The organism is Naasia sp. (assembly GCF_025465545.1).
Taxonomy (GTDB): Bacteria; Actinomycetota; Actinomycetes; order Actinomycetales; family Microbacteriaceae; genus Naasia.
On the sequence record NZ_JAODMK010000022.1, the window covers coordinates 53,696 to 110,681 of the forward strand.

A 56,986-nucleotide genomic window follows, 5' to 3' on the forward strand; every position below is an offset into this window, starting at 1 on the left:
CCGGGCGGTGTCCTCGATCAGCGCGAGATCGGTGAGGGTCGCCTCCGGGTCGCCGCCGCGTGCGGAGCGCTGGGCCCGCTCGGCGGCCATGACGAGGCCGGTGAGGCTCTGCGTGAGGGTGTCGTGCAGTTCTCGGGCGAGCCGTTCGCGCTCGGTGGCCACGCCGTGCTCCCGGTGCGCGGACGCGAGGCCGTCCTGGGCGGCGGTCAGGTCGTCGAGGAGGCGCGCCCGCTCCTCTCCCCAATGCGCGATGCGGCTGATCCAGCTGCCGAAGGCGATGCTGAACGTGAGCGAGATGGCGGCGATCGCCGCCGCCGGAAGGAGCGCGGCCGGGAGCGGGCCGTAGGCGGGGATCAGCGCGAGCATGACCACCACGGCGACCGCGAAGTTGAGGAGGATGGCCTCCCGGGTGCTGTCCGACCGCGACCACACGAACGGGAAGAGGAGCGTCTGCAGCACCGCGAGATTGGGCTCGGCGAGGATCGCTGCGGCGGTGGCGGCGAGGAGCAGCGCGGTGAAGCCGAGACCGATGCGCCGGTCGTCGAAGGAGCGCCAGCCGAAGGTGAACCAGAGCAGCGGATAGGCGGCCACCCCGGCCAGTGCGAGGGCCAGGGAGGATCCGGGACTCGCGAATACGAGGGCGAGCAGCAGGCCGACGAGGGGCACCCCGCCGAAGGCGAGGTGCCACCACCGGAGGGACCGCGAGAGGACGTGGCTCTCGCCGGCACGGACCGCCGTCATGTGTCCTTCCGGATCCAGCGGAAGGCGAGCCGGCTGCCGAGGACGCCGAGGACGAGCCAGACGCCGAGCACGAGGGCCGTCGTCCCGAGGTCCCAGGAACCGCCCTGCTCCGTGGCGGAGAACGAGTCGGGCAGGAACACGGAGCGCATGCCCTGCGCCATCCACTTCAGCGGAAGCACCGACGCGGCGTTCTGCAGCCACTCGGGAAGCGACGCGAACGTCACGTAGACGCCCGACACGAACTGGAGCACCAGCGTGATCGGGATGATCACCGCCGTTGCGCTCTTGCCCGACCGGGGCAGGCCCGACAGGGCGATCCCGAGCACCGCGGAGGTGCCGATGCCGAGCAGGTACACCCACGCGAAGGTCAGCCAGCGGCTCGGCTCGGTCGGCAGCGGGACCTGGAACACGACGGCGGCCACCGTGAGGAGCAGGGCGAGCTGCAGGAGGGAGGTCACGAGCACCTGCCCGAGCTTGCCGAGGAAATAGGAGATCACCGGCAGCGGCGAGCCGGCCAGGCGCTTGAGGGTGCCGTCGCCGCGCTCCATGGCGATGTCCACCGCGAGGTTCTGCACTCCCGAGAGGAGCAGCCCGGCGGCGACCATCCCGGGCAGGTATGCATGCGCCATGGAGATCGGATCCTGGTCGCCGCGGATCCCGCCCGCCATCTGGCCGTCGCTGAAGGCGACCGAGAAGATCGCGAGCATCACGACGGGGAAGAGGAAGGTGAAGAACACCGAGTCGCCCTGGCGGAAGTAGAGGCGGACCTCGTAGGCCGCTCTGATCGTGCCGAGGCGCAGCATCCGGGCCAGGGGAGCCGGCTCGCCGGGACGGGCGGGGGCAGGCGTCGTCGTCGTGCTGGTCATGCGAGCCCCTCCTGGGCTGCGGCGGTGCGGAGGAGGGACGCGCTCGCGACGAGCTCCAGGTAGATGTCCTCGAGTGACGGCGCGCCGACCTCGAGTCCCTCCGGCTCGCCGCCGAGGCGCGAGACGAGCGTGCCGACGAGCTCTGCGGGAGTCGCGGTGCGGACCTCCCGGCGCTCGCCCCGCTCCCGCCAGCGCACGAAGGGCGTGCGCTGCTCGGGCGTTCCGAGGGAGCTGACCGGTCCCAGCGCGCTGATGCGGCCGCCGGTGAGCACGGCGGCGCGGTCGCTCAACTGGGCGGCCTCGTCGAGATAGTGGGTGGTGAGCAGGATCGTGGTGCCCTCCCCCTTGAGCGACCGAATGAGATCCCAGAATCGGCGCCGAGCCTCCGGGTCGAAGCCGGTGGTCGGCTCGTCGAGGAACAGCAGCTCGGGTCGGCCGACGATCCCGAGGGCGACGTCCACGCGGCGGCGCTGGCCTCCGGAGAGCGACCGGATGCGCGCCCGCGCCTTGTCCTGCAGGCCGACCGCCTCGAGCACCTCGTCGACGTCTCGCGGCCGGGGGTAGAAGCTCGCGAAGTGGGCGACCTGCTCGCGGACCGTGGCGCTGCCCTGCTCGCCGGAGCTCTGCAGCACGATGCCGATGCGCGCCTTCCAGTCGAGGTCGCCGTTCCGGGGGTCGATGCCGAGCACCTCGACCTGGCCCGCGGACCGGTCTCGGTAGCCCTCGAGGATCTCGATCGTCGTGGACTTGCCGGCGCCGTTCGGGCCGAGAAGGGCGAAGATCTCGCCCGGGAGGATGTCGAAGTCGACCCCGTCGACCGCCGTCCGGGTGCCGTAGGTCTTGCCGAGGCCGCGCACCCGCACGACCGGCTGGGAACCGATTCCGCTCATGCCCTAACTCTGGCGGCGCGTGCCCTGCCCGCACAGAGCCCGGGCGACGTAGTCCGGGTCCACCGACCGGTGGACCCCGCCCACCCGTCGACATTCCCTGGTGCCCGTTCCGGCGGGAAGTGACCCTTGTTGCGGGCACTTCGCGCCGGAACGGGCACTCAGGAGAAGAGGCGCTGGATGCGCTGGATGCCTTCGAGGAGCGCGTCGTCGCCGAGGGCGTAGGAGAAGCGCAAGTAGCCGCTCGGTCCGAACGCCTCGCCGGGCACGGCCGCGACCTCCGCCTGCTCGAGGATCAGGTCGGCCAGCTCGAGGGACGTCGTGGGCGTGCTGCCGTTCCAGTTCCGGCCGAGCAGGCCGGTCACGTCCGGATACACGTAGAAGGCGCCCTCGGGGGTCGGCGTGACCATCCCGTCGATGGCGTTCAGCTCCGCCACGATCCGCCGCCGGCGGCGATCGAACGCCTGCCGCATCGCCTCCACCTCGTCCTGAGGGCCGGTGAGGGCGGCGATGGCGGCGCGCTGCGAGATGTTCGACACGTTGGAGCTGAGATGCGACTGCAGGTTGGTGGCCGCCGTGATCGCGTCGGCCGGGCCCAGCATCCAGCCGAGCCGCCAGCCGGTCATCGCGTAGGACTTGGCGACGCCGTTGACGAGCAGGGTGCGGTCCGCCAGGGACGGCACGGCGGCGACGATCGACACCGCGGCGTGCGGCACCTCGCCCTCCGCGAGGCCTTCCGGGTACACGAGGTTCTGATAGATCTCGTCCGCGATGACCCAGAGCCCCTTCTCGTCGGCCCACTCCCCGATCGCCCGGGTCTCCTCGAGCGTGTAGACCGCACCCGTCGGGTTGGAGGGGGACACGAACAGCAGCACCTTGGACCGGGGCGTGTAGGCGGCCTCGAGCTGCTCGACGGTGACCTTGTAGTCCTGGTCCGCTCCGGCGAACACCTCGACGGGCACGCCGCCGGCCAGCTTCACGACCTCGGGGTAGGTGGTCCAGTACGGCGCGGGCATCAGCACCTCGTCGCCGTCGCCCACGATCGTCGCGAACGACTGGTAGACGCCCTGCTTGCCGCCGTTGGTGACGATGACCTGGGCGGGGGAGATCTCCAGGCCGCTGTCCCGCAGCGTCTTGGCGGCGATCGCCTCACGCAGCTCCGGCAGGCCCGCGGCCGCGGTGTAGCGGTGGTTGCGCGGGTCCCGGACGGCCTTCGCGGCGGCCTCCACGATGAACCCGGGGGTGGGGAAGTCCGGCTCTCCCGCGGCGTAGCTGATCACCGGGCGGCCCTCCGCCTGGAGCGCCTTCGCCTTGGCATCGACCTTGAGCGTCGCAGAGCCGCTGATCGCGGCGATCCGGGGCGAGATGCGGGGGGAGGCGGCCATGCCTGCAACACTATCCGCGAGGGCCGGGAGCCGGAGGCGCCCCCTGGTGGGTCCGGTGCCCGCCGGTGATAGACTGGGTTGCACTGGTTGGAAGATGCCAGGCCTCGCCGCGCCTCTCAGCGCCACCTCGGTCCTCTCGGGACGTGGCGAAGCCATGTCGACTTCCCTCTAGGGCGGTGGCTCAATTGGTAGAGCAGCGGTCTCCAAAACCGCAGGTTGCAGGTTCGAGTCCTGTCCGCCCTGCAGCCGTCCACACACCCGTGCGGATGGCCACGGATTCCACTCCTCCCGGGGCGGGATCGGGCACGGACAACGAGCCGGGCGACTGACAAGGAGTTCTTGTGGCGCGAAAGGTTCTCGACGAGCCGAGTGAGGACGTCGTAGCCGTTGCGAGGCAGGAGCGGCAGGCCAGGCGGTCGCCGTTCGCACGCATCGCGCTCTTCATCCGTCAGGTCCTCGGCGAGCTGAAGAAGGTGGTGACCCCCACCCGGCGCGAGCTGCTCGGGTTCACCGCAGTGGTCCTGGTGTTCGTCATCGTGATGATGGCGGTCGTCGGAGCCCTCGACTATGTGTTCAGTGCCATCGTGATCTTCGTCTTCGGAGATCCGGCGGTCTCGAGCTAGAGATTTCCGTCCGCCCCGAGCGGACGGTGAGAGAAAGAGCAGTCAAAACAGTGTCTGACACCAATCGCGACCACCGCGGCGACATCGATCTGATCCCCGCGGCCGAGCAGGACTCCGAAGTCGGCGATGTGCAGGAGGGCGACGACCTCGGCCTCGGCGAGCGCCGTGGCGGAGCCGAGGGCCCCGGTGACATCCACCTCGTGACCGATGACGAGGAAGAGACGAACCTCGCGGAGGCGCTCGAGGCCGTCGAGGAGGCCGCGGACCCCGAGGCGGACGCCCTCGTCGACGAGGCCCTCGAGGTGCACACCCTCGACGAGGCGGAGGCGGCCGAGGCGGCCACCGACGACGAGGCACTCGAGGCCGTCGAGGCGGCGCCCGACGCCGACGCCGACGAGGCGGAGCTCGACCCCTACGAGCAGTTCCGCAAGGAGCTCCGCGCCAAGTTCGGGAAGTGGTACGTCATCCACTCCTACGCCGGCTTCGAGAAGCGGGTGAAGCAGAACATCGAGCAGCGCAAGGGCAGCCTCGGCCAGGAGGATGCCGTCTTCGAGGTCCAGGTCCCGATGGAGGACGTGGTCGAGATCAAGAACGGCCAGCGCAAGCTCGTCAACCGCGTGCGGATCCCCGGCTACGTGCTCGTCCGGATGGACCTCAACGAGGACTCGTGGTCCGTCGTCCGGCACACGCCCGGCGTCACGGGCTTCGTCGGCAACTCGCACAACCCCACCCCGCTGCGCTTCGAAGAGGCGTTCAACATGCTGAAGAGCACGGTGCAGGTCGCCGAGGCGCCGACCAAGGCAACCGGCGGTCGCGGCTCGGCGACACAGTCCCGGGCCATCCCGGCCGAGGTCGACTTCGAGGTCGGCGAGACGATCACCATCAAGGAAGGCTCGTTCGCGGGCCTGCCCGGCACGATCAGCGAGATCAAGCCCGAGAGCGGCAAGCTCACGGTCCTCGTCTCCCTGTTCGAGCGCGAGACCCCGGTCGAGCTCAGCTTCGACCAGGTCACCAAGCTCTAGCAGCGCTCGGCGCGATCCGCGCAGACCACCGCGCCCCGGACCGACCGGGGAGGCGGGAGAGCGGCCCAGGCCGCTCGAATCGAAAGGGAAGAAACAACACATGGCACGTCAGAAGAAGGTCACGGGGCTCATCAAGCTCCAGATCAAGGCTGGCGCCGCGAACCCCGCCCCGCCCATCGGGCCGGCGCTGGGTCAGCACGGCGTCAACATCATGGAGTTCTGCAAGGCGTACAACGCGGCCACCGAGGCGCAGCGCGGCAACGTCATCCCGGTGGAGATCACCGTCTACGAGGACCGTTCCTTCACGTTCATCCTGAAGACGCCGCCGGCAGCGGAGCTCATCAAGAAGGCCGCGGGCGTCACCAAGGGCTCGTCCACGCCGCACACCGTCAAGGTCGCGAGGCTCACCAAGGACCAGGTCCGGGAGATCGCGCAGCAGAAGCAGCCCGATCTCAACGCGAACGACCTGGAGGCGGCGGCCAAGATCATCGCCGGCACCGCTCGTTCCATGGGCATCACGGTCGAATAGGCGGAGAGAACAATGGCACAGAAGTCCAAGGCATACCGCGCCGCCGCCGAGAAGATCGAGGCAGGCCGTTTCTACACTCCCAATGAGGCCGTAGGCCTCGCGAAGGAGACCGGGTCGGCGAAGTTCGACTCGACGGTCGAGGTCGCGCTCAAGCTCGGCGTCGACCCCCGCAAGGCGGACCAGATGGTCCGTGGTACCGTCATCCTCCCCCACGGCACGGGCAAGACCGCCCGCGTCATCGTCTTTGCGACGGGAGCGGCCGCCGAGGCCGCGATCGCCGCAGGCGCGGACGAGGTCGGCGGCGACGAGCTCATCGAGCGGGTGGCCGGCGGCTACACCGACTTCGATGCTGCGGTCGCCACCCCGGAGATGATGGGCAAGGTCGGTCGTCTCGGCCGCGTCCTCGGCCCCCGTGGCCTCATGCCCAATCCGAAGACGGGGACCGTGACGCCGGATGCGGCGAAGGCCGTGTCCGACATCAAGGGCGGCAAGATCGAGTTCCGCACCGACAAGCACGCCAACGTCCACTTCGTGGTCGGCAAGGCGGGCTTCAGCGCGGACCAGCTCAACGAGAACCTGACCGCGGCCCTCGACGAGGTGCAGCGGCTCAAGCCGTCGTCCTCGAAGGGCCGCTACATCCAGAAGGGTGCCGTGTCGACCACGTTCGGCCCCGGCATCCCGCTGGACGTCAACGCCCTCTAGGCACTGCGCTCCGCACGCCGAGCTGCCCGCTTCGGTCCTGATTCGCGAGAAGAGGGGACCGAAGTGGGCAGTTCGCCGTTTCGGCCAGGTTCTGCGCCCTGGCTCGTCGTCGGCGAGTTTCAGCGAGCAGATCGCTGCGCCTCCGCTGACCCCTGCGTGCTCGTTCCGGCGCCGAGTGACCGCTATATCGGGCACTTCGCGCCGCAACGGGCACTCGGAGGAGGGATCAGTACTCGCTGATCCTCAGGACGATCTTGCCGCGGACCTGCCCGGACTCGAGCAGCCGGTGGGCCTCGGGGGCGTCCTCCAGGGCGAACACCGAGTCGACGGTCACCTGCACGTCGCCCGAGTCGATGAGCCGCGCGATGACCGAGAGGGTGCCCCCGTCGGGTGTGACCCAGAAGTCGGTCACACGAACGCCGGCCGCCTCCGCGTCCTCGCGAATCGCCGGCCAGCTGCCCGGCGCCAGGCTCACCAGGTGTCCGCCCGGACGCAGCACCGACAGTGATCGGCGCCCGGTGTCGCCTCCGGAGCAGTCGATCACCACATCGAAGCCGGTGAGCAGCTCGTCGAACGCGTCGGCGGTGCAGTCGAGCACCCGGCGGGCGCCGATGCTCCTCAGCCATGGGGCATTCCGCTCCGACGCGGTCGCGGTGACATCGGCGCCGAAGTACGCCCCGAACTGCACGGCGAGATGACCGACCCCGCCGGCCCCCGCATCGATGAGCATCCTCTGACCCTCGTGCGCCTTGCCGAGGTCGACGACCGCGCCCCACGCGGTGAGAGCGGCGAGGGGGACGGCGGCCGCCTCGACGTGCGAGAGCACGCGGGGCTTCCGCGCGACACTCATGGCCGGCACCGACACGTACTCCGCGTAGCTGCCGGTCGTGCGCGGAAAGGCGGTCATGCCGAACACCTCGTCGCCCGGTTGGAGCGGGAACTCGGCGTAGGGCGACTCCGCCACGACGCCGCTGAAATCGTAGCCGGGCACGATCGGCCAGCTGTGCGCGCCGGGAGAGACGCCATCGCCCGAGCGGGTCGTGGCGTCCACGGGGTTCACGCCGGCCGCGACGACTCGCACGAGCACCTCGCTGCCCACCCGGGCGGGGACCGCGATGGTTCGGGTGACGAGCTCGCCGGGGCCGCCCGGCTCCGCGACCGAGACGGCGCGCATCGTCCTCGGGAGGGCGGCGGCGGATGCGCGCGCGGCAGGCCGGGCGGTCGCCCCGCCGCGGGGGTTGTCCGGCATCGTGGCACTCCCGTCCGGCCCTCGGGCGGGCACTCCGCCAAGTCAAGCCCGCAAATGCGTCTGCGGTGTTACGGCGGTGTTCCCACCCCGCTAACATCTGGCACCCGCCACGGGACCCGGTCATCGTCGGCTCACAGCGGCCGCAGGAGCCTTCCACAGCAGGCTCATAGACTCGCTCTCATACTGAGAGACATGACAGTTTCGGACGCCCGCGCCGCTCGCGCCCCCATGCGCCGTGCCGACGGTTCCCCCATCCGCGTCCTCGTCGTCGACGACGAGGCAACCCTCACCGACCTGCTGTCGATGGCGCTCCGCTACGAGGGCTGGGAGGTCAAGACCGCCGCGGACGGCCGCACCGCCCTCAATGTGGCCCGCGAGTTCAAGCCGGACGCGATCGTGCTCGACATCATGCTTCCGGACATCGACGGCCTGCAGGTGCTCAGCCGGCTCCGCGCGGACGGCAGCGACACGGGAGTGCTCTTCCTCACCGCCAAGGACTCGCTCGACGACCGGATCACCGGACTCACCGCGGGCGGCGACGACTACGTCACCAAGCCGTTCAGCCTCGAGGAGCTGGTGGCTCGCCTGCGCGGGCTCGTCCGCCGCTCCATCGTGTCCATCAGCGACGACAACGACCCGGTCATCCGAGTCGGCGATCTCGCGCTGGACGAGGACAGCCACGAGGTGTTCCGGGACGGCGAGCAGATCGAGCTCACCGCCACCGAGTTCGAGCTCCTCCGCTTCCTCATGCGGAACCCGCGCCGCGTGCTCAGCAAGGCGCAGATCCTCGACCGTGTCTGGAGCTACGACTTCGGCGGCAAGTCGAGCGTCGTGGAGATCTACATCTCCTACCTCCGCCGCAAGATCGACTCGGGCCGCGCGCCGATGATCCACACGGTGCGGGGTGCCGGCTACCTGCTGAAGCCCGCGCCGTGAACCGGCTGCGGTCGCTGAGACTGCGGCTCGTGCTCATCGTTGTCGCGCTGCTCGCCGTCGTCGCGGCGGTCATCGGCGTGGTCTCGGTGGTCGTGCTGCAGAGCTACCTCGTCGGCCAGGTCGACAACTCCGTGCGGTCCGCCGTGCAGCGAGCGACCCACGGCCCCGGCGACGGGGATGGTCCGGGCGGCGGGTTCGTGCTCGGCCAGGGCGAGGGCACCGTCATCGCGCTCGTCCAGGGCGGGGCGGTCGTCAGCTCGGGCTACCTCGACGCCGACGGCAGGCAGCAGACGCTCACCGACACGGCGCAGGCCGCGATCCTCGACCTGGCCGCCGACGGCCGGCCGCACACCGTCGACTTGGACGGCAGTCTCGGGGAGTACCGGATGATCGCCGTGCTCAGCACCTCGCGCACCACCGCGCTCGTCACCGGCCTGCCCCTCTCCGGCGTGCAGGGCACCGTCGGTCAGCTCGGCACGATCTTCGGCCTGGTCGCCCTGGCCGGCCTGGCGCTCGCCGCGATCGCCGCCACCCTCACCGTGAGCGCGGCACTGCGGCCGCTGCGCCGGGTCGCCCAGACCGCAGCGACGGTGGCCGAGCTGCCGCTGGATCGCGGGGACGTCGACATCGACGTGCGGGTGCCGGAGAAGGACACCGATCCGCGCACCGAGGTGGGCCGGGTGGGCGCCGCCCTCAACCGGCTGCTGAGCACGGTCGGGACCGCGCTCGCCGTCCGCAAGGCGAGCGAGGACAAGGTCCGGCATTTCGTGGCGGATGCCAGCCACGAGCTGCGCACGCCGCTCGCCTCCATCCGCGGCTACTCCGAGCTGACCCGCCGCACCCAGCCGGACCTTCCCGACGAAGTCCGGCACAATCTCGGGCGGATCGAGTCCGAGGCGATCAGGATGACGAAGCTCGTGGAGGACCTCCTGCTCCTCGCCCGCCTCGACTCCCACCGAGAGCTCGAGCAGGAGGATGTGGACCTCTCGCTGATCGTCGTCGAGTCGGTGGGGGACGCCCACGCCGCCGGCCCCGACCACGAGTGGGAGCTGGACCTGCCGGACGAGCCCATCGTGGTGACCGGGGACGAGGCGCGGTTGCGCCAGGTCGTCGTGAATCTGCTCGCCAACGCCCGGGTGCACACCCCGGCCGGCACGACGGTCAGGACGAGCCTCGCGGCGGGCGTCGACGGCGCGGTGACCGTCCGCGTCGCCGATGACGGGCCGGGCATCGCCCCGGCCGTCCGCGAGACCCTCTTCGAGCGCTTCGCCCGGGCCGACGCCTCGCGGGCGCGCGCCACGGGCAGCACGGGTCTGGGCCTCGCCATCGTCAGAGGGGTGGTCGAGGCGCACGGCGGCACCGTGGGCGTCGAGAGCAGGCCAGGAGAGACGGTCTTCACCGTCACACTGCCGCCCGCACACGCCGGCCTCGCGCCTGCCCCCGACTCGACGCCCGACGGGATGACGACCGGAGCGGTGCCCGCCCGGGCGTGAGCCGGGTCAGCCGACGAGGTGCGTGCGCTCCCGGAGCGGCCGGTCCAGCTCGGGTGCGCTCACCGTCGGCACCGGGGCGGCGTCGAAGCTCGTGAGGAGCGTGGTCGGCAGCGACACCGCGAGGGCGCCCCACGAGCACGCGGTGCCGAGCGCATCGGGCAGCGTCAGCCGTCCCGGCACTCCGGGAGATTTCGTGCCGTCGATCACCGAGTGGGCGAGGAAGCCGGCGAGCGTCGCGTCCCCGGCGCCCGTGGTGTTGACCACCTCGGTCGCCACCGCCCGACCCCAGTGGGCCTCGTGCTCGGTGATGGCGAGGGCGCCGTCCACCCCCAGGCTCACCAGCGCGACCTCGATGCCGAGCGCGTTCAGCTCATGGCCGGCGTCGAGAGCGTCGGAGAGGGTGTGCAGGTTGTGGCCGACGAGGTTCGCCAGCTCGTCCGCGTTCGGCTTGACGAGGTTCACGAGGCCGCTGCGCACCCACCGATCCAGCGCCGGGCCACTCGTGTCGACCGCGACCCTGGTGCCGCGCGCGCGGACCGTCTCGAACAGGTCGGTGAGGTCGACCTGCTCGCCGGTGTCGCTGACGCGGGGGTGGACGCCGGAGACCACCAGCCAGTCCGCGTCGCTCTCCTCGACCTGCTCCTTCGCGAGATCGCACACCCGCGACCAGTCGCCGGAGCTCATCGGGATCGCGGTCTGATTCACGTTCGTGGTGTGGCCGCCGTCGTCCACGATGGTGGTGTTCACCCGGACCCGGCCGGCGATCGGCACGATCCGCAGGATGTGCGGATACGGGGTGCGGAAGAGCAGGTGCTCGTCCTCGCGGCCGATCGGAATGATCGCGGCGGTGGACACCCGGGCCAGGTGCAGGGTCCTCGCGACGTTCAGGCCCTTGCCGCTCATGTACTCGTGGATCTCGAACGCCCGATTGACCTTCCCCTCGGCGAAGGAGTGCACGAGGTAGGTGCGGTCCAGCACAGGGGCAGGCGTGAGCGTCACAACGGCGGTCAACGGAGTCTCCTTCCGGCGGCGCGCCGGTTCCAGAACCGAGGGGGCCTCGGGTGTCCGGACACTCTATCGACCGGAGCGGCCGCTCCCCGCTTCGCCCGGTGCCCGGAGGGGTCAGGCGCTCCGCGGCGGGGAGCCCAGATGCCCGATCGCCGCGACGGCGAGGGGAATACCGGCGGCCAGCGCGATGCCCCCGCCCAGCGCGAGCTGCAGGAGGGCGGCGTCGGCCCCGATGGCGCCCGCCACGAATCCGTGCAGAGCGACGATGGGCCCGACGATCGGGAGACAGTCCGCCCCGGTCAGCGCCATGCCGGGGATCACGACGTTGCCGGTCATGTTGCCCGTGAACACTCGGTCGAGACCCAGGTAGTCCACGGCGTCCACCACCCTCGTCGAGAAGCTGAGCACGAGCATCGGCACGAGGTGCAGCGGGTCCTGGTCCTGCCTCAGTCGCGCGCGCACGATCCCGTCCTCCCCGTCGTCCCAGCGGGCGTCCGGTCCATCCCAGGGGAGCCGTGTTTCCCGGCCGTCACCGTGCTGGCCTATCGTGACGCTGTGACCCACGGCCGAATCCACGACGAGCGGGCGCCACGCGTCCTCCAGCCGCGATCGGGGCGGTCCCCGGGGGGACCACTGCCTGCCCGCCGGGTGGCCGAGGTGCGGTGGGGGCGGCTGCCCTGCGCCGCGGGTCGCGCCATGCTCTCCGTCGTCCGGGGCGAGACGGTGACGATCGACTCCCTGAGCCATGAGGGGGTCAGCCGGGGGGCCTCCTCGCCGTCGACGTGCTGCGACCGGATCTGCCGGCGCCCTGTGGCGTCGTCTCCGACCGGCATGGGCCACGCGCTGCCCGGTGAGTATCCCGTGAACGGGCGCGTCTTCGCGCCGGTCGGGACGGCCGAGGACGGCACTCGTCACGGCGTGACCCCTCGGGCGCCGGGGTCGCCGCGGTCCGCGCGCTTCCCTCTCGCCCCCTTCTTCGGCGTCACGGGCGTGGCCGCTGCGGGGAACGAGCGACCGCGCTCGGTTCCGCCCCGTGCCTTCGGCGGCGGCCTCGACATCCGCCGTCTCAGGGAGGGAGCCCGGGCACACCTGCCGGTTCAGGTGCCCGGTGAGCTCGCCGACGTGGGGGACGCGCACTTCGCCCGGGCCGTTGGCGAGCTCGCCACGACCGCGATGGAGGCGTCGCTGAGGGCGACCCTCCGCTTTCAGGTGATGCTGCACCGGCTGCACGGCCCCGCGATGCTGGCGGGCATCTCGGGACTCGGCCTCCGCCCCTTCCGGGACCTCGCGGAGCGGACGTCGTGAGCGTGCAGCTCCCCGACGTCGTGCGCACGACGCTCGCCGCGCTCGCCTCCTGCGCAGGCGCGGCATGACTCCTCCCGGAGCGGCTCGTGCCCTCGAGCGCTGTGAGGAGCTCGCCGCCCTCACGAGCATGGTGGGCGGCATCGAGCGGGTGCATCTCTCGCCGGAGCATGCAGCCGCCAACGCCCTCGCCGCCGACTGGATGCGGGAGGCCGGCCTCGCGCCCTGGCAGGACCAGGCAGGCAACGTCTGCGGCAGGCTGGAAGGCGCCAGCCCCGGACTGCCCGCCCTGGTGCTCGGCAGCCACCTCGACACGGTTCCCGATGCCGGCCGGTACGACGGCATGCTGGGTGTCCTGCTCGCTATCGAGGTCGCCGAGCGGGTTCGGCGAAGCGGCACGTCACTGCCGTTCGCGCTGGAAATCGTCGGGTTCGCCGATGAGGAGGGCACCCGCTTCGGCACCGCCCTGCTGGGCTCGCACGCCTTCGCCGGGACCTGGGCGGCGGACTGGCAGGCACTCGCCGACCCGAAGGGCGTCTCGCTCGGCGAGGCCGCGAGAGGCTTCGGGCTCGATCCGGCGACGATCGCGGAGGCGGCTCGCGCTCCGGCCGACCTCGTCGGCTATCTCGAGGCCCATATCGAGCAGGGACCGCATCTCGAGGATGCCGGCCGCGCGCTCGCCGTGGTGTCGTCGATCGCGGGCGCCCGCCGCCTCGCGCTGACCGTGACCGGACGGGCGGGCCACGCCGGCGGCACCCCGTACGACCGGCGTCGGGACGCTCTGGTCGGAGCCGCCGAGATCATCGTCGAGATCGAACGCATCGCCGTGCAGACCGGCACGATCGGCACGGTGGGGGGTGTGCGGGCGTTCCCCGGCGGCGTCAACGTGGTGCCCGGCCGCGCCCGGTTCTCACTGGATCTCCGCGCCGAGACCGACACGGCGCGCGACGACGCCTGGGACCGGATCGACTCCTTCGCCCGGAAGGTCTGCGAGCGGCGCGGGCTCCAGTGGGCGGTGGAGGAGTTCTATCGGGCCGACGCGGTGGCCTGCGACCCTGCCCTGCGGACCGCCGTGGAGGCAGGCATCCGGGCGACCGGCGACGAGGACCCCGTCGTGCTCTGGAGTCGAGCGGGCCACGACGGCATGGCGGTGGCCGCCGTCACCGGGGTCGCCATGCTGTTCCTCCGCTGCGGCAACGGCGGAGTCAGCCACTCGCCCGACGAGATCGTCGACGAGGCTGACGTGGCCACCGCTCTCGACGCATTCGAGGGGGCGGTGCACGCCGTGGCCGCCCGGTACGAAGCGCACGAGTGACCATGCCGGGGCGACGCGGCTGTCAGAGGGGGAACAGCAGCTCCGCCAGACCATGGAGCTGCGCCCGGAGTCGCTGTTCGCCGAGGAGGAGGCGCGATGAGCCAGATCATGACTCTCGTGCTGGACGCCGCACGGGGCAACCCTGCCGCACGGGACACGACTCGCGGGAGGGGTAGAGCGTTGCGCCGGGAAGGGCGAAGTCCCCGCAGCGCGGCGTCGACGGCGAGTTCGCTCGCCCGGGCGAGCCACCGCTCGTCCGCTCGCGGCCTCCGACGACCCTCGGCGGGGCGCCCCGGGCGGAGAAGCGTGGCGGGCCAGGTCAGCCGGGGAGGTGCGCCCGGCTCCAGCTCGCGCCCTCGAGGGTGAACTCCAGCCGATGGCTCGGGGCGTGGGGATCCGTCTCCCAGAAGGTGACCCGGTCCGGCCGGATCAGGAAGCCGACCCAGGTGGCCGGCGCCTCGAGCTTGTCGATGTCGTGCTCGGCGCCGAACAGGGACCAGGCGGCGACCCGCTCGGCGCGAGGCAGCCGCGCCACCTCGGGGGTGTTCACCCAGGCGTGCCGCCGCACATAGGGAGAGCGCCGAGCGTAGGCGCGGGCCTCCTCGCGGGCGCCGGCGCGCTCGGCCGAGCCCCGGACGACGAGCTGGCGCTCACCGCCCGCGAGCAGGAGGACTAGCGCCGCGGCGGGGTTCGCGGCGAGCTCCCGCACCTTGCGGGAGGTGGCGTCGGTGTGGAAGAGGAAGCCGTCACGGCCCCACTCGCTGAGGAGCACGGTGCGGAGGTCCGGGCGGCCCTCGCTGTCGACCGTCGCGAGCTGCATGCGGGGGCGAGCCGGCTCGTCGTTGTCGGGTAGCCAGGATTCGAGGAGCTCGAGCGCCTCGTCGGGCAGGGCTGCCATCGGAACCTCCGTGTCGCCGGGATCGGTGCGACAGAGAGGAATCTACCGGGCCGAGTTGCCGAGGGGCTGAACAGGCGCATACACTGGACGAAGCCAAAGACCGCCGGTTGTCGGCGTGCCCGCAAGTCGGGTATGCCGCCTAAGGCTCGCGAGAGCGAGAGCCTGCGCAGGTGTCCGAAGTTCCCATCCGGGTCTGCTCCGTGCGCTTGCGCCGGAGCTTTTTTTGTTCTCGTGCTCCGCGCGGTCTCTCTCGACACACAAAGGAGCCCCATGGCGACGACGAAGGAAGCGTCGGTAGCCGAGCTTTCGGACCAGTTCCGGAACTCGAATGCCGCCTTGCTGACCGAGTACCGCGGGCTCACGGTGGCTCAGCTCAAGCAGCTGCGCAGCACCATCAGTGAGCACGCCACCTATGCCGTGGTGAAGAACACGCTGACCAAGATCGCGGCGAACCAGGCGGGAATCGACACGTTCGACGACCAGCTGGCCGGTCCTTCCGCGATCGCATTCGTGCACGGCGACACTGTCGCCGTCGCGAAGGCCCTTCGTGACTTCGCCAAGGCGAATCCTCTGCTGGTCGTGAAGAGCGGCTACTTCGACGGTGCTCCCCTGAGCGCGGAAGAAGTGACGAAGCTTGCGGACCTCGAGTCCAGGGAGGTGCTCCTCGGCCGTGCCGCTGGTGCCTTCATGGGCTTGCTGTACCGCGCCGCCTACACGGTCAACGCGCCGCTGTCGAAGGCCGTTCGCACGGTCGACGCACTGCGCGAGAAGCAGGAAACCGCCGCCTGATCGGCGCGGCACAACCCCCTTTCAGGCGAACAACCAAAACAAGGAGATATACCGATGGCAAAGCTGTCGACCGACGAGCTGCTTGACGCGTTCAAGGAGCTGACCCTCATCGAGCTCAGCGAGTTCGTGAAGAAGTTCGAGGAGACCTTCGAGGTCACCGCCGCCGCGCCCGCCGCGGCCGCCGCCCCCGCTGCCGGCGGTGCCGGTGCCGCTCCCGAAGAGGAAGAGGAGAAGGACTCCTTCGACGTCGTCCTCGAGGCCGCCGGCGAGAAGAAGATCCAGGTCATCAAGGAGGTGCGCGCGCTCACCAGCCTCGGCCTCGGTGAGGCGAAGGCACTCGTCGATGGTGCTCCCAAGGCCGTCCTCGAGGGCGCCAACAAGGAGACCGCCGAGAAGGCCAAGGCCCAGCTCGAGGCCGCCGGCGCGACCGTCACCCTCAAGTAGCAGAACCTGGTTCCAGGACCTAACCCGTCCTGAGCCACCGCACTCCGGTGCACCAGAAGAGGGACGTCACCCCACCCGGGTGGCGTCCCTCTTCGCATTCCCGATTCCCACCTGCGGCCGCCCGACCGCCCTGCGCAGTCCCGCTTGGTATCGATTCGGACACTTATCCGTGGAAGCGCTCCCATCGGCGTAGCAGGCGCCCTACACGGGCAATAGTGTGGCCCAGATGTCGCGAAGGTGCCACAGTGCCTCGCGCGGCAATCATCTCAACGAAGAGGAGACACGATGAGGCACACCATGCGCCGTCGCTACACACTTCCCGTCATCGCGGCAGCATCCCTTGGCCTGGTTCTGGCCGGTTGCAGCGACTCGGGCGGAAGCACCGGAGGGACTGACTCCGGCCAGGGTCCCGGAGACGTCGGCGAAGCCGATGGAGTCGTCACCATCGTCGGAACGATCATCGACACGGAGAAGGACCTTCTCGAGCAGTCCTGGGCGGACTGGGAGAAGGCCAACAAGATCGACATCCAGTACGAGGGCACCCAGGAGTTCGAGGACACGATCGGGACCCGCGCCCAGTCCGGCGACACGCCCGACCTCGCGATCTTCCCCCAGCCCGGCCTGCTGGCCGACCTTGCGGACCGGGGCTACATGCAGCCAGCGCCCGACGCGGTCGCCGCCAATGTGACCAAGAACTGGTCCGCGGACTGGGCCGGCTACGGCACGGTCAACGACACCCTCTACGGCTCGCCGCTGATGGCGAGCGTCAAGGGCTTCATCTGGTACTCGCCCAAGACGTTCCAGAAGAACGGCTGGACGGTTCCCACCACGTGGGACGAGCTGATGACGCTCAGCCAGACGATCGCCGACTCCGGCACCAAGCCGTGGTGTGCGGGCTTCGGCTCCGACGCAGCCACCGGCTGGCCGGGCACGGACTGGATCGAGGACATCGTGCTTCGCCAGGCCGGACCCGACGTCTACGACCAGTGGGTCTCGAACGACATCCCGTTCACCGACCCGAAGATCAAGGGTGCGTTCGACACCCTCGGCGGCATCCTGCTGAACCCCGACTACGTGAACGCCGGCATCGGCGACGTGGCCTCGATCAACAGCACGCCGTTCGGTCCGGACATCGCCACGGCGGTCGTCGACGGCAAGTGCCCGATGACGCACCAGGCCTCCTTCTTCGACGGCTTCCTCTCTGACGCGGGCGGCAAGGTCGCCGAGGACGGCGACGTCTGGGCCTTCATCACCCCGGGCACCGAGGCCGGCGCCTCTGCCGTCACCGGTGGTGGAGAGATCGTCGGTGCGTTCTCGAACGACGCCGACACCCAGAAGGTCCAGGAGTACCTCTCGAGCGGCGACTGGGCGAACAGCCGGGTCTCTCTCGGCGGCGTGATCAGCGCCAACAAGGGTCTCGACCCGGCGAACGCCTCCAGCGCGATCCTCCAGCAGGCCATCACCATCCTGCAGGACCCCGCCACCACGTTCCGCTTCGACGCCTCGGACCTCATGCCGGGTGCGGTCGGTGCTGGCACGTTCTGGTCGGGAATGGTCGACTGGGTCAACGGCACGCCCACGGATGACGTCCTGTCCTCCATCGAGGCGGGCTGGCCCTCCAAGTAATACCCTCTGATCGGCAGGGCCGTGTGGAGCTCCGCTCCCCACGGCCCTGCTGTATCCGCCCGTCGCGTTCACCGTTGCACCCGGAAGGCGTTCCATGCTGAAACAATTCTTCGATTGGGTCGGCAACCTGCCGCCCCTCGCGCAGGTCCCTGTCGTCATCGCGGCGTTCGTCGCGGTCGTGGGCCTTCTGCTGTTCTTCCTCGAGGTGGCGCCCCGGAGCGGGCGCGGATACTCCATCCTGCGAGTCGTGGTGAGCATCGCGGTGCCCGCACTCGTGCTCTTCCTCTTCGGCTCGATCTGGTGGGCCATCGCCATCGCGGCGGTGCTCGGCGGTGCGCTCTTCCTGATGGACTACCGGTCCAAGCAGGGCAAGGGGTACATCCTCCAGCTGGTCGGCTTTCTCGCTCCCGCGGTCTTCCTCCTGCTCATCGGACTCGTCTACCCGAGCATCCAGACGATCTTCGCGGCCTTCTACAGCTCCCGCGGCCGGTTCGTCGGACTGGAGAACTTCCAGTGGATCTTCAGCCAGCCCGACAACCTGGTCACGATCCGCAACACGATCATCTGGGTGCTCGTCGTGCCGACGGTGTCGACGATCGCCGGTCTCGCCTACGCCGTCTTCATCGACCGGTCCCGCGGCGAGAAGTTCTTCAAGATCCTCGTCTTCATGCCGATGGCGATCTCGTTCGTCGGGGCGAGCATCATCTGGCGCTTCATCTACGGCTACCGCGAAGCCGGCCAGTCCCAGTACGGGATCCTGAACGGGATCGTGACCCTCTTCGGTGGCACTCCCGTCAACTGGCTGCAGCAGGCGCCGCTCAACACCTTCCTCCTCATCGTGGTCCTGATCTGGGTGCAGACCGGCTTCGCGATGGTCGTCCTGTCGGCGGCCATCAAGGGCGTGCCGACCGAGCAGATCGAGGCAGCAGAGCTCGACGGGACGAACGCCTGGCAGCGCTTCACCAACGTCACGGTTCCCGGCATCCGCAGCTCGCTCGTCGTGGTGCTGACCACGATCTCGATCGCGTCGCTGAAAGTCTTCGACATCGTGCGGACGATGGGCACCGCGTATCCGGACACCGGCGTCATCGCCAACGACATGATCACCCTCGCGCAGAACTTCGAGACGGGACGGTCCGCGGCCTTCGCCGTGCTGCTGTTCGTCCTGGTGCTGCCGATCGTCATCTACAACGCACGCATCATCAAGAAGCAGAGGGAGATCCGATGACGTCAACGGTTGGCGCTGACCTGCCACTGCCCGGTGCCACAACGACTCGCGGCGCCGTCGAGCGGGCGGATACGGGCAACATCGCCCGCCGCAGCAAGCGGCGGCTGACGAGCCGCGGCGCGACCATCGCGTCGCTCATCATCGCGGTGCTCTGGACGATCCCCACCTTCGGGCTGTTCGTCACCTCGCTCCGCCCGCAGGACCAGATCACCCGGTCCGGCTGGTGGGAGGTGTTCGGCAAGTGGGACCTGACGACGGAGAACTACCAGACGGTCCTCGGCAACGAGGACCTCACGCGATCGTTCGTCAACTCGATCGCGATCACGCTGCCCGCCACGATCGCGCCGCTCGCCATCGCCGCCCTCGCCGCGTACGCGTTCGCCTGGATCGACTTCCGCGGCAAGAACATCATGTTCATCCTCGTGTTCGCTCTGCAGATCGTCCCGATCCAGATGACGCTGGTCCCGCTGCTGACCCTGTTCAGCCGCGGACTGCACGCCGGGAACGCGACGCTCTTCTCCGGCTTCCAGGGCGCTGGGCTGTACACCCAGGTGTGGATCGCGCACACCATCTTCGCGCTGCCGCTGGCGATCTTCCTGCTGCACAACTTCATCGCGGAGATCCCTGCTGAGGTCATCGAGGCGGCCCGGGTCGACGGCGCGGGGCACGGGCAGATCTTCCTGCGGATCGTCCTGCCGCTCACGGTCCCGGCGATCGCCTCGTTCGCGATCTTCCAGTTCCTCTGGGTGTGGAACGACCTGCTGGTCGCGCTGATCTTCGCGACCGGTGAGGCGTCACCGATCACGAGAACCCTGGCGGAGCTCACCGGGCAGTTCGGCCGCTCGGCCTACCTGCTGCCGGCCGGCGCCTTCATCGCCATGCTGGTGCCGCTCATCGTGTTCTTCGCCCTGCAGCGCTTCTTCGTCCGCGGCCTGCTGGCCGGCTCCACCAAGGGCTGACCGAACGAGAGAGGGGCAGACGCCAGGCGCCTGCCCCTCTCTCGTCCCGACTGGCGCGTTCCGGCAGCGATCGCGCCCTCTATCGACCATGCCGCCCCATCGCGGCGCCACCATCAGGAACGCCGAGAGGGTCACTCCGAGTTCCACGTCCGCCACAGCTCGGCGTACTCGCCGTTCAGCGTCATCAGCTCGTCGTGCGAGCCGATCTCCACCAGCCGGCCGCGCTGCATGACCGCGACTCGGTCGGCGTCCCGTGAGGTGTGCAGGCGGTGGGCGATGGCCACCACCGTCCTGCCCCGCAGAACCGCGGACATCGTGCGCTCCAGGTCGCGGGCGGAGCCCGGATCGATGAGCGACGTCGCCTCGTCGAGCACGAGCATGGACGGATCGAGGAGCAGGAGCCGCGCGAGGGCAAGCTGCTGCGACTGCGACGGAGTGAGCGGCATGCCGCCCGAGCCGACGACCTCGTGAAGCCCGGACGGCAGCCCGCGCACCCAGCCCCACGCGTCGACGACCCGCAGCGTCTCGACCAGATCGTCGTCGGTGGCACTCGGCCGCGCCAGCCGGAGGTTCTCCGCGACCGTGCCGACGAACACGTGGTGCTCCTGGGTCACCAGAGCCACGTGGCGCCGCAGCTCTTCGACGGGCAGGTCGACGAGCCGCACGCCGCCGACGGTCACCGAACCGCTGGTCGGCGCGTCGATGCCGGTGAGCAGGCGCGCGAGCGTGGACTTGCCCGACCCGGTCGGGCCCACGATCGCCAGTCGCTCGCCGACCTCGAGGTTCAGGTCGATGCCGTGCAGCACCTCGATCTCGCTGCGGTAGGAGTACCGGACGGCGTTCGCCTCGACCTGCTCGTCCGCGGGAGTCTCGCCCGTGGGGTGCCGGTCCGGCGGCACCTGGCTCACGCCGATGATGCGGGACAGCGCAGTCGTGCCCACCTGGATCTCGTCCAGCCAGGTGATGAGCTCGTCGATGGGCCGGACCAGCTGGGTGGCGAGGAGGGCGACGGAGGTGACCTCGCCGACGGTCGCGGAGCCGAGGGACAGGAGGTAGACGCCCCAGGCGACGACTGCCACCACCGGCAGGAGGAAGCCGAGATCGGTGATGGGGAAGAAGACGGTGCGGAGCCCGAGCGTGGAGAGCTCCGAGTCGCGGCGCTCGCGGATGGCCGCATCGACCTCCAGGCGGCGCACCGGGGCGAGGCCGAGCGCCTCGACCGTGCGCGCGGCGTCGACCGTCTCGGTCACCGTGCCGCTGAGGATCGCGAAGGACGCGAGCTGGCGCTGATAGCCGACGCTCGCGCGCCGCAGGTACCAGCGGGTGCCCGCCACGAGCAGCGGAACCCCGAGGAACATCGCGAGTGCGACGAGGGCGTTGGTCAGGAGCGCGGCCACGACGGTGAGGACAGCGGTCACCAGGGCCACGAGCACGCGCGGGACGCCGAAGCGGACCGTCTGGGCGATGCTCTCCACATCGTTGGTGGCCCGGGAGAGCAGATCGCCGGTGCCGGCCCGCTCCACCGTGGTGAGAGGCAGGCGCCCGACCGCGGCGAGCAGCTCCTCGCGGAGGGTGGCGAACACGGTCTCGCCGAGCACCATCGAGCGAAGCTGGGCGTAGCGGGTCACGACCGTCTGCACGAGCACGGAGCCGAGCAGCAGCAGCGCCGCCTGCGCGATGGTGGCCTCCGTGGCGGTGCCGCGAGACACCCCGTCGATGAGCCCGCCGATCAGGACAGGACCGACCAGACCGGCGAGCGCCGCGAGCGTGTGCAGGCCGATCACGACGACGAGGTCGAACCGGTGTGAGCGCATCAGCCGCAGGGCGGTGCGCCGGACCTCGGCGGTGTCAGCGATCGGCAGGAGCACGGGGGTCCTCCGGGTCGGGCGCGGTCCCGCGCGTGACGATCGATCGGTACAGCCGGCCGGCCCCGTCGGTGCGGCGGAGCAGGTCCTCGTGCCTGCCCTCGCCGACCAGATGCCCCTGAGAGAGCACGGCCACCTTCTGTGCCTTGGCGAGCAGCAGCGGACTGGCGGAGACGACCACGGTCGTGCGCCCTGCGCGGGCCTCCGACAGGCGCTCGGCGATCCGCTGCTCGGTGCGCGAGTCCACGGCACTGGTCGGCTCGATGAGCACGAGGACCTCGGCATCGGTGAGCAGCGCGCGCGCGAGGCTCAGCCGCTGGCGCTCGCCGCCGGAGAAGGAGCGACCGCGTTCGGGCACCGGCTCATAGAGGCCTTTCGGCAGGTTCGACACCGTCTCGGTGGCCGCGGCCGCGTCGATCGCCTCCTCCACCCGGCGCAGCTGGCCGGTGTCCGTCGTCACGCGCTCCGGCTCCCGGACCGGCTGGATGTCGAGCCCCTCGATGAGGGAGCCCTTGAACATGTGCGGCATCGCATCGTTGACGACGATCCGCTTGCGCACCGCCGTGACGGGCACGCTCGTCTGGTCGATCCCGCCCCACAGCACCGGCGCGTCCCCGGCGGCGAGGTCGTCGAACCGGCCGAGCCGGGTCGCCACCTCTGCTGCGGCGTCCGGATCCTCGTCGACGATCGCGGTGAGCAGCCCGGGGGAGATCGTGACCCCGGAGGCGACATCGTGCAGCTCGGACCCGAGCGGAGGCGCGGGGTCGGGATGCGGCCCGTCGCGAACGGCCGACTCGACCGAGAGCACGTCGATCACTCGGCGGGTGCCGACGATGCCGCGCGAGAAGACCCCGAGCGCCTCGACGGCGGTGCGGATGGGGAGCACGAGGAAGGCGGCGTAGCCGTAGAGGGTGACCAGCTCGCCCGGGGTGGCCGCGCCGACCAGCACGAGCCGTGCACCATAGAGCACGACGCCGGTGAGGAAGAGGCCGGGGATCAGCACCTGCGCCCCGTCGAGGAGCGACGCGACGGCGGCGACGCGGACCCCGGCGCCCCTCACCCGCTGGCTGCGGGCGGCGTACCGGCCCACGAACTCCTCCTCGCCGCCGACGCCCCGCAGCACCCGGAGCCCCGCCACCGCGTCCGCTCCCAGGGTCGCGAGCGCGCCGAACTCCGCGCGCTGCTCGAGCTGGCGCCGCGCGAGCGGCCGCACGAGCACGGCGAGGAGTGCGGCCGAGAGGGGGACGCCGATCAGCACGACGAGGCCGAGCTCGACCGAGGAGGCGAAGAGGATCGCGGTGATGGCGAGCCACGCGACGATCGAGCCGATCAGGCGGGCGAGGATGTCGAACATCGCCCCCAGCCGGTTCGAGTCGGCGGAGACGGTCGCGACGATCTCGCCTGTCGTCTTGTCCGCGGTGATCGCCCGGCCGGTGTCGGCGGCGTGATGGCCGATGAGCCGGGCGATGCCGAGGGAGGCGCGCAGCCGGTTCACCACGGCGGTGCGGTGCCGCATCACGCCGGCGCCGGCCTGCACGAGCACGACGACGACGAGGGCGATCAGCCAGGGCAGCAGGCCGCCGTCGGCACCGGTCGTTCCTGCGTCGATCGCCCGTCCGAGGAGCAGGGGCCAGATCGCCTGCGCCACCATCCAGACGACCCCGAAGAAGATGCCGGCGAGCAGGGTGCTGCGCTGGCGGCCCGCCTGCCAGAGCAGGAAGCGGGTCGCGGAGCCGAGCGGGGGGCGTGTGGTGGGCGGCTGGGGAAGGTCGTCGTTCGGTGACACGGAGTCCTTGGAATCGGAAGGGAGTGCGAGCGCGGTTCAGGACGGGCGCGGCAGTGCCGCGACCTGCTCCGGCGTGAGGTGCCGGGCGGGGGAGTCGCGGAGGAGGAGGGTCAGCTGGGCGGCGGTCTCCAGCTCCTCGGCCATGTCGATCGCGACGTCGATGCCCTCCGCCGCGACGACCGAGCCGTGCTGCGCCAGGAGCACGACGGGATTGCCCGCGATCAGGGCGTCGACGCCGGCGGCGAGTTCGGCAGTGCCGGGGGCGGCGTAGCCGGCCACGGGAACGGCGCCGAGGCGCATCAGCCGATAGGGGGTGAGCGGGGGAAGCGGGGCGGTGCCGTCAGGGGCGGGCGGAAGGCAGGCGATCGCGGTCGCGTACGGCGAGTGCAGATGCACGACCGCGGTCGCCGAGGGGCGGCGCCGGTAGACCGCCAGATGCAGGGGCAGCTCCTTCGATGGCCGCGGTCCGGCCGGGGTGGCGTCGCCCGGGTCAGCGTCCAGCGCGACGAAGGCGATCTCCTCCTCGGTGACCCGGCTGAGGCTGGACCCGGTCGGTGTGATGAGCAGCTGGTCGCCGAGGCGCACGCTGAGGTTGCCGGAGCTGCCGGGCGACAGGCCGCGGCGTGCGAGGTGCCGCGCCGCGCGCACCAGGTCGGAGCGTGCGGCATCGAGAGCGGTCATGGTGCGGTCTCCCAGGCGGTCGTGAACAGGTCGGGAGAGCCGAAGTTGCCGGACTTCAGCAGCAGGGCGACGGTCGGCGCGCCCGGGACGGCGGATGCGCTGCCGGTGGTCCAGGGCACGCCGGGGGCGGCGATCGCCCCGACGGACAGACGGCGCATGCCGAGAGCGGCCACCGTGGCGCCGGAGGTCTCCCCGCCGGCAACGACGATCCGCCGGACGCCGAGCTCCCGCACGGCGGCGACGGCGATTTCGCCGAGCGCGGATTCGACCAGCTCGGCCGCCCGCTGGACGCCGAGGGTCGCCTGCACCTCGCGCACACGGTCCGGCTCGGCGGTGGCGGAGACCAGAGGCGACTCGCCCGGGGCCGCGGCGAGGGCCTCGCGCAGCGCCTGCAGGAGGGAGGACACCCCCTCCTCGGCGATCCGGAGCGGGTCGAGGGTCATGACCCGGCCCGGGAACGCGGCGACCTGCTCGCGGGTGCGCGCAGAACCGCTGCCGCTGAGGATGAGCCGGCCGCCGTGCGGCACCTCCCCCGCCGCACCCGCAGCAGGGCCGCGTGCCGCCCGGCGCGCCAGCGCGACCGCGAGCCCCGCGCCCCCGCCGAGGACGAGGGGCGTGCGGACCTGTTCGAGCGCCTCGGCGACTCGGTCGAGGTCGCTGTCCTCGATCGCGTCGACGAGGAGATGGCGGGCGCCCGCGGCCAGGCGCGCCCGGATGCCGTCCGCGATGGAGCCCGGTGCCGAGCGCACGACGGTCAGAGGAAGGAGGGCCACCGCGCCCGCGGTCTGCCGGCCGAGGACGGCCACCAGATCGCTGTCCCGCATCGGCGTCAGCGGGTGGTCCCGCATCGGCGACTCGGACAGCAGCCGGTCGCCGACGAACAGGTGGCCGAAGTACTGCGTGCGCCGGACCGCGGGCGTCGCCGGCGTGCCGAGGGTCATGCCGCCGATGGATTCCGCCAGCGCATCGGCGATGGGTCCGATGTTGCCCGAGTCGGTGGAGTCGAACGTCGAGCAGTACTTCTGGTAGATCTGCCCGGTGCCCCGCCCCCGGAGCCATGCGGCCGCAGCTCGAGCCGCGCCCACCGCCTCCGCGGCGGGCACCGTCCGGATCTTGAGGCCCACCACGATGCACTCGTCGGGCCCCCCCGCCGGATCGTCCGCCCCCTCCGGGACGCCCAGCACGATGCTCGTGCGCACGCCGGTCTCGGCGATGCCGCCGGCGACATCGCACGCGCCGGTCACGTCGTCGGCGATCACGCCGAGCCAGGGCGCGGTCATCGCGCGGCCTCGGCCGGGCCGCCGACGCAGAGGACATCGGGGGCGTCGGCGAGGATCTCCCGCTGCTCCGAGTCCAGGTCGTCGCCGGTGATCACGAGATCGATCGAGCCGAGGGAGGCGAAGCGCATCGGGGCGCGCGCGCCGATCTTGGCGGAGTCCACCAGCAGGATCGTCCGGCGCGCGCCCGCCGCCATCGCCTGCTTGATCTCCGCGTCGAGATCGTTCGCGCAGAGCACGCCGGTCGCATCGACGGCGGTGGCGGACAGGACGGCGACGTCGGGCGAGATGCGGCTGAGCCCGTCCCGGACGCTCTGCCCGGTGAAGGAGCGCGTGTCACGGAGGTAGGTGCCGCCCAGGCCGATGAGCGACAGGTCGTCGCGCTCCGTGCAGGTGGCGATCACCGGCACGGAGTGGGTGACCACGGTGATGCCGGGGGAGAGCAGGCTGGCGACCCCGGCGACAGTCGTGCCCGCGTCGAGCGCTACCGTGGCGGACCCCTCGAGTTCCCGCGCGCAGGCTGCGGCGATGGCGGCCTTCTGCCGGGATGCGCGGTGGTCCCGCTCCTCGAACGGCAGGCCGCGGGCGCCGCCGACGGGAAGACTCGCTCCGCCCGCGACCCGCCGGGCGTGACCCTCGTGGTGGAGCTGGCGGAGGTCGCGCCGGATCGTCATCTCGGAGACGCCGAACTCCTCGGCGACGGAGGCGGAGGAGACGTAGCCGTCGGCACTCAGCCGGCGGAGCAGCTCGGCCCGGCGTGCGGGCGCCTCCGTGTAGCGCACGTAGTTCATCCAACCGGGCTACGGGAAATCTTGTCAATGGAGGAACAGAACTTGACGCTCTTGTCAGAAAGCGAACAGAATTAGCGGGTGACCAGCGAAGCCGCCGGCGATTCCCCGCGCCCGGGAGTCGTCGCCCTCGGCATCGACATCGGCAGCACCAACATCAAGGCATCGCTGGTCTGCATCGGCGCTGCGGTGATCGAGATCGCGGTCTGCAGCACCCCCACTCCGCCCGGCGCAGACGAGCTGATCCGGGCGACGGTCGACCTGGTTCGCAGCGTGCTCGTCTCGGCTCCCGAGGCTCCGGCCGCCGTCGGCATCGCCTCGATGGCGGAATCGGGCGTGCCCCTCGGCGAGGACGACCGGCCGCTCCGGCCCGTGCTGCGGTGGGACGGCAACGACGACGTCAGCGATCTCACTGCCCTCCTTGCCACTCTGGGCGAGGCTGACGTCTTCGCCGCGACAGGTGTCCCCGCCCTGCCGAAGGCGCCGCTCGCGATGTGGGCGCGCCTGCGACGAACGGACCCTCAGCTCTGGTCGAAGGTCCACAGGTGGGCTGGCGTCGCCGACCTGGTGGGGCTCGCGCTCACCGATGTCCTCGCGACCGACCACACCCTCGCGGCGCGGACCATGGCGTACCGCATGGCCGACCTGCCCCGGTCCTTCGACGGGGACCTGCTCGCCGCCGTCGGGCTGACGCCCACCCAGCTTCCGGCGGTGCGCCGTCCGGGCGAACCGGTCGGCGGGGTGACCGAGACGGCGTCCCGCACCACCGGCCTCGCCCCGGGCACCCCCGTCTACATCGCCGGCCACGACCACGCGGTCGGCGCCTGGGCCGCCGGCGTGCGCCGGCCCGGTGAGGTCGCCGACTCCCTCGGCACCGCTGAGGCGCTGGTCCGGGTTCTGGCGAGCGACCCCGATCCGGAATCGGTCCGCGGCAGCGGGATGAGCATCACGCGGACGGTCACCGGCGAGCCCGCCCTGCTCGCCGGCTCCGCCAATGCGGGGTCCTTCGTGCGGTGGTGGTTCGCCCATCGCATCGGCGCCCGGGAGGCGGGCGAGGTGCTGGACGATCTGGCGCGGCTGCCGCAGGAGCCCACGGGACTCCTGGTGCTCCCCTACCTGAACGGGCGGCAGACTCCCAGTCCGGACCGCCGGTCCGACGTGCGAGTGCTCGACGACACCGGCACCGAGATCCAGCCGCGCGGCCGGGACGTCGCGGTCCTCGCGCGCGCCATGCTCGAGGGGGTCGCGTTCCACGCCCGCTGGATGCTCGAGGAGCAGATCCGGGTGGCGGGTCCGGCCACGGCGCCTCTCCGGATCCTCGGCGGGCCGGGCGGCGGGAACCGCCCCTGGATGGATGTGAAGGCCCGGGTGTTCTCTCTCGACTCGGTGCTCGTGACCGTCTCTGAGCCGGTTGCCTCCGGTGCGGCGCTCCTGGCCGCGACCCGCGCCGGGCTCCTGCCCGCCGACCCTCCCGTGCTCGCAGCGACGCCGCTGGTCCGAGACCCCCAAGACCCCTACCAGCAGATGTTCGAGCGGTTCGTGGCGGCGGCACGCGGTGCCACGCCCGCTCGCGAAGGAGAGAGATGACCGACACCACCCCCACGCTCGACGCGATCGCCCGGCCCGGCGGCGGCTTCGCCATGGTCGCGATGGACCAGCGGGAGAGCCTGCGAGCCATGTTCGACGCAGCAGGCTCGGGGCGCCCGGAGAACGAGGTGCTCGTCCGGTTCAAGCTCGATGTGGCGGAGACGCTCGGCGACCTCGCCTCCGGGTTCCTCATCGACCGGCACTACGGCTTCGACCGGGTGCGCTCGTCCGGGACCCTTCCCGAGAGCGCCGGACTGATCCTCGCCGCCGATGCCTTGCAGCAGGAGGACCGCGGACCGGTGGAGGAGACCGAGCTCGATGAGGTGGTGACGGGCGGCGACACCGACCTCGCCGGTGTGAGCGCGCTGAAGCTCCTCATCATCTGGCGCCGTGACGCTCGCCGCGAGCATCGGGTGGGGCTCGCCCAGCGCTTCATCAGGCGCTCCGCAGAGCTCGGACTGCTGTCCGTGCTCGAGCCCGTCGTGCGCGCGACTCCCGAGGAGCTCGATGCCGGCACCTGGGACATGGACGAGGCGATCGTGGAGGCGGCGCGCGAGCTGTCCCCCCTCCGCGCCAGTCTCTACAAGGCGCAGGTGCCGATGGCGGGCAGCGGCACTCCCGAAGAGCAGCATGCGGCCAGCGAGAAGCTCGGCGCAGCCGTGCAGGGTCCCTGGGTCGTCCTGTCGCAGGGCGTCGACCGGGACCGGTTCCTGCCCGCCGTGGACGCGGCCTGCCGCGCCGGCGCGAGCGGCTTCCTGGCCGGACGCGCGCTCTGGAGCGACGTGGTCGGTGCGGAGGACGTGCCTGCCCGGCTCCGGGAGCTGTCCCGTCCCCGGCTGGAGAAGCTGATCGAGGTCGTGGACGCCCAGGCGCGCCCGTGGAGCGACGCACGATGACCGGGCGGCTGGGTCTGCTGCACACCGTCCCCGCGCTCGCCGGGACCTTCGACGAGCTGCTGGGAGGGTCGGGAGTGGATGCCGACGTTGTGCACGTCGTGGACGCCGGACTGCTGAGGGCGGCGATGGATCACGGGGTGGACGACGCCGTTCGCGCCGAGGTGCTCCGGCATCTCCGGCATCTCGCCGATGACGGCGCCGACGCCATCCTCGTGACCTGCTCCTCCATCGGCGAGGCCGTCGACGCGGCGTCCGCCCACATCGCGGTGCCCGTGCTCCGGGTGGACGCGCCGATGGCGGACGAGGCCATCGCGATCGCGGCGGAGCGGGCGCCGGAGGGGCGGGTGGCCCGGGTGGCCGTCCTCGCGACCCTCGCGGCGACGCTCGGGCCGACCGGACGGCTGCTCGAGTCGCGCCTCGCCGCCGCACCGCGCGAGGTGCAGGTGGAGGCGAGCGTGGTCGAAGGAGCTGCCGCGGCCCGGAAGGCGGGCGACCAGACCACGCACGACCGGCTGGTGGCGGAGGCGATCCAGGCGGCGGCCGCACGTGCCGACGTGGTCGTGCTTGCGCAGGCCTCGATGGCCGGGGCAGTCCGCGGCATGGAGCTGGCGACGCCCGTGCTGACCTCGCCGGAGGGTGGCGTGGCCTCGCTCGTCGACGCGCTCGCGGCGGGCACGCGATGAGCGGCGGCGTGCAGCTGCTCGCCTACGCGGACCGTCTGGGCGGCAGCATCGCCGGCGTGGGGGAGCTCCTCGACGGGCCGCTCGCCGCATTCGACGGGGTGCACCTGCTGCCCTTCTTCGTGCCGTTCGACGGCGACGACGCCGGATTCGACCCGGTGGACCATGGCTCCGTCGACCCGCGGCTGGGCACCTGGGACGACGTGCGGCGCATCGCACGCACCCGCGAGGTGACCGCGGACCTCATCGTCAACCACGTCTCCGCGGACTCCGCCGAGTTCGCCGACTGGCTGGCGCACCAGGAGCTGTCGCCCCACGACGGCATGTTCCTCACCTTCGACACGGTGTTCCCGGACGGCGCGAGCGAGGCGGACATCACCGCGTTCTACCGCCCCCGCCCCGGACTGCCGTTCACCGCGTACCGGGCCGGCGACGGCCGTCGGCGGCTCGTCTGGACCACCTTCCTGCCCAGCCAGGTGGACCTCGACGTGCGGCACCCTGCCGCGGTGGCCCATCTGTCCCGGCTCCTCGAGATCCTGCGCGACGGTGGGGTGACCACGGTGCGCCTGGACGCGGTCGGCTACGCGATCAAGACGCCCGGCAGCGACAGCTTCATGACCGAGGAGACGCTCGCGTTCGTGCGCGACATCACCGACCTGGCGCACTCCAGGGGACTGCGGGTGCTGGTGGAGGTGCACGCCCACTACAGCCAGCAGCTTGCGATCGCCCCACTCGTCGACCTGGTCTACGACTTCGCCCTGGCGCCCCTGCTGCTGCACTCCCTGCTCACCGGCACCACCGACCGCCTCGAGTCCTGGCTGCAGATCCGCCCCCGCAACGCGGTGACGGTGCTCGATACCCACGACGGCATCGGCATCATCGACGCGGGTCCGTCGGGCGAGCGAGCGGGACTCCTCGACTTCGAGGAGATGCGGGCGATCTTCGCCGCGGCGGAGACCGCCACGAACGGCCACTCGGCGATCGCGTCGGTGCTGCCCGCGTGGACGGCCCTGCCGCACCAGATCAACGCCGCGTTCTTCAGCGTGCTCGGCGCGGACCCGACCCGCTACCTCCTCTGCCGCGCCGTGCAGCTCTTCCTGCCCGGCACCCCGCAGATCTACTACGTCGGCCTCCTCGGTGGCCTGGACGACGTCGCGCTCTTCGCCCGCACGGCGGTGGGCCGCGACGTGAACCGCCACTACTACGACGCCGCGGAGCTCGCAGGCGCGCTCAGCGGCGAGGTGGCGCAGGCGATCCTCGGCCTCGTCCGGCTGCGCAGCTCGCCGGCGTTCGCAGGCGAGTTCTCGTCGGGCCGAGACGCGGAGGGGCTGCGACTCGCCTGGACCGGGGACGACGCGTCGGCGGTGCTCCGCGTGCGGGTGGCTCCCGGCGACGTGGGCTTCTCGATCGAGACGGCGCAGGGGGAGTCCCGGCGGCGCTACGACAGCGTTCGCGGGCTGGCGAACGTGCCGTAGGCGGCTTCCTCCGACGGCCGCTCGGACCCGGGCGCCCCGGATCGGCCTCCGCCACAGCCGATTCGCTCCAGCCGGCTGTCCGCCTCGGGCGCCTCCTCGTCGGTCGCGTCGCCTCCTCCGTTGCTGCTGCTCCCGCGTCGACTGCGGTCGGCCCTCGACGTCCGCGACGTCCTCCGCGTGCACCAGCGGGTCTGGCCCCGGGACGCGCAGTTGGTCAGGGGGCGCTGCGGCGCGCGGTGAGCTCAGCCAGGCCGTGGGGCGGCACGGTCACCGTCCCCGCGTCGAACGACACGCCCTCGCCGTCCCACTCCACGTGCGCGGCGACCGGCTCGCTTCCCGGGTTGCGGAGTCGGATGCGGACCCCGCCGTCGCCGGTGGGGCGCAGCTCTGCCAGGAGCCGGTCCGCCGGCTCGACCCGCAGCCCCGAGCCGCCGTCGAGCGACACCGGGCCCGCGTAGCTGCGGCTCTGCAGCGGAAGCAGCAGGTCGCGGCCGAACCGCTCCACCTGCTCACGCTCGAGCTCCGCGACCGGGGTGAACCGGTAGCGGTAGCGGCCGGTCCCCTCCTGCCGCGCCTGGAAGTTGGTGAAGTGCAGGTTGTTCATCAGCCAGCTGTTCACGTGACCGACCGGCGCGACGAGGGCGTGCGCCCACTCGCCGGTGTGGAAGCCGCCGAGCTGCACGAGCGGGACGTCGCGCGTGCCCCAGAGCACCCCGCCTGCGGCACCGGAGACGCCGACCGCGTGCTGGATGGAGAACCAGTCCTCGCTCGTGTCGGGCAGCTGCTCGGTGTGCGCCTCATACACGGCGCCCGCGGTCTCGAGGAGGAAGTGCGGGTCGGCGACCGCGAACGGGAAGGCCACGAAGACGCTCTCCGGGCCGAAGACCTCCGGCTTGACGAGGTCGACGTCGAGGTCCACGAGGTCCAGGTCGTCGTAGAGCCGCAGGGTGGCCGAGATCGACGGGATCCTGGGGGCGGTGGACGTCCAGCGGATCTCCACGCCGCCCGGGGTCCGCCGCACCTCCGGCTCGGCGTCGCCGCGTGCGGGCGTGCGCTCGAAGTCCGGGCCGGGGTGGTCCGGGTGGAAGTCCTTCGGGCTGCGGATCACCATCGGGTGGGTGCTGCCGGCGGGAACCTGCTCCACCACGACCGCGCCCAGGCCGTGGCCGGCGTCCTGGTCGACGAGCTCGCGGCCGGTGGCGAGGTCCACGAGCGAGACCACTCCGCCGCGCGCCGGGTCGACCCTCGCCTCGTAGCGGGCGGTGCGGATCGTGCGGCCGGAGCTCGCTGGCGGAAGCGGGTCGGGGACGTCGAGCACCTTGATGCCGAACGCCGGCACGTCGCGGGCGACGATCGTGGCCTCCCTCGCGCCGTCGATCTCGACCGTCACGGGCTCGGTCCGCCGACTCTCCGTGGGGTTGACCACCACGATGGACCGCTCGGTGCGCTCGCCGTCGCCGCCACTCGCGGCGAGTCGGAAGAGCCCTTCGATCGCGAGATCGCGGGCGTGGTCGTAGGCGCCGAAGGCGAAGCCCGCCTTCGCGTTCCAGTGCGAGTGGCTGAAGAACGAGTGCGGCTTGGAGTAGGTCTCCCATGAGCCCCAGGTGTGCTCGGTGAAGAGGAGCAGCTCGTCGTCGACCTCGGCCAGGTCGCGGCTGATCTCCTCGCCCGAGCGCAGCCGGACCGGTCCCCGGCGATAGCCGAGCACGGTCGCCAGCTCGGTCGGGCCATCGCCCCGCAGTCGGGTGAGCGCGAGCGAGGCCTGAGCAGTGAGGGCGAAGGACCGGGCCTCCCGGTAGACGGCCAGCTCCCGAGCGGTGGAGCCGTGCCCGTGCGACCACCAGTCGGACCACTCCCCCCGCACGACCGGGATGTCCGCCTCGGCCGCCTGGGCGATCAGCTCGTCCAGGGCGGCATCCATGGTCGCAGTCACCATCGGGGTCTCGGGGTGGCGCTGGTTCCAGTGCCGGACCACGTCGAGGAACAGGGCAGTCGGCCACCGGTTGTCGTTGGCGGCGTGCACGATCGCCGCGTCGTACGGATAGTCGTCGCGCGCCGCGAGGCCCTCGAGGAACTGCTCGATGCGCTGCCCGGCCAGCTCGAGATCGGCGTCGATGATGCCCCACTCCTCGCCGAACCCGTAGTGCGTGGAGAGCCACACGAAGATCCGTCCGCCGTCGGGCCCCTCCCACCAGAAGCCGGTGGGCTGCGGGAACGGCGGCCGGCCGTGGTCGGGGTTCAGGGCCATCACGAGCCGCTGGATGCCGGCCCGGCGCATGGCGGGGACGGCGCCCCAGGAGAGCCCGTTGACGTCGCCGTGCTGCTCGGTGCGCACCGGGATGCCCGCAGCCGCCAGCGCCGCGAGCCGGTCGTAGGCTCCGTCGAGCTCCGGCTGCGACGCGAGCTGGGTGTTGTTGAGGTAGCCCCCGGTCACTGCGATGGCTCCCTGATCCACCAGGGAGCGGAGCCGCCGGGCATCGGCGGGGGAGGCCTGCTGGAGGAAGCGGAGCACCGGTCGCGCCACTTCGAAGGTCCAGCGGAACCGGTCCGGCCCCTCTTCGGCATGCGATTCGCAGAGCTCGAGGACCGCGCCGACGATGCGCTCGTGCATCCGATCGATGATCCGCGGACTGTTCGTGTAGCCCACGTCGTGGTGGGTGTGGCCGACGAGGAACACTTTCCGAATGGCGCTCACGGAGCTCCTTTGCCCTCTCGTTTCTGAGATCGTTCCCACACCAGCGTAGTGAGCACCTCGCGACCCGGACAAGCCGGGAAGTGGCGACTTTGTCACGAATTGCTTGCTTCTCGACGCGGCATCTTGTGAGCCTTCGCTCTCTCGGTCATACTCCAACCTGGGAAGGATTCCAGATACAGCTCGGGAGCCTGCCCTCCACAGTGAGCGACGATGCCGCTGCGGATCTCTCGTGAAGGGAAACTGATGAAGAAGAGGCAAAGGATCCTCCTGGCCGTCACTGCGGTGGCATCGATCGCGGCCTTGACCGCGTGTGGCAGCGGGGGAGGCGGCGGCGGCGCAAGCGGCAGCGCCGGCAGCGGGACGGACTTCTCCGGAAAGCCCACTGGCGCGCTCAACGCGTGGGGCTTCGAGAACGCGGACGACGTGGGCCAGTCCCGCCTCGACTACGCAGCGCAGCAGCTGTCGGACGTGAAGATCAGCATCGAGGCGACCGCCTTCGATGCGCAGAAGTTCACTGCGGCGACCGCGAGCGGCAACGTTCCCGACGTCGTCCAGATGAGCTCGCAGTACGTCGGCACGTTCGCGGCTCAGGGCCTGATCGAGCCCCTCGACGAGTGCCTCGCGGCGAACAAGGTCGAGAGCAGCCACTGGTACGACGCGGTCGTCAAGGACGTCACCTACGACGGCCACATGTACGCGGTGCCGCAGTTCTACCAGCCGCCGGCACTCATCGTGAACACGCGACTCCTCGACGCCGCCGGGCTCACCCCCGCGGACATCGACACGTCCAACCGTGACGGTCTCGTCGCAGCGGTGAAGAAGCTCTACAAGGAGAGCGGCGGCAACCCGTCGACCCTCGGCATCATGCCCGACCTTCCGGGCCAGGCCGGCCTCTGGTTCGTCGCCAATGGGGGCGCCCTGATGGACGCCGACGGCAAGCCCACGCTGGACGACCCGGCCAACGTCGACGAGCTGACCTACCTCAAGACGCTCATGGACGCCCAGGGCGGCTTCGCCAAGGACAAGAGCTTCATCGACACCTTCGACATGTTCGGTGCGGAGAACCAGTTCGTGAAGGACCAGGTCGCCTCCGGGGTCTACGCCCAGTGGTACCCGAACGTCCTCGCGGCAACGCAGAAGGACATCACGATCAACGCGGTCCCGTTCAAGGACAAGGACGGCAACGACTTCACGGTCGCGAGCGGCACCGCCTTCGTGATCCCCGTCGGAGCCAAGAACCCGGCCGCCGCGTGCGCCTGGGCTCTCAACCTGACCTCGGACGAGGCGTGGATGGCTGCTGGTGACGCCCGTGCGGCGACCATCAAGGCCGACCCGGACCCGAACCGCATGAACACCGGCCTGTTCACCGGTTCGCCCACGGCTGACCAGGCGATCCGCGACAAGTACGTGGTGCCGACCGGCAACGCCGACTTCGACCAGGTCATCAACACCTACTACCAGGTGGTCGGTGCGGGCCAGTCCTACGGCGCCTCCGCTGCGGGCCTCGAGATCCAGACGGAGCTCCAGACCGCGGTGACCGCGGCCCTGAACGGTGAGAAGGACCCGGCCGCGGCACTCGCCGACGGCCAGGCCGCCGCTCTCCGCGCATGGGAGACCACGACCGGAAAGTAGTCCGACCGACACACGCGGGGCGGTCCTCCTTCGGGAGGGCCGCCCTTCGTCGCGTCAGACGGGCAGCAGAGGCTCGCGGGCCGCCGGAAGGGTCACCTCGAGCGCGTCGCCCGGACCCACGGTGCCGCCGACGAGGACGCCCGCCCTGCGCACGGTGCCGCGCGTCCTCGTCCCGGCCGACGAGCTCGCGGAGGAGCCCATCCTCGAAGCGGTCGATCTGGAGGCAGGGATTGCGCAGGCCGGTGATCTGAATGGGCCGCCGGCTTGCTGAATCGATGCCGCTCATCCCGGCTCACCGCCACGACGTGCGCCGCTGGGCTGTTCGCCACCTCGCCATCCTGCCGCCCGCTCGGGATCCGCGCTCCCCACTCCCGCTCCCGAACAGAGAAGAGCCCCCGTCCACCGGACGAGGGCTCCTCTCCCGAGCTCGAACGGGATCTACCCCTTCCGTCCCTGGGTGGCGATGCCTTCGATGAAGTACCGCTGACCGAAGGCGAACAGGATGAGCATCGGCAGGGTCACGATGACCGCTGCCACCATCACCCACTGGTAGTCGCCCTGGCCGCCGTTGCCGGGGCTGTAGGCGGTCATCGCGTAGGAGATGCCGAGCGGGACCGTGAAGTTCTCGATCGACCCGAAGTTCAGGTAGATCAGGGGTGCCTGCAGGTTGTTCCAGCTCGCCTGGAACTCGAAGATGAACACGATGATGAACGACGGGATCGACAGCGGTGCCGCGATCCGCCAGAACAGGCCCCAGTAGCTGGCGCCGTCCATGCGCGCCGCCTCGAACAGCTCCCGTGGCAGCCCCAGGAAGAACTGGCGCTGCAGGAAGATGTAGAAGGCCGAACCGAAGAGGTTCGCTCCCCAGAGAGGCACCGTGGTGCCCACGAGGTGCAGGTTGTTCCAGATCAGGTAGGTCGGGATCAGGGTGACCGCGCCCGGCAGCATCATGGTGGCGAGGATGAGGCCGAACAGCTGGTTGCGGAACGGGAACTTGAAGTACGCGAAGCCGAACGCGACGATCGAGCTGGACAGGGTCACGAGCGTCGCCGCGAGGACCGCGATCAGGATGCTGTTGCCCATCCAGCTGAGCAGGGGCAGCTTGTCCCAGGCTTCCGCGTAGTTCTGCGGGTTGAACGTGTTCGGGATGATCCGGTTGTCGAACACCTCGCCGCGCGGCTTGAAGCTCGCGGAGATGAGCCACAGGAACGGGTAGAGGAACCCGAAGGCGAAGGCGACGAGCACGACCCAGAGGATCGCCTTGACGATGGTGTCCTTCACCCGGCCGGGCGTCTCGCCGACAGGCCTGCTGTCGTTCGCGGGGTTGCCGCCGCTCTCCTCGACTCCGATCGCCTGGACGCGAGGGTCGACTGTGGCGTTGGCTGTGCCGATGACGTTGCTCATCAGTCCTTGTCTCCCTCGTAGTAGACGAACCGGTTGCCGAACTTCACCTGGATGAAGGTGATGATCATGATGATCACGAAGATCAGCCATGCCATCGCCGCCGCGAAGCCGAAGTTGAAGCTGCGGAACGCCTGCTGGAACAGGTACACCGCGTAGAACAGCGAGGCTTCGGGCGACGCGTTCGTCTGGTTGCGCCAGAAGAGCAGGAACGCCTGGTCGAACACCTGCAGTGCGGCGATCGTGAGGACGAGCACGTTGAAGAAGATCGTGCCCGAGATCATCGGCACCGTGATGTTCCAGAACTGGCGCACCTTGCCTGCGCCGTCCAGCGAGGCGACCTCGTAGAGGTCACGCGGCACGTTCTTCAGGGCGGCGAGGAAGATGATCATCGTCCCGCTCACGCCCCAGAGGGTCATGATCACGATCGACGGCTTCACCCAGGCCGGGTCCGTGAGCCACTGCGGCCCCTGGATCCCGATCAGCGCCAGGCCGCGGTTGATGGCCCCGTAGTTGCCGTTGAGCAGCAGCAGGAAGACCGACGCCGCGGCGACCGACGGGGTCATCTTGGGGAGGTAGTAGAGGGTGCGGAAGATGCCGGCTCCCCGGCCCACCCGGTTGAGGAGCATTGCGAGGAACAGCGCGAACATGATCTCGAGCGGCACGGCGAGGATCGCGAAGAACAGCGTGTTGCCGAGCGACATCATCACCTTGGGGTCCTCGAACAACTGGTTGTAGTTGTCGAACCCGACCGGCGTCGCCGTGTTCTGCGCGAGGTTGAACCGGCTGAAGGAGATGACCAGGCTGTAGATCATCGCGCCGAGCGTGAAGACCAGGAAGCCCACGATCCAGGGGGCGATGAAGAGGTAGCCGGCCACGGCCTCTCGCCGGTTGAACTTCCGCTTGTGGACCTGCCTGGGAGCCGGGGTCGTCGGCACCGGGGCCGCTGCCTCTGACTTGGACGCCACCGCGGTCACGGCCGAGGTCCCATCCGGTCGCCCGCCGGGGGACTGAGCGGGGGGAAGTGCTGTGCTGGCATCATCGTCATCCCTTCCAGAGACGTCCACGGCTCCGGCAACAAGATGTGGCATCGTTGCCACACACGGCGACTATAGGTCCCGACTCCGTGAGCCGCAACCTCTGACGGTGGCGAGCCACCAAGCGAATAATAGGCCCGCTGGCCCCGTGGGGAGAGGGTTCGCGGCACCGACTCGGAAGCGCCGCCCGGACCCTGCAGGGCTCGGAACGGCGCTTCGGGATCCGGCAGGACGGGAGCCTCAGGCCACCGTGGCCGCACTGACGCTGCGCACCGGTGCGAACGAATGGCTCCTCGCCGATTCATAGGCCGCGAGGATGATGCCGAGCACCTCGATCCCCTCCTTCTCGGTGTGGATCGGCCGCGTCCCGTTGAGGATCGAGCGGGCGAAGTGACCGATCTCGGCGGCGAACTCCTCCACCGGCGGGAACTCCATCGAGGCCTTCTCGCCTGTGCGGAGCGTGTAGGAGAGGCTCGTGCCGTCGCTGAACATCGACCCGAGCTCACCCACCACGGAGAAGCGCTCCGTGTTCGTCGAGGAGGCGTACGCCCAGCTCGTGACGAGGCTGCCGAGCACTCCGTTGTCGAAGCGCACGAGCACCTGGGCGGAGTCCTCGCCCTCCATGAACTTGAGCCGGTGGGTGCTGAGCATCGCCGTGACCTCGACGGGTGCGCCGCCCGCCAGCTGGAGCATGAGGTAGGTCGGGTGGTAGCCGGTGTCGATCAGCTCCCCGCCGCCGCTGGTCGCCGCGGAGGCCCGCCAGCCCATCGTCTCGGGGTTGAAGTCGTTGAAGAAGCTGTCGGTGGTCCGCACCTCGTAGACCGTGCCGATCAGGCCGGACTCGAGCAGCTCCAGCGCCTTCGCCACGGGCGGCGAGAAGAGCTGGTTGTGCGCGCACATGAGCGTGACGCCGGCGGCGCGGATGGCCCGCTCGACCTCCACCGCCTCCTCCTCGCTGAGGCAGAGCGGCTTCTCGCAGAGGATGTGCTTGCCGGCCGCCGCCGCCGCGACGATGGCGTCCTTGTGCAGGTGATGCGGAAGGCAGATGTCGACGGCGTCGATCTCCTCGTCCGCGAGCATGTCGAGATAGCTCGAGTAGGTCCTCGCGCCGGCGAGGGCGGCGCGGCGCTCGGCGTTCTCCGGGATGGGATCGGCGACCGCCGTGAGGATCGTGGTGTCCGGGTTCGCCAGGTACCCCTTCACGTGGGCGCCGGCGATGCCTCCCGCGCCGATCAGTCCGACGCGGATTCTTCCGTCTTTGATGGTCATGTGCCTTTTCGATTCCTAGCGGATGGGTGACGAGGTGAGGGAGGAGTAGTCGAGGGTGCGAGCCTCGGATGCGGCGGTGTTGGCCGCCGCGACGAGACGGGTGAGCTCGATCGCGGCGGCGCCGTTCTGGCTGGTGTCCGCTCCGGAGGCGATGCCGGCAACCCAGTCGGCGATGGGGGGCGGAGGGTCGGCCTCGACCGGCACCTCGATCCATCGCTCGGGGTCGAACGCGTCGCCCTTGCCGAGCAGGCCGCGGCCGGCGAAGCCGAACACGAGGGTGCCGCGGGTGCCGCGGATCTCGAGGGTCGAAGCCCCCGGGGTGGTCACGTTGCTGGCCTCGATGACAGCGAGAGCGCCGCGCGGATAGCGCAGTGTCACCACCGCGTTGTCCTCGAGCTGCTGCCCGGTGACGCTTCCGTAGACGGCGGACACCGTCTCGGGGGCGGGACCGAGGAAGAGCTGGGTCAGGTACACCGCGTGGCAGCCGAGGTCCGTCAGGGCGCCACCGATCGCGTCCTCCGGGTCGTAGAACCGGTCGGGGAGCCAGCCGTCGATGGAGCCGTCGTGGGCCAGCCGGACCCGGGTGTAGGTGATCTGGCCGAGCGAGCCGTCCGCGATCAGGCGGGAGACCGCGGCGGTCACGCCCTCGGCGAGTCGGGGGAGCGACACCATGAGCTGAACGCCCGCATCCCGCGCCGCCTCGACGAGCTGCTCGCACTCGGTCACGGTGGGAGCCAGCAGCTTCTCGGTGAAGACATGCTTGCCCCGGGCGATCGCGCGGCCGATCACGTCGGTGTGCGCGGCCGTCGCCGTGGTGACCACGATGCCGTCGATGTCGGACCGGGCGAGCAGCTCGTCGAGGTCCGCCGCGAAGGGCACGGCGAGCGCTGCGGCCTCGGCCTGCCCTCGGTCCGGGTCGTCATCCCAGGCTGCGACGAGCCGGGCGTCGGGCAGGTCTGCCAGCTGTGCTGCGTAGTCCTGGGCATGGACGTGCCAGAAGCCGACGAGGGCGAGTGACAGCGGTGTCGACACGGGGAACTCCTGCTTCGGCGGGCTGTGGGAACGATGCCAGAACTGGATCGTGCCGGAAGCGTAACTTCTGCTCGGCAGCAGTGGCTAGGGGGAGCGCCAAGTCGATACGAGCTGGTTCGGCGCCTGCCCGGCCCGGCGCTCAGCCGCCGAGTCGTAGGCTCCTCGGGTGACGATGGGACACGGCGGTGGCCGCGTGAGGGGCGGCGTGTCGTCGCGGGACTCGGACGCGCAGCGGGCGGCGAACGCCGAGGCGCCGCGGATCGAGAATCTCCTCGGCCGGATCGGCTCCCTGTTCGCGCCGCACCGACCGCTCTTGACCCTCACGATCGTGCTCGTGCTGGTGGACGCGGCGCTCACTGTGGTGCCGCCGCTGCTCACCCAGCAGGCGTTCGACCGCGGACTCTTCCCGAAGGGCGGTCCGGACCTGCCCGTGCTGCTCCAGCTCGTCGGCCTGATGATCCTCGTCTGGGTCCTCTCGGCGGGCCTCGGAATCTGGCAAACCTTCCTCACCGCCACCGTCGGCAACCGGGTGATGGGCGCCATGCGGGTCAGCCTGTTCCGGCACCTGCAGGCCATGGAGCTCGGCTTCTTCACCCGCACCAAGACGGGGGTCATCCAGTCGCGGCTCGCCAACGACGTCGGCGGCGTCGCCGGCGTGCTGAGCAACACCGTCTCGAGCGTCATCGGCAACGTGGTGACCGTGATCGCGGCCTTCACCGCGATGCTCCTGCTGAGCTGGCAGCTGACCCTCATCGCGGTGGTGCTGCTTCCCGCGCTCGCCGTCGCTCAGCGCAGGGTGGGCCGGATCCGCGCCAGGATCGCCACGCAGACGCAGGAGTCGCTGTCGGAGATGACCGCGATCACGCAGGAGACGCTCAGCGTGTCCGGGATCCTGCTGGCGAAGAGCTTCGGCCGGGCGGAGTCCGAGAACGCACGCTATGCGGCGGAGAACGACAACCAGATCCGGCTGCAGGTGCGGCAGGCGATGAGCGGCCAGGGCTTCTTCGCCTTCGTGCAGATCTTCCTCTCCGTGGTCCCGGCGCTCGTCTACCTCGTGTCGGCGTTCCTGATCCAGGGCGGAGCGGACATCACTCCCGGCACGATCGTCGCCTTCACGACCGTGCAGTCGCGCCTCATGTGGCCGCTGATGGGCCTCATGCGCGTTGCCCTCGACCTGCAGACCTCCGGCGCGCTCTTCGCCCGCATCTTCGAGTACTTCGACCTGGTCCCCGCCATCCGGGACCGGCCGGACGCGGTCACTCTGACCGATGCGGACCGGCTGGGCGAGATCGAGTTCCGGGACGTCGAGTTCCACTATCCCGGCGCGGCCGGCCGGCCCACCCTGAAGGACGTGTCCTTCCGCATCGAGCCGGGTCAGTTCGTGGCGTTCGTCGGGCCGTCCGGCGCCGGCAAGACCACCGTCTCCTACCTGATCCCGCGCCTCTATGACGTGACCGGGGGAGCCGTGCTGTTCGCCGGTCATGACGTGCGCGACATCGCCCAGGAATCCCTGCTCGAGCAGATCGGGATCGTGAGCCAGGAGACGTACCTCTTCCATGCCACCATCCGCGACAACCTCCGCTACGCCAAACCCGATGCCACCGACGAGGAGATCGCCTCCGCGGCCCGGCAGGCGAACATCGCCGGCACGATCGAGTCGTTCCCCGAGGGCTACGACACGGTGGTCGGCGAACGCGGCTACCGGCTCTCGGGAGGCGAGAAGCAGCGGGTCGCGATCGCACGGGTGATCCTCAAGGATCCGGCGGTGCTCGTGCTCGACGAGGCAACGAGCGCCCTCGACTCCGTCTCCGAGCGGGCGGTCCAGGCCGCACTCGACACGGCGTCCCGCGGCCGCACGACCATCGCGATCGCGCACCGGCTGTCCACGGTCGCCGACGCCGACGTCATCCACGTCGTGGAGCGCGGCCGGATCGTGGAGAGCGGCACGGCGCGCGAGCTCACGGGGCAGGGCGGGCTCTTCGCGCGCCTGGCCGCGCAGCAGTCCGCGTGACTCGCGCGCGGCCGCGCGGTAGAGTCGGTGCCGTGCTTCCCGTGACGTGTCCCTGTCGCTGCCGCTAGGCCCGACACCCGTCCGTCCGCCGTCGCGTCCGCGAGGCATCGATCTGGAAAAGCACCCCTCATGAAGTACGCGAACACAGTCCTCGATCTCATCGGCGGCACGCCCCTCGTCCGCCTCAACCGCGTCACCGAGGGCATCGCCGCCACGGTCCTCGCCAAGGTGGAGTACCTGAACCCCGGGGGCTCCAGCAAGGACCGCATCGCGGTGCGGATCCTCGACGACGCCGAGCGGCGGGGACTCCTGAAGCCGGGCGGCACGATCGTCGAGCCGACCTCCGGCAACACCGGCGTCGGGCTTGCGCTGGTCGCCCAGCAGCGCGGCTACCGCTGCGTCTTCGTGCTGCCGGACAAGGTGGGTGAGGACAAGCGCAGCGTGCTCACCGCCTACGGCGCCGAGGTCGTGGTGACCCCGACCGCCGTCGCTCCCGAGGACCCCAGCTCCTACTACAGCGTCTCGGACCGGCTCGCCCGCGAGATTCCGGGCGCCTTCAAGCCGGACCAGTACTCGAACCCGAACGGGCCACTCTCGCACTACGAGTCCACGGGGCCGGAGATCTGGGCCGACACCGAGGGGCTCGTCACGCACTTCGTGGCGGGCGTCGGCACGGGCGGCACGATCAGCGGCGTCGGCCGCTACCTCAAGGAGGTGTCCGGCGGCTCGGTGCAGGTCATCGGCGCCGATCCGGAGGGGTCCGTGTATTCGGGAGGCACCGGGCGCCCCTACCTGGTCGAAGGCGTCGGAGAGGACTTCTGGCCCACCGCATACGATCCGTCCGTCGTCGATCAGGTGATCGCCTCGTCCGACAAGGAATCGTTCGACCTCACGCTGCGCCTCGCCCGCGAGGAGGGCCTCCTGGTCGGCGGATCGAGCGGCCTGGCCGTCTCAGCGGCGCTCAAGGCGGCCCGGAGCCTGCCCGCCGACGCGGTGGTCGTCGTGCTGCTGCCGGACGGCGGTCGCGGCTACCTGGGCAAGATCTTCAATGAGAAGTGGATGCGCTCCTACGGCTTCGCGGAGGTGGGCGAGGAGAAGACGGTGGCCGACGTGCTCCGAGGCAAGACGGGACGCATCCCCGACCTCGTGCACGCGCTGCCCGACACCACGGTGCGCGACGCGATCGCCGCCATGCAGGAGTACGACGTCTCGCAGCTGCTCGTGCTGAAGACCGCGCCTCCCGTGGTGATGGGTGAGGTGGTCGGCGCGCTGGACGAGCGCGAGCTGCTCGAGTCCGTGTTCAGCGGCCGCGTGGGACTCGCCGACACCATCGGCGGCATCGTCGGCAAGCCGCTCGCCCTGATCGGCGCGGGCGAACCCGTGTCGGCCGCTCGCGCAGCGCTCGGCACGTCCGACGCCCTGCTCGTGACCGACGAGGGCAAGCCGATCGCCGTGGTGACCCGCTACGACCTGCTCAGCTACCTTTCGGCCTGACTCGAGGAGACACATGGACCACGGCTTCCAGACCAGGGCGATCCACGCCGGCCAGGACTTCGACCCGGCCACCGGGGCGGTGGTCCCGCCGATCTACCAGACCTCGACCTTCGTTCAGGACGGCGTCGGTGGGCTGCGCGGCGGGTACGAGTACGGTCGCAGCGGCAACCCGACGCGCGACTCCCTGCAGACCCTGCTGGCCTCCCTCGAGGGCGGCAGGCACGGCTTCTCCTTCTCCTCGGGGCTCGCGGCGGAGGACGCGCTCCTGCGCTCCGCCCTGCGGCCGGGCGATCACGTCGTGCTCGGCAACGACGTGTACGGAGGCACCCACCGGCTGCTCAGCCGCATCCTCGGACCCTGGGGCGTCGAGCTGGACGCGGTGGAGATGAGCGACTTCGACGCGGTGCGCGCCGCTCTGCGCCCCGGCGTGACGAAGGTGCTCTGGGTGGAGACGCCGAGCAATCCCCTGATGAAGATCACCGACATCGCCGGGCTCGCCGGGCTGGGCAAGGCGGCGGGCGCGCTCGTGGTCGTCGACAACACCTTCGCCTCCCCCTACCTGCAGCAGCCCCTGTCGCTCGGAGCCGACGTCGTGGTGCACTCGACCACCAAATACCTCGGCGGTCACTCGGACGTGCTGGGCGGTGCCGTCATCACCGACTCGGACGAGCTCGCAGCCAAGGTCGGCTTCCAGCAGTTCGCCGCGGGCGCCATCCTCGCTCCCATGGAGGCGTGGCTCACCGTGCGCGGCATCAAGACGCTGGGTGTGCGGATGGACCGTCACTCCGCGAATGCGCGGGCGGTGGCCGAGCACTTCGTCGGCCATGCCGATGTGCAGACCGTGTACTACCCGGGGCTCGACACGCATCCCGGACACGACCTCGCCGCGCGCCAGATGAAGGACTTCGGCGGCATGCTCTCCGTCGCGCTCAAGGGCGGCGAGCAGGCCGCTCGCGCGCTCGCGGAGTCCACCAAGCTGTTCCAGCTGGCCGAGTCGCTCGGCGGCGTCGAGTCGCTCATCGGCTACCCGGCGGAGATGACCCACGCCTCCGTGCGCGGCACCCCTCTCGAAGTGGCGCGGAACGTCGTGCGGCTCTCGGTGGGGATCGAGGACGTCGAGGACCTCATCGCCGACCTCGAGCAGGCGCTGCCCCGCCGCTGACGGGGCTGCGGGAGCCGCGCAACGCGAACGCCTCTCCGACGGGGTCGGCGGGGCGTGCCGGGGCCGGCGGGGCGTCCTCGGGCGTGCGGGCGCCCTTCCCTCAGCAGGCGAATTTGAGGCCAACCCCCGCAGGGGGCCCCTTCTGCCTGCTGAAGGAAGGATTGCCTGCTGAGCGAAGGAATGCCTGCTGAGGGAGAGGGCGCGGCTCGCGGAGCGCCGCGGGTCAGCTGGGCTGACCGGCCGCCGCGGCGTACTGCTCGCGGATCTCGGGACGGTGGTCGGGTGCCGGCTCCGCCGCCGTGTCCACCGGCCAGGACGGGCGGGTGCCGGTGAGGGTCCACGCGGCCTGGACGGCAGCGCCGGCCGCCACGTATTCGCCGGGCGCGGGCACCACGACGGGCTGGGCGAACACCTGTGCCGCGATCGCCGCGACCGCCGGGTTCTGAGCGGCACCGCCGATCAGCAGGAGGCGCTGGGCGGTCACGCCCTGGGCGAGCACCGCATCGAGGCCGTCCGCCAGCCCGCAGAGCAGACCCTCCACCGCGGCGCGGGCGAGGTTCTCCCGGGTCGTCGAGCGGAGGGTCATGCCGCGCAGGGAGGCGGTGGCGTCGGGCAGGTTGGGTGTCCGCTCGCCCTCGAAGTACGGCACGAGCACGAGACCGTCGGCCGCCGGCGCTGCGGTGGCGGCGAGCCTCCCGAGCTCGTCATGGCTCACGCCGAGGAGGCGCGCGGTGGCGTCCAGAATCCGGGCGGCATTGAGCGTGGCGATGAGGGGGAGGAACTCGCCGCTCGCGCTGGCGAACCCGGCGACGGTGCCGGTGGCGTCGGCGCTCGGCTCGTCGGTGACGGCGAAGACGGTTCCGCTCGTGCCGATCGAGATGACCACGTCTCCGGAGGAGGCGCCGAGGCCGAGGGCGCCGGCCGCGTTGTCGCCGGCCCCGGCGCCGACCACGATCCCCGCCGGGATTCCGGCCTCACGCTGATCGGCCGTCTCGCCGGCCCGCTCCTCGGGCGCGAGCACCCGGGGAAGGATGGCGTCGTGGCCCAGCGCGAGCTCGAGGAGTCTCCGGTCGTAGTCTCCGGTCGCCGGCGACCAGTAGCTCGTCCCGCTCGCGTCCGACCGGTCGGTCACGAGCGCGCCGAGCACGGGGCCGAGGGGGGATTCGCCGTCAGGACCGTAGCCGAGCAGGCGCCAGGTGAGCCAGTCGTGGGGGAGGGCGACCGCCGCGACGCGCTCCGCGTTCTCCGGCTCGGCGTCCCGCAGCCAGCGCAGCTTCGTGGCGGTGAACGAGGCAACGGGGACCGATCCGGTGCGCCGCGCGTAGTCCTCGGCGCCGACTTCGGCGATGAGGTCCCGGGCCGCTCCGGCCGATCTGGTGTCGTTCCAGAGCAGGGCCGGACGGATCACCCGCCCGGCGTCGTCCAGCACGACCATGCCGTGCTGCTGCCCCGCGACCGAGATCGCGGCGACCCCGGCGAGCCCGCCGGCGTCGGCGATCGCGGCCGAGAGCGCCTGCCACCACGCGGCGGGATCGACCTCGGTGCCCTCCGGGTGGCTGGCGCGTCCGGAGCGCACGACCGCCCCGGTGTCCGCGTCCCGGATCACGATCTTGCAGCTCTGGGTCGACGAGTCGACCCCGGCGACGAGCGTCATCGCTCTCCCTTTCATCGAGTTGCCCAGTTCGGTCGCGAAATCCGCGGATCCAGCGACCGAACTGGGCAGGTCAGCGAACTAGCGGGCGCCGAGCAGGTGCTCGGTGGCCAGCTGCTGCAGGCGGACGAAGCCGAAGCCCTTGCCGCCGAGGTAGGGAGAGGCGTCGAAGTCCTCGTACGCGGAGCGGTCCGCGAGGAGGTCGTCGTAGCTCTCGCCCTCGTTGAGGGTGGGACGGCCGAGCTCGGTCACCTTCGAGGCTTCGAGCGCCTCCTGCACCTCGGGGTCGGCGCGGAAGGCCGCGGCGCGCTCCTTGAGGAGAAGGTAGTTGGCCATGTTGGCCTTCGCCGACTCCCAGACTCCGGTCTCGTCCTCGGTGCGGCTCGGCTTGTAGTCGAAGTGCCGGGGGCCGTCGTAGGTGGGGCCGCCGGCGGGGCTGCCGTTCTCGAGCAGATCGACGAGCGCGAACGCGTTGTAGAGGTCGCCGTGGCCGAAGACGAGGTCCTGGTCGTACTTGATGCCGCGCTGACCGTTCAGGTCGATGTGGAAGAGCTTGCCCTGGTAGAGGGCCTGGGCGATGCCTGCGGCGAAGTTGAGGCCGGCCATCTGCTCGTGTCCGACCTCGGGGTTGATGCCGAACAGCTCGGGCCGCTCGAGGGTCTCGATGAAGGCGAGCGCGTGCCCGAGGGTCGGCAGCAGGATGTCGCCGCGCGGCTCGTTCGGCTTCGGCTCGATGGCGAACCGGATGTCGTAGCCCTTGTCGGTCGCGTAGTCGGCGAGCAGGTTGACCGACTCGCGGTAGCGCTCGAGTGCAGCACGGACATCCTTTGCGGCGTCGTACTCGGCGCCCTCGCGTCCGCCCCACATGACGAAGGTCTTGGCGCCGAGCTCGGCCGCGAGGTCGAGGTTCCGCAGCACCTTGCGCAGGGCGAAGCGGCGCACGGAGCGGTCGTTGGAGGTGAAGCCGCCGTCCTTGAACACGGGAGCGCTGAAGAGGTTCGTGGTGATCATCGGCACGATCACGCCGGTGTCGGCGAGCGCCTGCTTGAGGCGGTCGATCTCGCCCTGACGGACCTGGTCCGATGACCCGAAGTCGAAGAGGTCGTCGTCGTGGAAAGTGAGGCCGTAGGCGCCCAGCTCGGCGAGCTTCTCCACGACGTGCACGGTGTCCAGGTGTTCGCGGGTCGGGCCGCCGAACGGGTCGGTGCCGTTGTAGCCGACGGTCCAGAGACCGAAGGAGAACTTGTCGTCGCGGGTGGGCGTCACTGTCATAAGAGCTCCATTGCTGGGTCGGACAAAATGTTTACGCTTGCAACATAACAGGCGAGGCGACCAGGGGCACCCGGCAATCCGGCCCTAATGTCTGTGCTGAGCGAAAGGGGGCGTGGCCATGATCCGCGACGGCACCACGCCCCTGCTCGGCCACGGCAGCGATGCCACCCGGCGCCGCAACCTGTCGGCGCTCCTGGTCCAGGTGCACCGGTCCCGTGGGCTGTCCCGGTCGAGCCTCACGCAGGCCACCGGACTCAACCGCTCGACCATCGCGGGCCTGGTAGCCGAGCTGGTCGAGCTCGGCCTTGTCGTGGAGTCGGTGCCGGAGGGCGCCCAGGGCGTCGGACGCCCGAGTCCCATCGTGCGGCCCTCGGACGGCGTCGGGGTGGTGGCCGTCGTGCCGGAGGCGGACGCGGTGACGGTCGCTCTCGTGGGCATCGGCGGACGCGTGCTGGCGCGGCGCCGCACCGCGTTCGACGAGCCGCCGCGCGCGCAAGAGCTGCCGCCACTCGTCCGCTCCTCGCTCGCCGCGCTCCGCCGCTCGCGGCCCGGGCTCACTCCCCTCGGTGTCGGAGTGGCCGTTCCGGGACTCGTGCGCAGCACGGACGGCCTGGTGCGCCTCGCCCCGCACCTCGGCTGGCGGGACGAGCCGCTGGGCTCCCTGCTGCGAGCGGTCATCGGGCTGCCCGTCTCGGTGTCCAACGACGCGATCCTGGGGGCGACGGCGGAGGCCGTGTTCGGTGCGGCGCGGGGCCTGGGCCACGCCGTGTATCTGAACGGCGGCTCGAGCGGCATCGGCGGCGGGATCATCGCAGGCGGGGTACCGCTCCGGGGAGTCGACGGCTACGCCGGGGAGTTCGGGCACACCCATGCGGGCGCGGACGACAGGAGGGACGCGGCAGGCGTGCCCGGCTCCTTGGAGTCGCAGGTCACCCGCGCCGCCCTCCAACGCCTGCTGGGCATCGGTCCGGTCGATCAGGACGAGTTCGAGGCCGCCCTGGTCGCCTCCGCCGAGCCGGCCGTGCTCGCCGAGGTGGACCGGCAGCTCGACTATCTCGCCACCACTCTCGGCACCGTGGTGAACATCCTCAACCCCGAGCTGGTCGTGCTGGGCGGGTTCCTCGCCGCCCTCGATGCCGCGCGGCCGGGTCGGCTGGAGGCCCTGCTCGCGGACCGGGCGCTCGACGCGGCTCGTGAGTCCGTGCGGATCCGCCGCGCGGAGCTCGGCTCGGATCTCTTGCTGATCGGCGGTGGCGAACTGGCGTTCGCCGCACTGCTCGCCGACCCCGCCTCCATGGGGGAGTGGCGCGCCGGATAGCGCAGGTGACGGTGTGCCCGCCTCTCATGCGCCCGTCATACTGGCAAGTGCCTGTCGAGATGGCAGGTGACCGTTCCTGAGGATGCGACAACGAGGCCCCAACCAGTGAGTGCGACGACGCGATCAACCGGCGAAAAGCCCACATATGCGATGGGCATCGACTTCGGAACCCTGTCAGGAAGGGCCGTCGTCGTCAGGGTGTCGGACGGCGCCGAACTGGGCTCTGCGGTGTACGACTACCCCCACGCGGTAATGGACGACCGGCTCGCGGGAAGCGGCCGCAAGCTGCCGCCGGAGTGGGCGCTGCAGGTGCCGGCGGACTACGTCGGCGTCCTCAAGAACGCGGTGCCCCAGGCGCTGGCCGCCGCCGGGATCGACGCATCAGCCGTGATCGGGGTCGGCACCGACTTCACCGCCTGCACCATGGTGCCGGTGCTCGCCGACGGCACCCCGCTCTGCGAGCTGCCCGAATTCGCGGATCGTCCCCATGCCTACGTGAAGCTCTGGAAGCACCACGCGGCACAGGCGCAGGCCGACCGGATCAACGAGCTGGCCACGCAGCGTGGCGAGTCGTGGCTGCCCCGCTACGGCGGACTCATCTCCTCCGAGTGGGAATTCGCCAAAGGCCTCCAGCTCCTCGAGGAGGATCCTCAGGTCTACGCACGGATGGACCATTTCGTCGAGGCCGCCGACTGGATCGTCTGGCAGCTCACCGGCGAGTACGTGCGCAACGCGTGCACGGCCGGCTACAAGGGCATCCTGCAGAACGGCGAGTACCCGTCCGAGGACTTCCTCGCCGCACTGAACCCCGGCTTCGCCCGCTTCGCCGTCGAGAAGCTCGAGCACCGGATCGGACAGCTCGGCGAGGCGGCGGGCACGCTCTCGGCGCAGGCCGCGGAGTGGACCGGACTGCCCGCCGGCATCGCGGTGGCGGTCGGCAACGTCGACGCGCACGTCTGCGCCCCGGCCGCGAAGGCGACCCAGCCCGGCCAGATGGTCGTCATCATGGGCACCTCCACCTGTCACGTGATGTCGAGCGACCAGCTCCGCGAGGTGCCTGGCATGTGCGGCGTCGTCGACGGCGGCATCGTCGAGGGCCTCTACGGCTATGAGGCAGGCCAGTCCGGCGTTGGCGACATCTTCGCCTGGTACGTCAAGAACCAGGTGCCTGCTCGCTATTACGACGACGCCAGCGCACGGGGACGCTCGATCCACGAGCACCTGACCGAGCTGGTGCGCGACCAGCCGGTCGGCGGACACGGCCTGATCGCGCTCGACTGGCACAGCGGCAACCGCTCGGTCCTCGTCGACCACGAGCTCTCCGGGACCCTCGTCGGCGCCACCCTCACCACGCGGCCCGAGGAGATCTACCGGGCGCTCTTCGAGGCGACCGCCTTCGGCACGCGCACCATCATCGAGACCTTCACCGCGAGTGGGGTGCCGGTCACCGAGTTCACGGTCGCGGGCGGCCTGCTCAAGAACAGCTTCCTCATGCAGGTCTACAGCGACGTGCTGCGCCTGCCCATCTCCACGATCGCGAGCGAGCAGGGAGCCGCGCTCGGCTCCGCGATCCACGCGGCGGTCGCCGCCGGCGTCTACCCCGACGTGCGTGCCGCGGGTGAGGCGATGGGCAAGGTCAACGCCGGCGTCTACACGCCGAACGAGGAGGCCGCGGCCGCCTACGACGCCCTCTACGCCGAGTACACGGCGCTGCACGACTACTTCGGTCGTGGCGGCAACGACGTGATGCACCGCCTGGCCGCCATGAAGCGGGCCGGCTACGAGCGCTCGTCGGGCGTCGCCGCTGCTGCGGCGAGCGGCGACGTGGACAGCGTCGAGCAGGGCGCCCTCGGCGAGGGCGGCAGGGCGTGAGCGGCTGCACCGCCGAGATCCAGGCCGCCATCGCGCGGACCCGTTCCGAGGTCTGCCGGCTGCACGCCGAGCTGGTGCGCTACGGACTGGTCGTCTGGACCGGCGGCAACGTGTCCGGTCGCGTGCCCGGCGCCGACCTCTTCGTGATCAAGCCGAGCGGTGTCAGCTATGACGACCTGGCGCCGGAGAAGATGATCGTCTGCGATCTGGACGGGCGCGTCATCGGGGGCACCCCCGGCAGCGAGAACGCGCCATCGAGCGACACGGCGGCCCACGCCTACGTGTACCGCAACATGCCAGAGATCGGCGGCGTCGTGCACACCCACTCGCCGTACGCGGTGGCCTGGGCCGCCCGCGCGGAGCCGATCCCCTGCGTGACCACCGCCATGGCCGACGAGTTCGGCGGCGACATCCCGGTGGGCCCCTTCGCCATCATCGGTGACGACTCCATCGGCCGTGGCATCGTGCAGACGCTGCGCCACTCCCGTTCCCGCGCGGTCCTCATGCAGAACCACGGGCCGTTCACCATCGGCGTCACCGCCAAGGACGCCGTCAAGGCGGCCGTCATGGTCGAGGACGTCGCCCGCACCGTGCACCTCGCGCGTCAGCTGGGCGAGCCCGTCGCGCTCCCGCAGGAGGCGATCGACGCGCTCTTCGATCGCTATCAGAAGGTCTATGGTCAGGCCTCCGACGCGCGCTTCGCCGGCGCAGCGGCGCCGCCCGCAGAAGGAGTCGAGCACTCGCGACGGTAGTGCCTCACCCAGCCTGCCCCTGCCACCTGCCCGCGCCGCTCCGGAGCATGGGAGCGCTCTCCGGCACGCGTGCGGCGCCCGCTGGGAGGTGGCAGAGTTCGTAAGGCACGGCTCGGACGGCCGTCGGACGAGGGAGACCATCAGCCATGACGAGCGGCAACCCCGACTACCGGGACTCAGGACTCCGCTTCCCGGAGGGCTTTCTCTTCGGCTCGGCGACCGCGTCGTATCAGATCGAGGGGGCTGCGGCCGAGGACGGCCGGCTGCCGAGCATCTGGGACACCTTCTGCCGCACGCCCGGCAAGGTTCGCGGCGGGGACAACGGGGACGTGGCCGACGACCACTACCACCGCTTCGACCAGGACCTCGACCTGCTCAAGGACCTCGGACTCGACACCTACCGGTTCTCGATCGCCTGGCCGCGCGTCCAGCCCACCGGCTCCGGCGAGGCGAACCAGGCCGGGCTCGACTTCTACTCGCGCCTCGTCGACGGCATGCTCGAGCGGGGCATCACGCCGATCGCCACGCTGTACCACTGGGATCTCCCGCAGCCGCTCGAGGATGAGGGCGGCTGGCCGGCTCGGCACACCGCGGAGCGCTTCGCCGAGTACGCGGCGATCGTGGGGCGGCACCTCGGCGATCGGATCGGCACCTGGACGACGCTCAACGAGCCGTGGTGCTCGGCGTTCCTCGGCTATGGTGCTGGCGTGCACGCGCCCGGCCGGACGGACCCGCTCGCCGCGCTGCGGGCCGCGCACCATCTGAACCTGGCCCATGGGCTCGGGGTGCAGGCGCTCCGCTCCGTCGTGCCCCGTGACGCTCAGTACTCGGTCACCCTCAACTTCGCGGTGCTCCGCGGCGACGGCCCGGACGGAGCGGATGCGGCGCGGCAGATCGACGCCGTCGCCAATCGGATCTTCACCGGCCCGATGCTCACCGGCGGCTACCCCGCGGACCTCCTCGCCGACACGGCGTCGGTCACCGACTGGTCCTTCGTGCAGGACGGCGACCTGGTCGACATCGCGCAGCCGCTCGACGTGCTCGGGGTCAACTACTACAACACCGCGCTCGTGTCCCTGTGGGACGGCGTGGGGGAGAAGCAGATGGCGGACAACCACGGCGAGGCGGTGGCGTCCCCCTATCCCGGTGCCGATCGGGTGCAGTTCCTGCCCCAGCCGGGTCCGTACACCGCGATGGGCTGGAACATCGCGCCGGACGGGCTGGAGCAGCTTCTGCTCTCGCTGCGCGAGCAGTTCCCCGATCAGCCCCTGATGATCACCGAGAACGGCGCCGCCTTCGACGATGTGCTCGAAGACGGGCGGGTTGCCGATGCCGACCGGATCGACTACCTGCGCCGGCACTTCACTGCCGCGCACCGGGCGATGCGGCAGGGGGTCGACCTGCGCGGCTACCAGGTGTGGAGCCTCCTCGACAACTTCGAGTGGGCCTACGGCTACTCCAAGCGGTTCGGCATCGTGCACGTGGACTACGAGACGCTCGAGCGCACGCCGAAGGACAGCGCGCTCTGGTACTCGCAGCTGGCGACCAGTCACATGATCCCGGAGTGACTCGGGGCTGACGCCGCGAGCCCGTCAGGATCGCCTGCGCCGCGGCTAAGCTCGTGAGGCCCCGGTGCCACCGACGTCACCTTCGACCGCACCGAGCAGAAGACGTACCGCGTGACCGCTGCCATCCATCCGGGCGACGCTCTGTCGCGTGCCCAACTCGTCCTCTTCGTGCTCGTGCTCGGCGCCCTCGTCGGGCTCGGGCCGTTCACCATCGACCTGTACCTGCCTGCCTTCCCGGTGCTCGCGCAGGATCTCGGCGTCTCCGACGCGGCGATCCAGCTGACCCTCACCGGGACGATGATCGGCTTCGGACTCGGCCAGCTCGTCGTCGGCCCGCTGAGCGACCGCATCGGCCGGCGCAGGCCTCTGCTTGCGGCGACCTGCCTGCACCTGCTGGCCTGCATAGCCGCGTCGGTGGCGCCCGATGTGACGGTCCTCGGGATCTTCCGGGTCCTCCAGGGCGTCGGCGCCGCCGGCGGTGGAGTGGTCGCCATGGCCATGGTGCGCGACCTGTTCAGCGGACGACCGCTCGTCCGGATGCTGTCCCGGCTCGCGCTCGTCACGATGCTCGCGCCGATCGTGGCTCCGCTGCTCGGCAGCCAACTGCTCCGCATCCTCGACTGGCGGGGGCTCTTCCTCGCGCTCGCCGCGTACGGGATCGTGATGGTCGTCGTCGGCGCGCGTCTCCTGCCCGAGACCCTGCCGCCGGCGCGGACGATCGAGCCCGGTCACGGCACCACACTGCAGCGCTACCGCGTCATCTTCCGCGACCGAGTGTTCGTCGGCGTCGCGATTCTCGGCGGGATGCAGTTCGCGGGCCTCTTCTCCTACCTCTCCTCGTCGTCCTTCCTCTTTCAGGAGGTCTACGGGCTCTCGGGGCAGCAGTTCGGGCTGCTGTTCGCCATCAACTCCATCGGTGTCTTCGCCGGCAACCAGCTGACCGCCCGCCTGACGCGGCTGATCGGGCCGCAGTGGATCCTCGCCATGACGACGGCGGTGCAGTTTCTCGCGTCGATGTTGATCGTGCTCGCCGTGGTCGCCGGCTGGGGACTCGTCGGGGTGCTCGTGCCGTTGTTCCTCTTCATCCTGGCCTGCGGCTTCGGCTTCCCCTGTGTTCAGGTGCTGGCGCTGATCAACCACGGTCGGGAGGCCGGAACCGCGGCCTCCCTGCTCGGCGCCTGCAACTTCGGGGTCGCCGGGGCGATCTCACCGATCGTCGGGCTGCTCGGCATCGGCACCGCGATTCCGATGGGCGGGGTGATGGCCGTCACGGCCGCTATCGGTGCGGCGAGCCTGTGGCTCATCGTCCGTCCCCGCACGGTGCCCGCCCTGACCGACTGAGCGGGACTGTGCATCCGAACCGCCGGCCCTAGGCAGGACTTCGCCCGGCGGCGCGAGCCGCGTCGCCTCGCCGCCGCACCGCGGCTTTGAATCCGGCACCGTCGGGGATGCGGGCCAGGAGCGGCCCGGCGATGACCGTCATCAGCACGTAGGCGGTGGCGAGCGGCGCGAGCTGGGGCTCGACGCCTGCCCCGACCGCGAGGCCGGCGATGACGATCGAGAACTCGCCGCGCGCGGTCAGGACGAGCCCCGTGCGCCACCGGCCGGGAATGCCCATCCCCACCCGCTTGGCCGCGAGATAGCCGCTCAGCACCTTCGTGCTCATCGTCACCACGGCCAGCAGCGCGGCGGGGAGGAGCACCGGGACCATGTCCTGGGGGTCTGTGGAGAGTCCGAAGAAGACGAAGAAGATGGCCGCGAAGAGGTCGCGGAGCGGCGAGAGGAGCTGCTGCGCGTTGGCAGCGACCTGCCCGGAGAGGGCGATGCCCACGAGGAAGGCGCCGACGGCCGCTGACACGTTGACCTGCTCGGCCAGGCCCGCGATGAGGATGGTGAGGCCGAGCACGCCGAGCAGCAGCGACTCGGGATGGTTCGCCGCGAAGAGGCGCGAGATGACCCGGCCGTGCCGGAGCGCGAGGAAGAGGATGGTGAGCACCGCGGCCACCGCGACGACGAGGCTGGTGAGCCCCTGCAGCAGGCCGGCGCCGACGAGGAGGGCAGACAGCACCGGCAGGTAGAACGCCATCGCGAGGTCCTCGATCACGAGGACGGACAGGACGGTCGGCGTCTCCCGGTTGCCGAGCCGGCCCAGGTCGCGGAGGAGCTTGGCGACGACTCCGGAGGACGAGACCCAGGTCACCCCGGCGAGGGCGACGGCGGCGATCGGACCCCAGCCGAGCAGCAGTGCGAACGCGGCGCCGGGGACCGCGTTGAGGGCGGCGTCGATGAGGCCGGCGCTGCGCGAGCGGCCCATGCTCGCGACGAGCTCGCCGGCGCTGTACTCGAGTCCGAGGATGACGAGGAGCAGGATCACGCCGATCTCACTGCCGGTCTCGAAGAACTCCGTGCTGGCCGACAGGGGGAGCGCGCCGCCGTGGCCGAAGGCGAGCCCTGCGAGCAGGAACAGCGGGATCGCCGAGATCCCCACCCGGTTGGCGAGACGGGCGAGCAGGCCGAGCGCGAGCAGGAGCGCGCCCACCTCGACGAGAAGGAGGGTGGACTCGCTCACGAGGGTCAGCCGGCGCCGTGCGTGAGGAGCTGGGCGAGCTTGTCGATGCCCTGCCGCGTGCCGACGGCCACGACGGTGTCGCCCGCCTCGAGCGGGGTGGCCGGGGTGGGGGAGGGGATGATCTCGGCACCGCGCACGATGGCCACGATCGACGTGCTGGTGCGCGTGCGGGCTTTGGTGTCGCCGAGCACGCCCCCGGCGTAGGGCGACCCGGCGGGCAGCACCAGCTGCTCGGTGAACAGTCCGGCGGCCTGCTCCCGGATGCCGGTGAGCTGACTGAGCAGCACCGACGCGCCGAGCACGGTCGCCAGGGCGCCGGCCTCGTCGTCGGTGAGCGTCACGGAGTCGCTGGCCGCATCGGGGTCGTCGATGTCGAAGAGCGACAGCTCGCGCTCGCCGCCGCGGTGGGTCACCACTCCGATGCGGCGCCCGCTCGCGGTCAGCACGTCGTGCCGCGAACCGATGCCCGGGAGGTCGACCTTCTCGATGTGAACGCTCACGTCGTCGACGGTATCAGTGCCCCCGGCCGCCGAAGGGCGCCGGCGTCGCGGCTACGGTCGAGGCCGCTCGACGCCGGCGCTCGCGTAGATCGCGTCGATCGCCCGCATGTTGGCGATGGAGTCCTGCCCCTCGGTGGGCAGCCGCTCGCCGCTCGCGAGTCCGGCGACGACCGCCGAAAGCTGATGGTCGTAGGTCTCCGCGCCCGCCACCGTGCGGAATCGGGTGACGCCGTCGATCTCCTCCTGGATGCTGTGCCCCCGAGAGGGGAACACCATCCCGTCCACGGTGAGCCGTCCTCGGGTTCCCTCGAGGACCAGCCGCTGGACCAGTGGGCCGGCCATGCTCGCGGACAGGCTTCCCGTCACTCCCGACGGGAAGGAGACGGACGCGCGGATGCTCTGATCTGCGCCGAGCGAGTTCAGCCTCGCCTCTGCCTCGGTCACCTCCGGCTCCTCGCCGGTGAAGGCCCGCAGCCAGTGCAGCGGGTAGCAGCCGAGATCCATCAGTGCGCCGCCACCGAGGGCGGGCACCGAGCGGATCGCTTCGGGGCCGAACGGGATGTCGACCTCGAACGTGCCCCTGACCGAGACGATCTCGCCGATGCGGCCGGAGGTGCGGTACGCGGCGACATCGCCCCAGAGGGGGTGGTAGCGGTCGTGGAAAGCCTCGATGAGGCGCCGGCCCGTGCGATCGGCTGCCGCCACCATCTCGGC

General features: G+C 70.9%; 49 protein-coding genes, 1 tRNA gene and 1 pseudogene (2 of these 51 cut by a window edge). 27 read left to right on the top strand and 24 right to left on the bottom strand.

Translation table 11 applies throughout. The features are described 5' to 3' along the window. The 4 genes from JWR33_RS07175 to JWR33_RS07190 form a co-directional block, all read right to left on the bottom strand. Positions 1–741 carry the 5' portion of a histidine kinase gene (locus JWR33_RS07175; protein ID WP_297410569.1) on the bottom strand. It extends 447 nt beyond the left edge of the window, so 741 of the gene's 1,188 nt are visible here — the first part of the coding sequence; the start codon lies at positions 739–741; its stop codon lies beyond the left edge, outside the window. After that, positions 738–1,544 carry an ABC transporter permease gene (locus tag JWR33_RS07180; RefSeq protein ID WP_297410697.1) on the bottom strand — a complete coding sequence of 269 codons (807 nt, stop codon included), beginning with the start codon at positions 1,542–1,544 and terminating at the stop codon, positions 738–740. Before JWR33_RS07180 ends, JWR33_RS07175 begins: the two co-directional genes overlap by 4 nt. A gap of 59 nt (positions 1,545–1,603) precedes the next feature. After that, positions 1,604–2,497 (bottom strand): ABC transporter ATP-binding protein, encoded by an 894-nt coding sequence (locus tag JWR33_RS07185; protein ID WP_297410570.1) that lies wholly within the window; start codon positions 2,495–2,497, stop codon positions 1,604–1,606. A gap of 158 nt (positions 2,498–2,655) precedes the next feature. Further along, entirely contained in the window at positions 2,656–3,879 is a 1,224-nt protein-coding gene (locus JWR33_RS07190; RefSeq protein WP_297410571.1) for a pyridoxal phosphate-dependent aminotransferase, read from the bottom strand. 170 nt (positions 3,880–4,049) lie between these two features. Here JWR33_RS07190 and JWR33_RS07195 point away from each other — a divergent pair. From JWR33_RS07195 to rplA, 5 genes are all read left to right on the top strand, one after another. Beyond that, a tRNA-Trp gene (locus JWR33_RS07195) sits at positions 4,050–4,122 on the top strand. 98 nt (positions 4,123–4,220) lie between these two features. Further along, positions 4,221–4,502 (top strand): preprotein translocase subunit SecE, encoded by a 282-nt coding sequence (gene secE / locus JWR33_RS07200; RefSeq protein ID WP_297410572.1) that lies wholly within the window; start codon positions 4,221–4,223, stop codon positions 4,500–4,502. 50 nt (positions 4,503–4,552) lie between these two features. Further along, positions 4,553–5,524 carry a transcription termination/antitermination protein NusG gene (gene nusG, locus JWR33_RS07205; protein ID WP_297410573.1) on the top strand — a complete coding sequence of 324 codons (972 nt, stop codon included), beginning with the start codon at positions 4,553–4,555 and terminating at the stop codon, positions 5,522–5,524. Positions 5,525–5,624: 100 nt separating this feature from the next. Beyond that, positions 5,625–6,053 (top strand): 50S ribosomal protein L11, encoded by a 429-nt coding sequence (gene rplK / locus JWR33_RS07210; RefSeq protein ID WP_297410574.1) that lies wholly within the window; start codon positions 5,625–5,627, stop codon positions 6,051–6,053. A gap of 12 nt (positions 6,054–6,065) precedes the next feature. Continuing rightward, positions 6,066–6,755 carry a 50S ribosomal protein L1 gene (gene rplA, locus JWR33_RS07215; protein ID WP_297410576.1) on the top strand — a complete coding sequence of 230 codons (690 nt, stop codon included), beginning with the start codon at positions 6,066–6,068 and terminating at the stop codon, positions 6,753–6,755. Between the two features lie 226 nt (positions 6,756–6,981). Here the strand turns inward: rplA and JWR33_RS07220 are convergent, their stop codons facing one another. Beyond that, positions 6,982–8,004 (bottom strand): NADP-dependent oxidoreductase, encoded by a 1,023-nt coding sequence (locus tag JWR33_RS07220; protein ID WP_297410577.1) that lies wholly within the window; start codon positions 8,002–8,004, stop codon positions 6,982–6,984. 192 nt (positions 8,005–8,196) lie between these two features. Here JWR33_RS07220 and JWR33_RS07225 point away from each other — a divergent pair, with 192 nt between their 5' ends. Together JWR33_RS07225 and JWR33_RS07230 are read left to right on the top strand one after the other, a co-directional pair. Next, on the top strand, positions 8,197–8,940 hold the full coding sequence (locus JWR33_RS07225) for a response regulator transcription factor (RefSeq protein ID WP_297410579.1): 744 nt from the start codon (positions 8,197–8,199) through the stop codon (positions 8,938–8,940). Between the two features lie 29 nt (positions 8,941–8,969). Then, positions 8,970–10,433 carry a HAMP domain-containing sensor histidine kinase gene (locus JWR33_RS07230; protein ID WP_297410580.1) on the top strand — a complete coding sequence of 488 codons (1,464 nt, stop codon included), beginning with the start codon at positions 8,970–8,972 and terminating at the stop codon, positions 10,431–10,433. Between the two features lie 6 nt (positions 10,434–10,439). On the opposite strand, the gene JWR33_RS07235 is transcribed toward JWR33_RS07230, so the two are convergent. After that, positions 10,440–11,444, bottom strand: coding sequence for a PfkB family carbohydrate kinase (locus tag JWR33_RS07235; protein ID WP_297410581.1), 1,005 nt, complete (start codon positions 11,442–11,444; stop codon positions 10,440–10,442). Between the two features lie 222 nt (positions 11,445–11,666). Then, positions 11,667–11,855, bottom strand: a pseudogene (locus JWR33_RS07240) (DUF1275 family protein); the annotation flags it as partial. A gap of 282 nt (positions 11,856–12,137) precedes the next feature. On the opposite strand from JWR33_RS07240, the gene JWR33_RS07245 reads away from it, so the two are divergent. Both JWR33_RS07245 and JWR33_RS07250 read left to right on the top strand, forming a co-directional pair. Further along, the gene (locus JWR33_RS07245) at positions 12,138–12,746 is read left to right on the top strand and encodes an acetamidase/formamidase family protein (protein WP_297410582.1); all 609 of its coding nucleotides are present in this window, start codon (positions 12,138–12,140) and stop codon (positions 12,744–12,746) included. A 64-nt stretch (positions 12,747–12,810) separates the two neighbouring features. Continuing rightward, positions 12,811–14,058 (top strand): allantoate amidohydrolase, encoded by a 1,248-nt coding sequence (locus JWR33_RS07250; protein WP_297410583.1) that lies wholly within the window; start codon positions 12,811–12,813, stop codon positions 14,056–14,058. 319 nt (positions 14,059–14,377) lie between these two features. Here the strand turns inward: JWR33_RS07250 and JWR33_RS07255 are convergent, their stop codons facing one another. Continuing rightward, the gene (locus tag JWR33_RS07255; RefSeq protein ID WP_297410584.1) at positions 14,378–14,956 is read right to left on the bottom strand and encodes a pyridoxamine 5'-phosphate oxidase family protein; all 579 of its coding nucleotides are present in this window, start codon (positions 14,954–14,956) and stop codon (positions 14,378–14,380) included. Between the two features lie 270 nt (positions 14,957–15,226). Here JWR33_RS07255 and rplJ point away from each other — a divergent pair, with 270 nt between their 5' ends. From rplJ to JWR33_RS07280, 5 genes are all read left to right on the top strand, one after another. Then, positions 15,227–15,745 carry a 50S ribosomal protein L10 gene (gene rplJ / locus JWR33_RS07260; RefSeq protein ID WP_297410585.1) on the top strand — a complete coding sequence of 173 codons (519 nt, stop codon included), beginning with the start codon at positions 15,227–15,229 and terminating at the stop codon, positions 15,743–15,745. A 54-nt stretch (positions 15,746–15,799) separates the two neighbouring features. Then, the gene (gene rplL, locus JWR33_RS07265) at positions 15,800–16,189 is read left to right on the top strand and encodes a 50S ribosomal protein L7/L12 (RefSeq protein ID WP_297410586.1); all 390 of its coding nucleotides are present in this window, start codon (positions 15,800–15,802) and stop codon (positions 16,187–16,189) included. A gap of 285 nt (positions 16,190–16,474) precedes the next feature. Continuing rightward, positions 16,475–17,815 carry an ABC transporter substrate-binding protein gene (locus JWR33_RS07270; RefSeq protein ID WP_297410587.1) on the top strand — a complete coding sequence of 447 codons (1,341 nt, stop codon included), beginning with the start codon at positions 16,475–16,477 and terminating at the stop codon, positions 17,813–17,815. 94 nt (positions 17,816–17,909) lie between these two features. Then, a complete protein-coding gene (locus tag JWR33_RS07275) occupies positions 17,910–19,043 on the top strand; it encodes a sugar ABC transporter permease (protein WP_297410588.1) in 1,134 nt (377 codons plus the stop codon). Next, positions 19,040–20,002, top strand: coding sequence for a carbohydrate ABC transporter permease (locus tag JWR33_RS07280; protein WP_297410590.1), 963 nt, complete (start codon positions 19,040–19,042; stop codon positions 20,000–20,002). Before JWR33_RS07275 ends, JWR33_RS07280 begins: the two co-directional genes overlap by 4 nt. A 131-nt stretch (positions 20,003–20,133) precedes the next feature. Here JWR33_RS07280 and JWR33_RS07285 read toward each other — a convergent pair whose 3' ends face one another. The 5 genes from JWR33_RS07285 to JWR33_RS07305 are packed head-to-tail and all read right to left on the bottom strand — an operon-like array spanning position 20,134 to position 26,402. Beyond that, the gene (locus tag JWR33_RS07285) at positions 20,134–21,870 is read right to left on the bottom strand and encodes an ABC transporter ATP-binding protein (protein WP_297410592.1); all 1,737 of its coding nucleotides are present in this window, start codon (positions 21,868–21,870) and stop codon (positions 20,134–20,136) included. Next, positions 21,851–23,653: an ABC transporter ATP-binding protein gene (locus JWR33_RS07290; protein WP_297410595.1), complete on the bottom strand. Its 1,803-nt coding sequence runs from the start codon at positions 23,651–23,653 to the stop codon at positions 21,851–21,853. Before JWR33_RS07290 ends, JWR33_RS07285 begins: the two co-directional genes overlap by 20 nt. Positions 23,654–23,689: 36 nt before the next feature. Beyond that, positions 23,690–24,334: a class II aldolase/adducin family protein gene (locus JWR33_RS07295; protein WP_297410597.1), complete on the bottom strand. Its 645-nt coding sequence runs from the start codon at positions 24,332–24,334 to the stop codon at positions 23,690–23,692. After that, positions 24,331–25,614 (bottom strand): 3-oxo-tetronate kinase, encoded by a 1,284-nt coding sequence (gene otnK / locus JWR33_RS07300; RefSeq protein WP_297410599.1) that lies wholly within the window; start codon positions 25,612–25,614, stop codon positions 24,331–24,333. The genes JWR33_RS07295 and otnK overlap by 4 nt, the downstream gene beginning before the upstream one ends. Next, positions 25,611–26,402 (bottom strand): DeoR/GlpR family DNA-binding transcription regulator, encoded by a 792-nt coding sequence (locus tag JWR33_RS07305; RefSeq protein WP_297410600.1) that lies wholly within the window; start codon positions 26,400–26,402, stop codon positions 25,611–25,613. Before JWR33_RS07305 ends, otnK begins: the two co-directional genes overlap by 4 nt. A gap of 78 nt (positions 26,403–26,480) precedes the next feature. On the opposite strand from JWR33_RS07305, the gene JWR33_RS07310 reads away from it, so the two are divergent. From JWR33_RS07310 to JWR33_RS07325, 4 genes are read left to right on the top strand one after another with little or no spacing between them, the layout of a single operon-like run. Next, positions 26,481–27,986 (top strand): FGGY family carbohydrate kinase, encoded by a 1,506-nt coding sequence (locus JWR33_RS07310; RefSeq protein WP_297410602.1) that lies wholly within the window; start codon positions 26,481–26,483, stop codon positions 27,984–27,986. Further along, complete coding sequence (locus tag JWR33_RS07315) at positions 27,983–28,882, top strand: hypothetical protein (protein WP_297410604.1); 900 nt, start codon at positions 27,983–27,985, stop codon at positions 28,880–28,882. Before JWR33_RS07310 ends, JWR33_RS07315 begins: the two co-directional genes overlap by 4 nt. Continuing rightward, positions 28,864–29,565, top strand: a complete 702-nt coding sequence (locus JWR33_RS07320) for an aspartate/glutamate racemase family protein (protein WP_297410605.1) — start codon at positions 28,864–28,866, stop codon at positions 29,563–29,565. Before JWR33_RS07315 ends, JWR33_RS07320 begins: the two co-directional genes overlap by 19 nt. Further along, complete coding sequence (locus tag JWR33_RS07325; RefSeq protein ID WP_297410607.1) at positions 29,562–31,037, top strand: alpha-amylase family glycosyl hydrolase; 1,476 nt, start codon at positions 29,562–29,564, stop codon at positions 31,035–31,037. The genes JWR33_RS07320 and JWR33_RS07325 overlap by 4 nt, the downstream gene beginning before the upstream one ends. Before the next feature lie 214 nt (positions 31,038–31,251). Here the strand turns inward: JWR33_RS07325 and JWR33_RS07330 are convergent, their stop codons facing one another. Then, on the bottom strand, positions 31,252–33,732 hold the full coding sequence (locus tag JWR33_RS07330; protein WP_297410609.1) for a hypothetical protein: 2,481 nt from the start codon (positions 33,730–33,732) through the stop codon (positions 31,252–31,254). 243 nt (positions 33,733–33,975) lie between these two features. On the opposite strand from JWR33_RS07330, the gene JWR33_RS07335 reads away from it, so the two are divergent. Further along, a complete protein-coding gene (locus JWR33_RS07335; protein ID WP_297410611.1) occupies positions 33,976–35,364 on the top strand; it encodes an extracellular solute-binding protein in 1,389 nt (462 codons plus the stop codon). A gap of 54 nt (positions 35,365–35,418) precedes the next feature. Here the strand turns inward: JWR33_RS07335 and JWR33_RS07340 are convergent, their stop codons facing one another. The 5 genes from JWR33_RS07340 to JWR33_RS07360 form a co-directional block, all read right to left on the bottom strand. Further along, positions 35,419–35,565: a hypothetical protein gene (locus tag JWR33_RS07340; RefSeq protein ID WP_297410613.1), complete on the bottom strand. Its 147-nt coding sequence runs from the start codon at positions 35,563–35,565 to the stop codon at positions 35,419–35,421. 237 nt (positions 35,566–35,802) lie between these two features. Beyond that, the gene (locus JWR33_RS07345) at positions 35,803–36,768 is read right to left on the bottom strand and encodes a carbohydrate ABC transporter permease (protein WP_297410615.1); all 966 of its coding nucleotides are present in this window, start codon (positions 36,766–36,768) and stop codon (positions 35,803–35,805) included. Continuing rightward, complete coding sequence (locus JWR33_RS07350; protein ID WP_297410699.1) at positions 36,768–37,703, bottom strand: sugar ABC transporter permease; 936 nt, start codon at positions 37,701–37,703, stop codon at positions 36,768–36,770. The genes JWR33_RS07345 and JWR33_RS07350 overlap by 1 nt, the downstream gene beginning before the upstream one ends. A gap of 339 nt (positions 37,704–38,042) precedes the next feature. Then, positions 38,043–39,071, bottom strand: coding sequence for a Gfo/Idh/MocA family oxidoreductase (locus tag JWR33_RS07355; RefSeq protein WP_297410616.1), 1,029 nt, complete (start codon positions 39,069–39,071; stop codon positions 38,043–38,045). A 15-nt stretch (positions 39,072–39,086) separates the two neighbouring features. Then, complete coding sequence (locus JWR33_RS07360) at positions 39,087–40,103, bottom strand: Gfo/Idh/MocA family oxidoreductase (RefSeq protein ID WP_297410618.1); 1,017 nt, start codon at positions 40,101–40,103, stop codon at positions 39,087–39,089. A gap of 172 nt (positions 40,104–40,275) precedes the next feature. On the opposite strand from JWR33_RS07360, the gene JWR33_RS07365 reads away from it, so the two are divergent. The 3 genes from JWR33_RS07365 to JWR33_RS07375 all read left to right on the top strand — a co-directional run bounded on the left by JWR33_RS07365 (position 40,276) and on the right by JWR33_RS07375 (position 44,770). Continuing rightward, positions 40,276–42,114 (top strand): ABC transporter ATP-binding protein, encoded by a 1,839-nt coding sequence (locus JWR33_RS07365; protein WP_297410701.1) that lies wholly within the window; start codon positions 40,276–40,278, stop codon positions 42,112–42,114. A 129-nt stretch (positions 42,115–42,243) separates the two neighbouring features. Further along, entirely contained in the window at positions 42,244–43,608 is a 1,365-nt protein-coding gene (locus JWR33_RS07370) for a cystathionine beta-synthase (RefSeq protein ID WP_297410620.1), read from the top strand. A gap of 13 nt (positions 43,609–43,621) precedes the next feature. Beyond that, positions 43,622–44,770, top strand: coding sequence for a cystathionine gamma-synthase (locus JWR33_RS07375; RefSeq protein WP_297410622.1), 1,149 nt, complete (start codon positions 43,622–43,624; stop codon positions 44,768–44,770). A gap of 223 nt (positions 44,771–44,993) precedes the next feature. On the opposite strand, the gene xylB is transcribed toward JWR33_RS07375, so the two are convergent. Then, complete coding sequence (gene xylB / locus JWR33_RS07380; protein WP_297410624.1) at positions 44,994–46,424, bottom strand: xylulokinase; 1,431 nt, start codon at positions 46,422–46,424, stop codon at positions 44,994–44,996. Positions 46,425–46,502: 78 nt separating this feature from the next. After that, positions 46,503–47,693 (bottom strand): xylose isomerase, encoded by a 1,191-nt coding sequence (gene xylA / locus JWR33_RS07385; protein ID WP_297410626.1) that lies wholly within the window; start codon positions 47,691–47,693, stop codon positions 46,503–46,505. A gap of 118 nt (positions 47,694–47,811) precedes the next feature. Between xylA and JWR33_RS07390 the strand changes: the two genes are divergently transcribed. From JWR33_RS07390 to JWR33_RS07410, 5 genes are all read left to right on the top strand, one after another. Beyond that, entirely contained in the window at positions 47,812–49,011 is a 1,200-nt protein-coding gene (locus tag JWR33_RS07390) for an ROK family protein (protein WP_297410628.1), read from the top strand. 150 nt (positions 49,012–49,161) lie between these two features. Then, complete coding sequence (araB, locus tag JWR33_RS07395; RefSeq protein ID WP_297410630.1) at positions 49,162–50,883, top strand: ribulokinase; 1,722 nt, start codon at positions 49,162–49,164, stop codon at positions 50,881–50,883. Next, complete coding sequence (locus JWR33_RS07400) at positions 50,880–51,635, top strand: L-ribulose-5-phosphate 4-epimerase (RefSeq protein WP_297410632.1); 756 nt, start codon at positions 50,880–50,882, stop codon at positions 51,633–51,635. Before araB ends, JWR33_RS07400 begins: the two co-directional genes overlap by 4 nt. Before the next feature lie 146 nt (positions 51,636–51,781). Then, positions 51,782–53,203 carry a GH1 family beta-glucosidase gene (locus JWR33_RS07405; RefSeq protein ID WP_297410633.1) on the top strand — a complete coding sequence of 474 codons (1,422 nt, stop codon included), beginning with the start codon at positions 51,782–51,784 and terminating at the stop codon, positions 53,201–53,203. 111 nt (positions 53,204–53,314) lie between these two features. Further along, positions 53,315–54,544 (top strand): multidrug effflux MFS transporter, encoded by a 1,230-nt coding sequence (locus tag JWR33_RS07410; protein WP_297410635.1) that lies wholly within the window; start codon positions 53,315–53,317, stop codon positions 54,542–54,544. A gap of 28 nt (positions 54,545–54,572) precedes the next feature. Here JWR33_RS07410 and JWR33_RS07415 read toward each other — a convergent pair whose 3' ends face one another. The 3 genes in view from JWR33_RS07415 to JWR33_RS07425 are tightly spaced (at most 51 nt apart) and all read right to left on the bottom strand, a layout consistent with a single transcriptional unit that may run on beyond the window. Beyond that, positions 54,573–55,772, bottom strand: a complete 1,200-nt coding sequence (locus tag JWR33_RS07415; protein ID WP_297410636.1) for a cation:proton antiporter — start codon at positions 55,770–55,772, stop codon at positions 54,573–54,575. 5 nt (positions 55,773–55,777) lie between these two features. Beyond that, complete coding sequence (locus JWR33_RS07420) at positions 55,778–56,272, bottom strand: cation:proton antiporter regulatory subunit (RefSeq protein WP_297410637.1); 495 nt, start codon at positions 56,270–56,272, stop codon at positions 55,778–55,780. Between the two features lie 51 nt (positions 56,273–56,323). Next, positions 56,324–56,986, bottom strand: the 3' portion of a protein-coding gene (locus JWR33_RS07425) for a Gfo/Idh/MocA family oxidoreductase (RefSeq protein WP_297410639.1). Its footprint extends 318 nt past the window's final position; 663 of the gene's 981 nt are visible here — the last part of the coding sequence; its start codon lies off the right edge, out of view; it ends in the stop codon at positions 56,324–56,326.

Excerpts from the sequence above, each read along its gene's own strand:
- JWR33_RS07180 (WP_297410697.1), bottom strand. The coding sequence starts at position 1,544 with ATGCTGCGCCTCGGCACGATCAGAGCGGCCTACGAGGTCCGCCTCTAC.
- JWR33_RS07185 (WP_297410570.1), bottom strand. The coding sequence starts at position 2,497 with ATGAGCGGAATCGGTTCCCAGCCGGTCGTGCGGGTGCGCGGCCTCGGC.
- JWR33_RS07190 (WP_297410571.1), bottom strand. The coding sequence starts at position 3,879 with ATGGCCGCCTCCCCCCGCATCTCGCCCCGGATCGCCGCGATCAGCGGC.
- rplK (WP_297410574.1), top strand. The coding sequence starts at position 5,625 with ATGGCACGTCAGAAGAAGGTCACGGGGCTCATCAAGCTCCAGATCAAG.
- rplA (WP_297410576.1), top strand. The coding sequence starts at position 6,066 with ATGGCACAGAAGTCCAAGGCATACCGCGCCGCCGCCGAGAAGATCGAG.
- JWR33_RS07220 (WP_297410577.1), bottom strand. The coding sequence starts at position 8,004 with ATGCCGGACAACCCCCGCGGCGGGGCGACCGCCCGGCCTGCCGCGCGC.
- JWR33_RS07225 (WP_297410579.1), top strand. The coding sequence starts at position 8,197 with ATGACAGTTTCGGACGCCCGCGCCGCTCGCGCCCCCATGCGCCGTGCC.
- JWR33_RS07245 (WP_297410582.1), top strand. The coding sequence starts at position 12,138 with ATGCTCTCCGTCGTCCGGGGCGAGACGGTGACGATCGACTCCCTGAGC.
- JWR33_RS07250 (WP_297410583.1), top strand. The coding sequence starts at position 12,811 with ATGACTCCTCCCGGAGCGGCTCGTGCCCTCGAGCGCTGTGAGGAGCTC.
- JWR33_RS07255 (WP_297410584.1), bottom strand. The coding sequence starts at position 14,956 with ATGGCAGCCCTGCCCGACGAGGCGCTCGAGCTCCTCGAATCCTGGCTA.
- rplJ (WP_297410585.1), top strand. The coding sequence starts at position 15,227 with ATGGCGACGACGAAGGAAGCGTCGGTAGCCGAGCTTTCGGACCAGTTC.
- rplL (WP_297410586.1), top strand. The coding sequence starts at position 15,800 with ATGGCAAAGCTGTCGACCGACGAGCTGCTTGACGCGTTCAAGGAGCTG.
- JWR33_RS07270 (WP_297410587.1), top strand. The coding sequence starts at position 16,475 with ATGAGGCACACCATGCGCCGTCGCTACACACTTCCCGTCATCGCGGCA.
- JWR33_RS07275 (WP_297410588.1), top strand. The coding sequence starts at position 17,910 with ATGCTGAAACAATTCTTCGATTGGGTCGGCAACCTGCCGCCCCTCGCG.
- JWR33_RS07280 (WP_297410590.1), top strand. The coding sequence starts at position 19,040 with ATGACGTCAACGGTTGGCGCTGACCTGCCACTGCCCGGTGCCACAACG.
- JWR33_RS07295 (WP_297410597.1), bottom strand. The coding sequence starts at position 24,334 with ATGACCGCTCTCGATGCCGCACGCTCCGACCTGGTGCGCGCGGCGCGG.
- otnK (WP_297410599.1), bottom strand. The coding sequence starts at position 25,614 with ATGACCGCGCCCTGGCTCGGCGTGATCGCCGACGACGTGACCGGCGCG.
- JWR33_RS07305 (WP_297410600.1), bottom strand. The coding sequence starts at position 26,402 with ATGAACTACGTGCGCTACACGGAGGCGCCCGCACGCCGGGCCGAGCTG.
- JWR33_RS07315 (WP_297410604.1), top strand. The coding sequence starts at position 27,983 with ATGACCGACACCACCCCCACGCTCGACGCGATCGCCCGGCCCGGCGGC.
- JWR33_RS07325 (WP_297410607.1), top strand. The coding sequence starts at position 29,562 with ATGAGCGGCGGCGTGCAGCTGCTCGCCTACGCGGACCGTCTGGGCGGC.
- JWR33_RS07335 (WP_297410611.1), top strand. The coding sequence starts at position 33,976 with ATGAAGAAGAGGCAAAGGATCCTCCTGGCCGTCACTGCGGTGGCATCG.
- JWR33_RS07340 (WP_297410613.1), bottom strand. The coding sequence starts at position 35,565 with ATGGGCTCCTCCGCGAGCTCGTCGGCCGGGACGAGGACGCGCGGCACC.
- JWR33_RS07345 (WP_297410615.1), bottom strand. The coding sequence starts at position 36,768 with ATGAGCAACGTCATCGGCACAGCCAACGCCACAGTCGACCCTCGCGTC.
- JWR33_RS07355 (WP_297410616.1), bottom strand. The coding sequence starts at position 39,071 with ATGACCATCAAAGACGGAAGAATCCGCGTCGGACTGATCGGCGCGGGA.
- JWR33_RS07365 (WP_297410701.1), top strand. The coding sequence starts at position 40,276 with ATGGGACACGGCGGTGGCCGCGTGAGGGGCGGCGTGTCGTCGCGGGAC.
- JWR33_RS07370 (WP_297410620.1), top strand. The coding sequence starts at position 42,244 with ATGAAGTACGCGAACACAGTCCTCGATCTCATCGGCGGCACGCCCCTC.
- JWR33_RS07375 (WP_297410622.1), top strand. The coding sequence starts at position 43,622 with ATGGACCACGGCTTCCAGACCAGGGCGATCCACGCCGGCCAGGACTTC.
- xylB (WP_297410624.1), bottom strand. The coding sequence starts at position 46,424 with ATGACGCTCGTCGCCGGGGTCGACTCGTCGACCCAGAGCTGCAAGATC.
- xylA (WP_297410626.1), bottom strand. The coding sequence starts at position 47,693 with ATGACAGTGACGCCCACCCGCGACGACAAGTTCTCCTTCGGTCTCTGG.
- JWR33_RS07390 (WP_297410628.1), top strand. The coding sequence starts at position 47,812 with ATGATCCGCGACGGCACCACGCCCCTGCTCGGCCACGGCAGCGATGCC.
- araB (WP_297410630.1), top strand. The coding sequence starts at position 49,162 with ATGGGCATCGACTTCGGAACCCTGTCAGGAAGGGCCGTCGTCGTCAGG.
- JWR33_RS07405 (WP_297410633.1), top strand. The coding sequence starts at position 51,782 with ATGACGAGCGGCAACCCCGACTACCGGGACTCAGGACTCCGCTTCCCG.